Raw genomic sequence first — 53,603 nt, forward strand, 5'->3', positions numbered from 1 at the left:
ACCCGCAGATCCTCCGACAAGGTCTTCGCCATGCCTTCTGCCTCCGCTCAGCAGAAAGGGTGAATCAGATCACCCCCGCGTCGGGGAAGCGCTTTCGCGAATCAGCTCGAACAGAATTTGCTCTAGCCGCGGCGCGGAAGCCAAGCCCTCCGTGCGTTGGCTCCAAGGCCAAAATGACGAAGTCGTCACTGTGGCTTGGGAAGGCGAACCACCGACGCGCCGGGTCCGTTCCTGTCGGGCTCCATGACGCCACGGCACGTGGAGCCGCACAGGGAAGGAGGACACTGAATGGCAGGCAACAACCAGCAAGGTGGCAAGCAGGGGGGCAATTTCGCCCAGGACCGCGAGAAAGCGTCAGAGGCCGGAAAGAAAGGCGGCCAGATGTCGCAGGGCGGCGGGAGCCGCAGCCAGCAGGGCAGCAGCAATCCCGGCAACTTCGCCAATGACCGCGAGAAGGCCTCCGAGGCCGGGCGCAAGGGCGGCCAGAATTCGCATGGCGGCCGCTGACGCCTGACGCCGGGCCGGCCGGGTCTGGCCCGGCGCGGGGAAGCACGGATAGTCTCGCGCTTCCATGCTTCCCCGCCTTTCCATCCTCGACCAATCCACCGTTGTCTCGGGCCGCTCCCCTGGCGATGCGATCCAGGAGACGCTGGCCCTCGCGCAGCTCGCTGACCGGCTGGGCTATGCGCGCTACTGGCTCGCCGAGCACCACAACAGCGCCAGCCATGCCGGCTCCGCGCCCGAGATCCTGATCGCCGCCATCGCCGCCACCACGAAGCGCATCCGCATCGGCTCCGCCGGTGTGATGCTGCCGCATTACGCTGCGCTGAAGGTCGCCGAGCAGTTTCGTGCTCTCGAAGCGATTGCGCCTGGGCGCATCGACCTCGGCGTGGGGCGTGCGCCGGGCAGCGACGGACGCACGGCCTATGCGCTCAACCCCAACGCTGCACAGGCTGCGGATGCGTTCCCCGCCCAGGTGCGCGACCTGCTGGGTTGGCTGGGCGACGGCCTGCCCGAAGGCCACCCGTTCCGCGAGGTGCGTGCCAGCCCCGCCATCGCGACGCGGCCGGAGGTCTGGGTGCTTGGCTCCAGCGATTACGGCGCGCAGCTCGCGGCGTATTTCGGCCTCCCTTACTGCTTCGCGCATTTCATCACCGACGGGCGCGGCGCGGCGGAGGCGCTGCATTTCTACCGCGAGGGCTTCCGCGGCGACCGCCCGCGTGCCGGCGTCGCCGTCTATGCGCTGGCAGCCGAAACGGAGGAGGAGGCGCAGCGCCTCTTCCTCCCGCGCGGCCTGTGGCGCCTCCATCGCGACCGCGGCCACTTCCCTCCCCTGCCGACGCTGGAGGAGGCGGAGGCGCATCCCTGGACGCAGGCCGAGCGGGACAGGGTGGAGGCGATGCGCGCCCGCGCCCTGATCGGCACGGCGGACCAAGTGCGCGACCGCATCGCCGCCCTGGCCGCCGAGATGGGCGTGCAGGAAGTGGCGGTGCTGACCCCCTGCCACGATGCGGAGGCGCGGCGGCGTTCCGTTACCCTGCTGGCCGGGGCCTTCGGATTGGCTTGACGCTCCCTGCCCACGGGTGGACCGTGCACGGCGAAACGTCCAGAATCCGGTTCATGGCTCTTCCCGTCAGCGCCCCGGCGGCGCCGTCCTCTTCCTTGTCGCGCCTTCGGGAAATCGCGCCAGGGCTCCTTCTCTGCCTCGTCATCGCGGCCCTGTGCATCATGATCCGCAATGCCACGGGCATCGCGGCGCTGAACCCTGTCGTGCTGGCGCTCGCCGCCGGCATCGCGATCGGCGCCACGGTGGGGCGGCCGGCCGCGCTGAAGCCCGGCATCGCCTACGCGGTGAAGCCGCTGCTGCGCGCCGCCATCGTCCTCCTGGGATTGCAGGTGACGCTGGGGGAACTGGTCGCGCTCGGCCCGGGGGCGCTGGCCCTGGCGGTGGCGGTGGTGGCGCTCACCCTGCCCTTCACCATCTGGCTCGGCCGCGTGCTGGGGGTGGAGCCGGCGCTGTCGCAACTCATCGGCACCGGCACGGCGATCTGCGGCGCCTCGGCCATCGTCGCCGCCAACCAGGTGGCGCGCGGCAAGGACGAGGACGTGACCTATGCCCTCGCCGTCATCACCCTCTGCGGCACGGCCTCCCTGATCCTGTTTCCGCTCCTGGGCGATCTGATGGGCATGTCCGAGCGCGCCTACGGCCTCTGGGCCGGCGCCGCCATCCATGAGGTGGTGCAGGCGGTGGGCGCGGCGGCGGCGGGCGGGCCGGAAGCCTCGCAATCCGGCACGGTGATGAAGCTGGCGCGCGTTTTCCTGCTGGCCCCGGCCGTGGTGGCGCTGGGCTGGTGGGTGGCGCGCGGCGGTACCGAGGCGGGCGCGGCCAAGGCCCCGGTGCCCTGGTTCGCCTTCGGCTTCCTGGGACTGGTCGTGCTTGGCTCCACCGGCCTCGTGCCCAGGGCGGCGGTGGACGCGTCGCGTTTCCTCGTACCGCTGATGCTCGCCGCCTCCGTGGCGGCGCTCGGCATCTCCACCGACCTCAAGGCGCTGAAGAAGCGCGGAGCGCGCCCGCTGCTGCTGGGCGTCGCCTCCACAGTGTTCATCGCCGTGCTGGCGCTCGTGGGCGTGGCGCTCGTCGGCTAGCTCTTCCCGGCATAGGAGCGGCCCATCCCCTCGGCCGGGTCGGCCTGGGGGCCATAGGGCATGATGGGATAGCGCAGCCCCGCCTTGGACAGGCCCATCAGCCCCTCGACGGCGGCGCGGAGGTCGGCGGGCGGGCAGGCCATCAGCATCTCGTCATCTGCGACACCGCCATAGCGCCGCTCGGCATAGCAGGGGATGGAGAGGCAGGCTGTGCGGTCGCGCAGCGCGCGGCCCCAGGAATCGGCGCAGGCACTCTCCCCGGTCACGGAGAAGTCGAAGCGCCGGTAGTTGCGCCATTGCAGCCCGTTGATGAAGAGGATCATCTGCGCCGGGTTCGCGTAGAACAGGCAGATATCGGGTGGATCGAGCCGCCCCGATCGCAGGGGCGAGACGACGAGGCCGTGATGCACCGGGGCAGCGCGCGGCATCTGCGCCTGGTGCGCCGCCGCCGCCTCGCGGTTCTCGAACCACACCCCCTCCATCTTGCGGCCGGAAAGGTAGAGTTCCGAGGGCTCGTTCAGCCCGATCACCCCGCCGCAATTGCTGAATTCGGGCACGTTGTCGTGGGTGATGCCGAGGGTGAATCCGGCGATACGTGCCTGGGTGACCAGCTGGCAGGTGGAATAGCGGCGCCCCGGGTTGGGCCGGCGCAACCCCGGCACCGCCTCGAACTCCGCCGCATCCGTGAACAGCTTCATGCCGATGGGCAGCGTGCGAAGCTTCAGCAGCTCGGAAAGCTGCGCGGCGAGCTGCGTCAGCTCGGCCGCCCCGGGGCCCGGCGGGGCTGGGCTGGTGTCCATGGTGTCCTCCCTCGTTCTGCCGCCGATGCTAGGGCGGCGGGGCAGGATGCGCTATGCGCCTGGGGCCGATGCACCTCCTCCTCGACATCTCGCTGACCGTCGCCAAGCCCTGGTTGCTCGCGCCCTCGGGAATCGACCGGGTCGAGTTCGCCCATGCGCGCCACTGGTCGCGCCTGCCGTCGCGCGACATCACCTTCGTGATGCGCACCGCCTGGGACCGGCTCGCTGCCCTGCCGGACGGGCTGGCGCGGGAGATCCTGGCCGACGCCGCCGCGCGCATCGCGCCGGGGCTGGACCACCGGGGCATGTCGCTGCGCGCCCGTCCGGCCCTGGCGATGACGCGGCAATTCCTCGGCGACGGGGTGGCGCGACTGCGCGCCCGCCTCTCCGAGCGTCGGGATGCCGTGCTGCTTTCCGTCTCCTGCGCCACGCTGCACAAGCACGCCGCGCTGGCGGCCGTGAAGCGGCGCGGGGCGCGCATCGCGGCGCTGGTCCACGACGTCATCCCCCTCACCCACCCGCATTGCTTCCCGCAGGGCGAGGCGGAGCGCCATGCGCGCCGCATGGAGGGCGTGTCGCGCTTCGCCGATGCCGCCATCGCCGTCTCCGCCGCGACGCGCGACGAGATGCAGGGCTGGTTCACGGCGCGCGGCCTCCCCCTCCCGCCTGTGGAGGTAGCGCATCTCGGCCTCGACCTTCCTCCACCCGATCCGGTGCCGGGCGGAGGGGAGCGGCCCTATTTCGTCATGCTTGGCTCGCTGGAGCCGCGGAAGAATCACTGGCTGATGCTGGAGGCATGGCGGGAGATGGCAGGCCAGGCCGATGCGCCGCGCCTCGTCATCATCGGCCGCCGCCCGGCCGAGCCGCATCTGGGCACCATCCTGCTGGATCGCGGCGATTTCGGCGGCCTCGTCGAGTATCGCGGGCGTCTCCCGGATCGCGAGGCGGCGCGGCTCCTGCGCGGGGCGCGGGCCCTGCTCTTCCCCTCTCTCACCGAGGGCTTCGGCATCCCGGTGGCCGAGGCGTTGGCGCTCGGTGTCCCCGTCCTCGCTTCCGACATCCCTGCCTTCCGCGAGGTGGGGGGCGACACGCCCGAGTTCCTCCATCCGCTGGACGGGCCGGGCTGGCGCGAGGCGGTGCTGGATTACGCCAGGCCGGCCAGCGCCCGCCGCGCGGCGCAATTGGCGCGCATGGCCGGATGGCGCGCGCCGTCCTGGGGTGGGCATTTCGCCGTGGTGGAGCGGGTCTTGGAAGGGCTGGCGCGGGGCTAAGGCCCGTTTGCACCTGAGCCAATCAAGCGCGGCGGCGAGGTAGAGCACCCCGAGGTAGGCGCAGGCAGTTTTCTCGTACCGGGTGGCGGCCGCATGCCATTCCTTCAGCCGCGCCCACAGGGTCTCCACGAGTGGGCGTCTGGCGTGGGCCTAGCCCAGATGGGAGATGGGTGCCTCGTTGCGCTTAGCTGGCACGGTGGGACGTGCACCGAGATCCCAGACGTGCTGGCGAAAGGCGGGGCCGCTCTAGCCGCAATTAGCAGCGCCTCAGAGAGGCATGTCAGGCAGGCGCGCGAGCAGCGGCACGGCGTGGGGTGATCCTGACTCCGAAAACTGATCCAGGCGGGGTGCAAATTCGTTGGGCACGCTGAACCCCTGCGAGGGGAAAGGTGCTATGAAGCAGAAACGATATACGGATGAGCAAATCGCCTTTGCCCCGCGGCGGGCGTGGCCACTATGGCGTTTTGCATCAGTTTTGAGAGGCCTCCGCTTATTCTCGCTTGCTAAGGAAGCCGTTTGCAGGAAGCCTGAGCGTTGCTCGACCGGAGGAGACGGGGATGAGTATCGCAAGAGGACCTGCACTTACCTTCCTGCTTGCTATCGGGCTACTCTCGCCACCGGCTGTCACGCGTGCTCTGTCCGAACCGGTTAGTGTCGGCTTAGCCGGCAGTTTCCAAAGCGAGCTTGGTTGTGCTGGCGACTTCAATCTGAGTTGCCCGCAGACTCAGCTCGTCTTTGACGCGATTGATAAAGCATGGCAACGGACACTTACCATCCCTGCCGGCAATTACAGCTATGTCGTGGGGCTGAACGGCAGCTTTACCGAAAGCTATGGGTTGAACACGCAACCAGGGGTAAACATCCCGCTTGGCCTTTCCGATACGCAGGCAGTAAAATTCTATTACAGCGATGAAACGAATTGGATTACCGACAGCATCAACTCTCGCATTGTTGTCCTCGCTGGCAGTTTCCAAAGCGAACTTGGCTGTACTGGTGATTTCGATCCGAGCTGCCTGCGAACTTGGCTGCAAGATCCCGATGGGAATGGCATTTACACACTCACAGTCGATGCACTCCCAGCAGGCGCTTACTCGTTCGTTGTCGCGGTAGGCGAGAGCTTCAACGAAGTGTATGGCCCTAATGGCGCGCCGTTCGGCGGGAACATCAACTTCACCGTGACTAACGATAGCCTGCCCCTCACATTTGAGTTCACAAGTGCCACGAATGTTATCCGGCTTATACCGAACTCCACTCCTGAAACACCGGTTCCAGAGCCTGCGTCGGCTACTCTGCTCACTGCTGGGCTTCTCGGGATCTTCGGCATCCGCTTGAGCCGAAAGCGACGGCATCGTCGCCCCATTGGAGGTCTGATTTAACGTTCGTTTGCTTTGTTGCCGCTGCTGACGCCTACTCGCCTCCTAACGCGCGCCGAGGCGATGTCCTCGCCGTCGCCCATGCCGCGCTTGCTCGGATATAGCCGTTGGCCGCGGCCCATCTGCCTTCCTCCGGCGGCCACGAGATCGTCGGATTCGATGTGTCGGCGGAGAGGGTACGGCTCGCCAGGGCCCGCTAGCGCTTAAGCCAGTCGAACGTGGCAGCGAGGCAGAGGACGCCGAGAAAGGATCGCGCGGTTTTCTCGTAGCGGGTGGCAACCGCGCGCCACTCCTTCAGCCGGGCCCAGAGGTTCTCCACGAGGCGCCGACTGGCGCAGGCCCAATTCGAGCAGGCGACGGGCGCTTCATTTTGCTTGCTCGGCACGGCAGGCCGGGCGCCGAGATTCCAGATGTGCTCGCGGAAGGAATGGCTGCTGTATCCGCGATCAGCCACCACCCAAAGCGGCACATTGGGCAGTCGCGCGAGCCGCGGCACGGCGCGGGGCAATTCGTGAGCCTGTCCGGGTGCGAGCGCAAAGGCCACCGCCCGGCCTGTGCCATCGGCGATCACGCACGTTTTCGCGCCGAAACCACCGCGCGAGCGGCCGAGCGCTCGCGGCACCGCGCGCCGTGCCCTTCTCCAGGCTTTTTTTCCTGACCCACCTGCGGCTTACTGGTGAGCGCGAATGGCGGCGCCATCGAGAAAGGTCATACCGAGAGCAATGCTGCGCTCTTGCGCCAGCCGCAGCAGCCACTCCCACACATCGAGCCGCGACCAGCGGATGAAGGGCTGGGCGGCCATCCACCACGGACCCAGCTCGGCGGGTATGGCGCGCCACTTGGCACCGTTCTCGTGCCGCCAAAGGATCGCTGAAATCGTCCAGCGCAGATGACGCGGCGGTACCTTGGCGTGCGGCCGGCAGGCTTCGATCAGCGGCTCCAGCACCGTCCGTCGTTCGTCGGTCAGCATGGCTTACCTCCGCAAAGCAAGCCCAACGCCGCCAACACCTTCGAGTTCAGGCGCTAACGGGTCTTAGTCTTGCACCAGCGGCACGCCGCGCGGCCGCACGACCAGGAACAGCGCCACGATGGCGACCAGCACCACCCCGGCGATGGCAGGGGCGCGCCAGTCGCCCGTCGCCACGCGGTTCAGTAGCAGGGCGAGGCAGACCAGAGCCCCCAGGGCGGGAACGAAGGCCGGCACCTCGAACCCGCCCGGCTTCTCGCCCGGCCGCCGCTGCAGCACCAGCAGCGCCACGTTCACGCAGGCGAAGACCGCCAGAAGCAGCAGAACCGTCGCGGATGCCAGCTGTGAGATATTGCCCGCCAGCATCAGCGCCACCACCAACAGGAACAGCACGCCCACCGCGACATGTGGGGTGTGGGTGCGCGGATGGACCCGCCCCAGCGCCGCCGGCAGCAACCCCTGCCGCGCCATGCCATAGGTGAGGCGCGAGGCGGTGACGTAGTTCAGCAGCGCTGTGTTGGCGACGGCGAAGACCGTGATGAAGACGAAGGCCCAATTCGGCATCCAGGGCGCGGCGCGGGCCATCACCTCGGCCAGCGGGCCGGGGGCCACGGCCAGTTCCCGCCACGGCACGACGGAAACGGCCACGGCAGCCACCAGCATGTAGAGCACGGCCGCGACCACCATCGCCGAGACGATGCCGACCGGGATGGTGCTGCGTGGTTCGTGGCACTCCTCGGCGACGTTCAGCGTGTCCTCGAAGCCGATGAAGGCGAAGAAGGTGAGGATGGCGCCTTGCAGGATCAGCGTCGCCTCGATGGTGCCGGTCGGCGTTTCCAGCAAATTCGCCCCGCCGAGCCAGGGCAGCCCGACCGCGATGACCAGCACCAGCCCCGTCGCCTCCACCGTGGTGCAGAGCATGTTCATCCACATGCTCTCGCGGATGCCGCGCAGCACCACGCCAGCGATGAAGACCAGGAAACCGAGGGACAGCAGCACCGGCGGCACACCCGGCATGTCGATGAGGCGCAGCAGATTCTCCGCCACCACCCGCGACTGCGTCGCGACCGAGGTCAGCCCCGAGGCCATGACCGCCAGCCCCACCGTCCAGGTCAGCAGCGGTCGTCCGAAGCCGCGATGCGTGACATAGGCGGCGCCCCCTGCGCGCGGGTAGCGCGAGCCGAGCGAGGCATAGGACAGGCCTGTGAGCAGCGCCGCCACCATCGCCACCAAGAAGCCGAGCCACACGGCGCTGCCCAGCTCGCCGGCGGCGCGGCCGACCAGCCCATAGATGCCCGCGCCCAGCATGCCGCCGAGCGTGTAGGCGAAAAGCTGGATCGGCCCGATGCTGCGGCGCAACGTCGGTTCCTGGACGATCGCGCTCATCGCCGCCTCACGCAGGAAGCGCGGCGAAGGCGCGGGAGGGAAGGACGAACTCCTCCTGCGCTGCCACGGTGAGGATCTCGCGCGAGCCGGCCTCGGCCGTCCGCCGCAGCACGCCGAAGATGGAGGAAGCGGCGGCAGAGAGCGCCGTCCCAGCCTCGCCGGTCTTCAGCCGGTGGAACAGGAACAGCGCCGCCACGGCATCCCCTGCCCCGTTGACGCCCAGTGGCAGGAGCGGCGTCGAAAGCCGCCAGAACCGCCCACCTTCCGCCGCCATCATGCCGATCTCTCCTTCCCCGGAGCCTGCTTCCAGGCTGGTGACGAGGACGCAACGCGGGCCCATGGCCTGCAATGCGGAAATGGCCCGCTTCGTGTCTTCTACCGTGCGCGCCTCGATCCCCGTCAGATATTCCAGTTCGAAGCGGTTCGGGGTGGCGATATCGGCCTCCGGCAAGGCACGGTCCCGGAAGAATTCCGGAATGCCGGGGCGTACGAAGACGCCGCGCCCCACGTCGCCGATCACCGGGTCGCAGCACCACAGCGCCTGCGGGTTCGCCCGCTTCACCCGCGCGACCGCCTCCAGGATCGCCTCGCCGATCGCGGCGTCGCCCATGTAGCCGGACAGCACGGCATCGCAGCTTGGCAGGACGCCGCGCTCCTCGATGCCCTGCACGCAGTCGCCGATCAGCCCCGCGCCGAAGACCTGGCCGCGCCACGCGCCATAGCCGGTGTGGTTGCTGAACTGGACGGTGTTGATTCCCCAGACCTCGGCGCCAAGCCGTTGCAGGGGAAAGATCGCCGAGGCGTTGCCCACATGCCCGTAGGCGACCCAGGACTGGATGGAGAGGATGTTCATTGTCCTCCATGGTAAAGCCGCGCCGCGCGGCCCGGCTAGGCGTTAGAATGGCACTATGAAGCCCGCCCGCCTCGCCCCGCTCCTGCTCCTCGCCGCCTGCGCCGTGGACCCTACGGTGGGCACGGTGTACGACGCGCCGCTCCCGCCCGCCGCGCATGAATGGGACCACGGCCCACCCTGGCCCGAGGATGCGGCGCCCTGGGCACCGCCTCCAGCGAATCTGGCCGAGATCCCGCCCGCCTATGGCTGGGGCGGCGCGGGGGCGTATCCGTATTCGTATCCCTACCCCTACGCCTACCCGGGGGTGGCGGCGCCCTCCGTGACGATCGGGCTCGGCTATGGCTGGTGGTGGGGCTACCGGCCCTGGCCGCGCTACTATGGCTGGGGCGCGCCGGCCTGGCGGTCATGGGGCGGCTACGGCTACCGGCCCGGCTGGGGCTACCGCGCCGCGCCGCCCGCCTATCGGGGCTGGGGCGGGCATGGATGGGGCGGACGCGGCTGGGGCGGCGGCTATCACGGCGGCGGCGGCTTCCGCCGCCGCTAGGGGCTGCTAGGCCGCGAACTCGGCGCGGATGGCGGCGTCGTGCTCGCCCAGGCCCGGCACGGGGCCAAGCTCGCGGTCACCATCGCTGAACCGCGCCGCAGGCGCCGCGATCGCCACCGGGCCGACTTCCGTCGCCACCGTCACACGGCGCAGCGCCGGGTGCTTGGACAGCCCGTCCACCCCGTTGACGAAGCCATAGGCGATGTCGGCCGCATTCAGCTTGGCCGCGCATTCCGCCCGCGTCAGCCGCGCGAAGCCGCGCCCGACATGCGCGTCCACCATCGGCCGGTGCGCCACGCGCTCCACGTTGGAGCGGTAGCCCTCGCGCTGCGGCAGGTCCGGCTCCTCCAGGAACACGGCGCAGAGGCGCTGCCACTCGCGCTCGTTCTGGATGGAGATGAGCACCAGCGCGCCATCCGCCGTCTCGAAGGCGCCATAGGGGCAGATGGAGGGATGCGCGAGGCCGATGCGCTCCGGCTGCTTGCCCGTGCCCTCGAAATAGAGGAGCGGCACGTTCATCCAATCCGCCATGCCGTCGAAGAGCGAGCAGGAGATGCCCTTGCCCTTGCCGGTGATGCCGCGCTCGATCAGCGCCTCCAGCACCGCCGCATGGGCCATGGTGCCGCAGGCAATGTCGCAGACGGAGAAGCCGACGCGGCCTGGCCCCTCGGCGCGGCCCGTCACGGAAGCGAGGCCGGACTCCGCCTGCACCAGCAGGTCATAGGCCTTCATCTTCGCGTACTCGCCCTCCTCGCCGTAGCCGGAGATGTCCACGGTGATGAGGCGCGGGTTCCGCTCACGCAGCGCTTCGCTTGCGAAGCCGGCACGGGCCATGGCACCGGGGGCGAAGTTCTGGATGAACACGTCGGCCTTGCCGATGAGCCGCCAGAGCAGCGCCTTGTCCGCCTCGTCCTTCAGGTCGAGCGTCAGGCTCTCCTTGCCGCGGTTCAGCCACACGAAATAGGTGGAGAGCCCGTTGCAGGCGGCGTCGTACTTGCGCGCGAAGTCGCCCTCGGCGCGCTCGATCTTGATGACGCGCGCCCCCGCATCGGCCAGCTTGGCCGAGCAGGTGGGTGCGGCCACCGCCTGCTCCATGGAGATGACGAGGAGTCCGTCCAGCGGCTTGCCCGGCTTCATGCGCTGATCCTCAGTAGGAGCGCGGCATGCCGAGGACATGCTCGCCGAGATAGGACAGGATCAGATTGGTGGAGATGGGCGCCACCTGATACAGCCGCGTCTCGCGGAACTTGCGCTCCACGTCGTATTCCTCGGCGAAGCCGAAGCCGCCATGCGTCTGCACGCAGGCCTCGCCCGCCGCCCAGGACGCCTCGGCGGCCAGCATCTTGCCCATGTTGGCTTCCTCGCCGCAGGGCAGCCCGGCCTCGAACTTCTCCAGCCCCTTGTGGACGATGGCCTCCGCCGCGCGCATCTGCGAGTAGGACTTGGCGATGGGGAATTGCACGCCCTGGTTCTGGCCGATCGGGCGGCCGAACAGCACGCGCTCCTTCGCGTAGTTCACCGCCTTCTCGATGAACCACTTGGCGTCGCCGATGCACTCGCTCGCGATCAGCAGGCGCTCGGCGTTCATGCCGTCCAGGATGTAGCGGAAGCCCTTGCCTTCCTGGCCGACGAGGTTCTCGGCCGGAACCTCCATGTTGTCGAAGAAGACCTCGCAGGAATTGTGGTTCATCATCGTGCGGATGGGCCGGATGGTGAGGCCCTTCCCCAGCACGGTCCGCATGTCCACGATGAAGGTGGACAGGCCCTCGGTCTTCTTCTTCACCTGGTCGCGTGGGGTGGTGCGGGCCAGCAGCAACATCAGGTCGGAATGCTCGGCGCGGCTCGTCCAGATCTTCTGGCCGTTGACGATCCACTTGTCGCCCTCGCGCCGCGCCGTCGTGCGCAGCGCGGTGGTGTCGGTGCCCGAGGTCGGCTCCGTGACACCGAAGGCCTGGAGACGCAGCTCGCCGGACGCGATTCCGGGCAGGTACTTGTCCTTTTGCTCCTTGCTGCCGTGCCGCAGGATCGTGCCCATGATGTACATCTGGGCGTGGCAGGCGGCGCCGTTGCAGCCTTGGGCCTGCACCTCCTCCAGGATGGCGGCGGCGGCGGAAAGGCCGAGCCCGGCCCCGCCATACTCCTCGGGGATCAGTGCGCCGAGGTAGCCGGCCTCAGTCAGGGCCTGGACGAACTCGGTCGGGTAGCCGCGGCGGGCATCCAGCTCACGCCAATACTCGCCGGGGAAGCGAGAGCAGAGCTTGCGCACCTCCTCGCGGATCTCGGCATGGGGGTCGGCGTTCATCAGGGTCTTGTCCATGACGGGTTCCGTTTGTTGGCGTGTCCGGCGGGTCAGCACAGTGCCGCCACGGCCTCCTCCCATAAACTACAATTCGGGCCAAGCACCTATGCCGGGTTTTGATGGCCGGTGAGTAGCTGCCCGTCCCATACGCCTTCGCGCACCATCGCCGCCACCTCCTGCCGCAGCACCTGCTCGAAGCGGCGCACGGCGTTGGAGGCGGGGCGGCCCAAGGGCTGCGCCACCACCAGCTTGCGCGACAGATGCGGGTCGAAGATCGGCGCGGCGCCCAGCACTCCGGCCCGCACCTCCTCATGCACTGAGGCGAGAGGCAGGATTGTGCAGCCCAGCCCCCGCGCGACGAGGCCCTTCAGCACCTGCAGCGCATCCGCCTCCACCGCGATGTTGAGGGACAGGCGGCGGATTCGTGCCTCCCGCTCGATGAGGCGGCGCAGCCCGTGCTGCGGCCCCGGCAAGACCAGCCGCGCCTGCGCCACCTCGGCGAAGGGTACGGCGTGATCCGGAGCGGGCGAGGCGGCGCGCGGGGTGACGAAGCAGAGATTCTCCACCAGCAGCGGCGAGAGCTTCATGCTGGCCTGGGCCTCGGTCCCGTAGACGACGGCGATGTCCACCTCGCCTGCGTGCAGCCATTCGAGGAGGTAGCCGCTGAAAGCCGGGACGGCGCGCAGCGACACCTCCGGATGTTCCAGCAGGAAGCGCTCGATCAGCCGCGTCGCCAGGATGTCGCCGACGGTGGGCGGCATGCCGAAGACCACGCGGCCGCGCACCGCCCCGGCCTCCTGCGTCAGGTCGGCGCGGGTTTCCTCGAGCTGGCGCAGGATACTGCCGGCACGTGCCCGCAACATCTCGCCCGCCGCGGTCAGCGCCATGCCGCGCCCGTGGCGCTCGAAGAGGCGCAGCTTCAGCTCATCCTCCAGCAGGCGGATCTGCCGGCTCAGCGCCGGCTGGGCGATGCGCAACCGGTCCGATGCCTTGCTGAGGCTCCCAAGGTCCGCGACCTGAATGAAGGTGTTGAGCTGCCGCAAGTCCATGGGCGATATAAAATCGGCATTGAAAGCGGGGCAAGCATCGCGAATTGCGAATTCCTTCCCCTTAGCCTCCGTCGCTGGCCTGCTGCGAAGAAGGCTGGCGGGACAGCGTCTCCCAGAAGGCCTCCGCGGTGGCGGATTGCCGCCGCCTTGGCCGGAACAGGCGGATTTCGACCTTGATCGGAGTTCCGCCAGCCTCCACGAGGTGCCCGGCCGCCAGATCGTCGGCGGCCATGCTGCGCGGCAGCCACGCCAGCCCCTGGCCCTGGCGCGCCATGGTCTGCAAGGCAGCCGCGAGCGGCGAGGTGAAGACCGGATCGAAACAAGGCGCCTCACCTGCGCTCCGCCACGCCGCCTCCAGGATGCGGCCGAGGCCGGAGGCCGCGCTGTAGGCCAGGAAGCGCACGGGCGCATCCGGCGAACCCGGCAGGACCCAGCGTGGGGCGCCATTCTCATCCGGCGCCGAGACCGGCAGCAGCACATCCGCACCGACCGCGAGGCTCGTGAAGCGGTCTGGCGTGAGGTCCGGCAGCACGTCCGCGGCGGTATGGCAAAGCAGGAAATCGGCCTCGCCCGCCAGCAGGATCCGCTCGCAGGCCACCATGGTGTCGGACACCAGGTTCAGCGTGCCCAGGCTCTCCAGGGCGGCGAAGGATCGGATCCAGCCGGGGAAGAAGGTGAAGGAGAGCGCGTGGGTCGCCGCGATCGTCAGCGCCGTACCCTCGCGGCCCGCCGCTCTCAGCGCGGCCCGCCGCATCTGCCGGAGGTCGCGCACCAGCCCGGCCGCGCCTTCGTGCAGCGCATCGCCGGCCGCGCTCAGCGTCACTCCCCGGGGTGAGCGCAGGACGAGCGGAGTGCCGACCCAGGCCTCCAGCGCCTGGATGCGGCGGCTGAAGGCAGGCTGCGTCACGTTCCGCGCCTCGGCCGCACGGGAGAAGTTCCGGTGCTCCGCGAGTGCGAGGAAGTCCTCGAGCCAATTCAGCTCCATGGGTGATGCCGGATGTGCATAGAGAAAGTGACTCTCGGCATTGGATGTCCGCCCCGCCCCGACCCTAACAAGTGCGCCAGTCAACCGCCAGCGGCGAGGGTTGAGGGCCGCGCCCCTGCCCTCCCCGCCCAGAGGAGATATGCCGGATGCGCATCGTCGAAATCCGCGAGGTTACGAAGCCGATCGCTTCGCCCATCCGCAACGCCTATATCGACTTCAGCAAGATGACGGCGAGCCTCGTGGCCGTTGTCACCGACGTGATGCGCGACGGGAAGCCCGTCGTCGGCTACGGCTTCAACTCCAACGGTCGCTACGGCCAGGGCGGGCTGATCCGCGAACGCTTCCGCGATCGCATCCTCCAGGCCGATCCGAAGAGCTTGCTGGACGATGCGCGCGACAACATCGACCCAGCCAAGGTCTGGGCTGCGATGATGCAGAACGAGAAGCCGGGCGGGCATGGCGAGCGCTCGGTGGCCGTCGGCACCATCGACATGGCGGTCTGGGATGCGGTGGCGAAGATCGAAGGCAAGCCGCTCTTCCGCCTGCTGGCGGAGCGCCACGGGCGCGAGGCCAATCCCCGCGTCTTCGTCTATGCCGCCGGCGGCTACTACTATCCGGGCAAGGGCAACGACGCGCTGCGGGCCGAGATGCGTGGCTACCTCGACCGCGGCTACAACGTGGTGAAGATGAAGATCGGCGGCGCCTCCATCGCGGAGGATCGCGAGCGGATCGAGGCGGTGCTGGCCGAGATCGGCAGCCAGGCGCAGCTCGCCGTGGACGCCAATGGACGCTTCGACCTCGAGACGGGCATCGCCTACGCCAAGATGCTGCGCGACTACCCGCTCTTCTGGTACGAGGAGGTCGGCGACCCGCTGGACTACGCGCTGCAGGCCGCGCTGTCGGAGTTCTATCCCGGCCCGATGGCGACCGGCGAGAACCTCTTCTCCCACCAGGATGCGCGCAACCTCCTGCGCTATGGCGGCATGCGGCCGGACCGCGACTGGCTGCAATTCGATTGCGCCCTGTCCTACGGGCTGGTCGAGTACTTACGCACGCTGGAGGTGCTGCGCCAGTTCGGCTGGTCGCCATCGCGCTGCATCCCGCATGGCGGGCACCAGATGTCGCTGATGATCGCGGCAGGGCTCGGCCTCGGTGGCAATGAGAGCTACCCGGATCTGTTCCAGCCCTATGGCGGCTTCCCGGACGGCGTGCGCGTCCAGGACGGGCACGTCGTGATGCCCGAGATTCCGGGCATCGGCTTCGAGGGCAAGTCCGACCTGATCACCGTGATGCGCGAACTGGCCGCATAGGCCGGCTTCCCTTCGGGCGGGCATTCGGCAAGATCAGTCCCAAGCTCGCGGCGGCGCCTCGGCGCCGCTTGCGGGCTAAAGGACACGAAGGAACCGCCATGAACCGTCGCACCGTCGTCGCGGGGGGCCTTGCTGCCCCCGCCCTCGCCGCCCTGCCCGCCGCTGCGCAGGGCGGCGGCAAGACCTTCGTGCTGCTGCACGGCGCCTGGCATGGCGGCTGGTGCTGGCGCGACGTGGCCGAGGTGCTGCGCGCCGGCGGCCATCGCGTCTTTACCCCGACCCAGACCGGGCTGGGCGAGCGGAAGCACCTGATGTCGCGCGAAATCACCCTCGACACCTTCGTTGCCGATGTCGTGAACGTGCTGGAAGCCGAGGAGCTGGAGGACGTGATCCTCGTCGGCCATTCCTTTGGCGGACTCGGCATCTCCGGGGCGGCGGACCGGGTGCCCCAGCGCATTCGCCACCTCGTCTATCTCGACAGCCTGATCCTGGAGGGCGGGCAAAGCCCCTTCGGCATCCTCCCCGCCGAGGTCGTGGCGCAGCGCCGCCAGCTTGTGCAGGAGCAGGGCCAGGGCATCTTCATCCCGCCGCCGCCCCCTTCCGCCTTCGGCATTCCCGACGGGCATCCGAACGCGGCTTGGGTGCGCCGCCGCCTGACGCCGCATCCGGTCGGCACCTATGAAAGCCCGCTCAATCTCCGGAACCCGGTCGGGAACGGAAGGCCCGCCACCTACATCATCGCCGCCGAGCCGATCTATGGCCCGCTGGAGGTGACGCGGCGCTGGGTGCGCAACCGCCCCGGCTGGACGGTGCAGGAGATCCGCACCGGCCACGACACCATGGTCACCGCGCCGGAGGAAACGGCACGGATGCTGTCGGCGATCGGCTGACCGCCTCCAGCCTGGTCTCAATCGGCCTGGATGTTGTGGTTCCGCACCACGCCGCCCCAGGTCTCGATCTGGCGCTCGAGGAAGCGGTTCAGCTCCTCGGGCCCACCGAGGACGAGGCGGGCCTGCTGCGCCTCGGTCATGGTGCGGGTGACGCGCTCCTCGCGGAAGCTTTCCGTCAGGGCCTGCTGCATGCGCTGCTTCGCGGCGGAGGGGGTGCCGCGCGGCGCGAAGACGCCCCACCACGCCTCGGCCTCCAGCCCCGGGAAGCCGCTTTCCGCCGCGGTCGGCACGTCGCGTAGCGCCGGCAGGCGCTCCGGCCCGAACTGCACCACGGGGCGCAGGTTCCCGGCGGAGATCTGCGGCGCCACCAGCGCGGCGGAGCCGATCATCATCTCCACATGCCCCGCCACCGTGTCGTTCACGGCGAGGCCGCCGCCGCGATACGGCAGGTGCGCCATGCGGATATTGGCGCGGCTGCCCAGCAGGATCATGGTCAGGTGGCCGATCGTGCCGTTGCCCGTGCTGCCGTAGTTGATCGCATCCGGCCGCGCCCGCGCCGCCGCCACGATGTCGTCCAGGCTGCGATACGGCTTGTCCGGCCGCGTCGCGATCACATAGGGCGCTCCGCCGATCAGCAGCACCGGCTCCAGGTCGCGCGTCAGGTTGAAGGGCAGGTTGGGCAGCAGCGCTGGCAAGGTGGCGTGGCTGTCGAAGGTCAGCAGCCAAGTCTGCCCATCCGGCCGCGCCTGCGCGACGGCATGGGTGCCGAGCGAGCCGGCAGCGCCGGAACGGTTTTCCACCACCACCGGCACGCCCAGGCGCTGCGTCAGCCCCGGCGAGGCGAGGCGCGCCACCGCGTCGGTCGAGCCGCCAGCAGCGAATGGGACGATGATGCGGATCGGGCCGTTCGGCCATTCCTGCGCCCGCGCCACGGCAGGCAGGGCAAGCGCGCCGGCGGCAGCAGCCAGGGTGCGGCGGGTGATGGTCATTTTTTCCTCCCGGTCTAGTCGAGCCTGGCGCCCGTCGCCTGAACGATGGGACGCCATTTCTCCTGCTCGGCGGCGATGAAGCGCGCGCTCTGCTCAGGGTCCAGCCGGCCATAAAGCTCGAAGCCCGCTGCCTCAAGCTCGGCGCGGAACTCGGGGTCGCGCATGGTGGCGTTCACCGCCTCAGCGAGACGGTTCCGCACCGGCTCCGGCGCGCCCTGCGGCAGCATCACCGCCAGCCACACCGCTGCCTCGAACCCCGTGAGGCCCAGCGCCTCCGCCACGGTGGGCACGTCGGGCGCCAGGGGGCTGCGCTGCGCGGAGGCGACGGCGAGCATGCGCGCCCGCCCCTCACGGTGATGCGCGATGGTGGTGGCGACCGTGTCCGAGATGGCGTCGAGATGCCCGCCCAGCAGATCGGCCATGGCGGGGCCGGAGCCGCGATAGGGCACGTGCTCGATGTCCAGCCGCCCCGCCTCGCGCTTGAAATACTCGAAGGACATGTGGAGATAGGAGCCGCTTCCCGGCGAGCCGTAGCGCAGCCGCCCCGGCCTTTCCCGCGCCGCGCGCACCAGTGCCTCCAGCGTCTCCGCGACGGCGGGGCGCGCCGCGATGGCGACGGTGGCGGCGCCGGGGATGGCGACGGCCTGGAAGTCGCGCAGCGGGTCGAATTGCGGCCGTTCCGACAGCAGCGGGTAGAGGCCGAGCGTCGAGGCCGTGCCGAACAGGAAGCTCGACCCGTCGGGGCGGGCGCGAGCGGCTTCCAGCGTGCCGATGGCGCCAGCCGCGCCTGCGCGGTTCTCCACCACCACGGTCTGGCCGAGCTGCTGCGGCAGCTTGGCGGCGAGGCGCCGCGCGAAGACATCGGTGGCCCCGCCCGGCGGGAAGGGCACGATCATCCGCAAGGGCCGGTCGGGCCAGGATTGTGCCAGGGCGGGCAGCGGCAGCGCCGCCGCGCCGAGAAGGAGGGGGCGGCGCCTCACAGCCCGGCCTCCCGCCAGCCGGTGGCCGGCTCCGCCGGGTGGCTCGCGAAGCCGGCGCGGCGGATGCCCTCGATCGCCGCGTACTCGTCGCGGTCCGACGCGTCGCCCGAGACGCCCACCGCCCCGATCGCCTGGCCCGCCTCGTCGAGGATCAGGACGCCGCCCGGCACGGGGATGAAGCGTCCGTCGCTCGCCGCGGCGATGCTTGCCTGGAAGGCCACGCGCTCCTTCAGCCGGTCGCGGATGGTGCGGGAGCCAATGCCCATGCCGAGCGCCCCTTCCGCCTTCCCGCGCGCGATGGCGAAGCGCAGCGTGCCGCAGCCATCCTCACGCGCCGTGACGACAGGCTGCGCGCCGGAATCGAGCACCACGACGGTGAGCGGAAGCAGGTCGGCCTCGCGCCCTGCCTTCAACGTGGCGTCCAGCACGCGCCGTGCGGCGTCCAGCCGCAGGCTCGTCGCCACCGGCGCCAGGAAATAGCCCTGGTCCATTGCTTCCTCCCAATCCTTACTTTGGGAGGAAGGCTAAACCCTATTCGCTCTCGCGCGCCACCGGGCGCAGGCGCTGCGGCGCTTGGGCAGGACGCTGGCCCTGGATAGGAATGGAGCGGACACGCACCTCGGGCATCGGGCGCTTCAGGTCGATGTGCAGCAGGCCATTGTCGAGCACCGCGCCTTCCACCTCGATCCCCTCCGCCAGGACGAAGGCGCGCTGGAACTGCCGGGCCGCGATGCCGCGATGCAGGAAGACGCGCCCTTCGGAGTCGTCGTGCTGCCGGCCGCGGATGACGAGCTGGTTGTCCTCCTGCGTGATCGCCAGCTCCTCCATGGAGAAGCCCGCGACGGCGAGGGTGATGCGTAGCCGCGCGTCGCCGGTCTGCTCGATATTGTAGGGCGGGTAGCCCTCTGCGTTCTTGCCCACCCGGTCGAGCATCTGTTCCAGATGGTCGAAGCCCAGGAACAGGGGCGATCCGAAAAGCGACGAGCGGGACATGGGAGCCTCCAGCGCATGGGCGGGCTTGCGGGATGGCCCCTGCCTGGAGGCAGCCTCCCCGCGAAGGGAAACTTGGCGCGCCCCCCCTGGCGTTGCAAGGGAGGCCACGCGGCGCTACCTCCCGCCGCGCCATGAACGAGCCTCTCCTGCCTATCCTCATCGTGCCCGACGCCATGCTGCGCCGGAAGGCGCGCCCAGTCGCGGAGGGGGATGCGGACAAGGTGCGCGACCTCGCGCCGCGCATGCTCGCCTCCATGTATGCCGCGCCGGGCATCGGCCTCGCCGCGCCGCAGGTGGGCGAGCTGCTGCGCCTCGTCGTCGTGGATCTCGGCAAGGACGAGACGGAACGCGAGCCGATGGTGCTGGTGAACCCGGAGATCGTGGCCCGCAGCGCCGAGACGGCGATCCGCGAGGAAGGCTGCCTTTCCCTGCCCGGCCAGTATGCCGACGTGGAGCGCCCGGCGCGGGTGAAAATCCGGTGGCAGGAGCTGGACGGCACGAAGCGCGAGACGGAGGCGGATGGGCTGCTCGCCACCTGCCTGCAGCACGAGGTGGACCACCTGGATGGCGTGCTGTTCGTGGATCACATCTCGGCGCTGAAGCGCAACATGCTGCTGCGCAAGCTGGCCAAGGAGCAGAAGCTGAAGGCACGCGACTGATGCGCCTCGCCTTCATGGGCAGCCCTGATTTCTCCGTGCCGGCGCTGCGTGCGCTGGTGGAGGCGGGGCACGAGGTCGCGGCCGTGTATTGCCAGCCGCCGCGTCCGGCGGGACGCGGCCAGCGCGAGACCCCCTGCCCCGTCCACCGCGCCGCGCTGGAGATGGGGATCGAAGTCCGCACCCCCGCTCGCGTACGGCGCGACGCGGCGGAGCACGAGGCGTTTCGCGCCCTGAACCTCGATGCGGCGGTGGTGGCGGCCTACGGGCTGATCCTGCCCCTGCCCATGCTGGAGTCGCCGCGCCATGGCTGCCTCAACATCCACGCCTCGCTCCTGCCGCGCTGGCGCGGCGCCGCGCCCATCCAGGCGGCCATCCTGCACGGCGACGCGGAGAGCGGCGTGACGATCATGCGGATGGAGGAAGGATTGGACACCGGCCCCATGCTGCTGCGCGAAGCCGTCGCCCTGCCACCGCGCGCCGCCACGCCATGGCTGCACGATACGCTGAGCGAGATGGGCGCGCGCCTCATCCTGCGCGCGCTGGAAACACTCCCCGAGGCGGTGCAGCAGCCGGAGGAGGGCGTGACCTACGCCGCCAAACTCACCAAGGCCGATGGCGCGCTCGATTGGCGCGAACCGGCCGAGTCCCTCGACCGCCGCGTGCGCGCCATGAATCCCTGGCCGGGTGCCTTCTTCCTCCACGGCGGCGAGGTGTTCCGCGTGCTCGAGGCGGAACCCGCGCCCGGTGATGCCGCGCCGGGCACGATCCTGCCCGGCGCCGCGCTGACGGTCGCCTGCGGCACCGGCGCGCTGCGTCTGCTGCGGCTACAGCGCGCGGGCCGCTCCGCCATGTCGGCCGAGGCACTGCTGCGTGGCTTCGATTTTGGCCCATGCCTCGATACGCCCTGCTGATCGCCTATCGCGGAGAGGGATTCCACGGCTGGCAGCGCCAACCGGGCCTCATGACGGTGCAGGAGGTGCTGGAGGACGCGGCGGCCAAGTTGAATGGCGGCGTCGTGCCCACCCTCGCCGCGGCCGGGCGCACCGATAGCGGCGTCCATGCCGAGGGGCAGGTCGCGGAGGTCGAGGTCTCGGCGGAACTGCCGCCGACGCGGCTGCGCGCGGCGCTCGATTTCCACACGCGCCCCCATCCGCTTTCCGTCCGCGCCGCCGCCTTCGCGCCCGAGGGGTGGTCGCCGCGCTTCTCGGCGCGGATGCGCCACTACCGCTACCGCATCCTCAACCGCCCGGCCCGGCCGGCGCTGGAGCAAGGGCAGGTCTGGCACGTGCCGCAGCCACTGGATGCCGGGGCGATGCACCGCGCGGCGCAGCACCTGCTCGGCAAGCATGATTTCTCCGCCTTCCGCGCTGCCTCCTGCCAAGCCAAGGACGCGCTGCGGACGCTGGACCGGCTGGAGGTGACGCGCGAGGGCGAGGAGGTAGTGATCCGCGTCTCCGCCCGCTCCTTCCTCCATCATCAGGTCCGCAACCTCGTGGGCACGCTGCATCCGGTCGGGCGCGGGCAGCGGGAGGAGGAATGGCCGCGCGCCGTGCTGGATGGGCGCGACCGTCGCGCGGCGGGACAGACCGCGCCGCCCGAAGGCCTGTGCTTCATGGGCGTGGAATACGAGGAGAAGCTGGGCTGGCAGGCCGGGCCGGCCTGATCAGCCCCCGCCGGCGATGCGTGCGGAAAGCCCGCCGATGAACAGCCCGATCGCCACGTCCAGCAGCACGAACATCACCGCCGTCGCGCCGGCCACGCCCAGCGCCTCGCGTGTCACGAACCATTCGAGCCAGAGCGCATAGCCCAGGGCAACAAGGCCCAGCGCGTTGTTCAGCCAGCTTGGCGCGCCCAGCAGCATGGGCACCGCCAGCACGACGAGCAGCAGGTACTGGACGAGGTTGGACCAGTTCCAGGCCGCCAGGAAATGCGCCCATCGCCCGAGGCGCTGCGCCTGTTCCGCCATCACGCGCGAGGCCAGCGCAAAGCCCGACCAGGACAGGACGAAGCCGACAAGCTCCGCCAGCAGCCCCAGGACGAGGCCGCCGCGCGGCGCGCCCTGATGTGACCAGGCGAGGAGGCGCAGGCCCAGGAAGGCCGGCAGGCAGATCAGTGCCGCGCGGAAGGAGTGCAGCGCCGTGGCCTCGGTGGGCGGGAGGAGCAGAAGCCCCTCCGCCCGTCCGCGCGCGAAGAGCAGCGCCGCGGCGATCCCATCCGCGGTGCGCGGGATGCTCATCCCCGAAGGCACTCGTGCAGGACGCGCGCGTAGAGTCGCGACAGGGCGTGCAGCTCCTCCACCGGCACGTTCTCGTCCACCTGGTGCAGGGTCAGCCCCAGCCCGCCCAGCTCGGCGACCGGGCAGAGCCGGGCGATGAAGCGCGCATCGGAGGTGCCGCCACCCGTATCCAGCTTCGCCTCCACCCCCGCTTCCTCCCGGACCGCGCGGCGCAGCGCCTCCACGAAGGGGCCCGGGGCGGTGAGGAAGCTTTCGCCCGAAACCTCCACGCGCAAATCGTGGCGCGGGGCATGGCGGGAAAGCGCGTCGCGGATGCGCGCGGTCAGCGCCTTCGAATGGTGCCGGTCGTTGAAGCGGATGTTGAGGAAGCAGGACGCCTCCTCCGGGATCACGTTGGTGGCGGAGTTCTCCACCCGCAGCCCCGTCACCTGCAGCGTCGAGGGCTCGAAATGCTCGGACCCGTCATCCAGCGGTTCGCTGGTGAGGTCGTGCAGCACGCGGGTCAGGCGGTGGACCGGGTTGTCGGCCTTCTGCGGATAGGCGCTATGGCCCTGCTTCCCCTGGACCGTGATCCAGGCATTCATGCTGCCGCGGCGGCCGATCTTGATCGTGTCGCCCAGCGCCTCGCGGCTCGTCGGTTCGCCCACCACGCACATGTCGGGGACGTGGCCATTCGCCTCCATCCATTCCAGCACGCGCTTGGTGCCGTTCACCGACGGCCCTTCCTCATCCCCCGTGATGAGGAGGCTGATCGAGCCCAGATGGTCCGGGTTCGCCTGGAGGAAGTCCGAGAGCCCGGCGATGAAGGCGGCGATGCCGCCCTTCATGTCGCAGGCGCCGCGCCCATACAGCACCCCGTCGCGCAAGGTCGCGGCGAAGGGGTTGTCCGTCCAGCGTGACGGGTCGCCCGGCGGCACCACGTCGGTGTGGCCGCAATACAGGAAATGCGGCGAGGCGCTGCCACGCCGGGCGAAGAGGTTGTCCACCTCCTCGAAGCGCAGCCGCTTGCAGGAGAAGCCCAGCCGCTCCAGCGCCCGCTGCACCGTGTCCAGCGCCCCGTCATCGGCCGGGGTGACGGAGCGGCAGCGGATCAGCGCCTGCGCCAGCGGCAGCGGGTCCGCCGCCTCAGTCACGGAGGAGGTCGTTGATGCTGGTCTTGGCGCGGGTCTGCGCGTCCACCCGCTTCACGATCACCGCGCAATACAGCGAGGGACCAGGCGATCCGTCCGGAAGGGGCTTGCCGGGCAGAGAGCCGGGAACCACCACGGAATAGGCGGGGACGCGGCCGGTGAAGACCTCGCCGGTCGAGCGGTCGATGATCTTGGTGGTGGCGGAGATGAACACGCCCATAGAGAGGACGCAGCCGCGCTCGACGATCACGCCCTCCACCACCTCGGAGCGGGCGCCGATGAAGCAGTCATCCTCGATCACGACCGGGTTGGCCTGCAGCGGTTCCAGCACGCCGCCGATGCCGACGCCGCCCGAAAGATGCACGTTCTTGCCGATCTGCGCGCAGGAACCGACCGTGGCCCAGGTATCCACCATCGTGCCGCTATCCACATAGGCGCCGAGATTCACGAAGGACGGCATCAGGATCACGTTGGGCGCAACATAGGCCGAGCGGCGGGCGACGGCGCCGGGCACCGCGCGGAACCCGGCCTGCTTGAAGCGCGCCGCGTCCCAGCCCTGCCACTTCAGCGGCACCTTGTCGTAGCCGCCGGCCATCGGCACTGAATCCTCGATGCGGAAGGAGAGCAGCACGGCCTGCTTGAGCCACTGATTGACCTTCCAGCCGCCCTGCCCGTCCGGCTCGGCCACGCGGGCCTCGCCGCGGTCCAGACGGTCGAGCGCGGTCTCGATCGCCGCGCGATCGGCGCCCACCGTTCCGGCGGAAAGTGTGTCGCGCCGCTCCCAGAGGGATTCGATGGCCGCTTGCAGGTCCTGGCTCATGCTGTCGTGCCCCGATGAAGAAACCGTCGAGGCTTCGCAGCGGCGGACCAGGGTGTCAATCAGCCCTGCTCCAGCTCCGAATCCCAGTACAGGTAGTCGCGCCAGCTTTCGTGCAGGTGGTTGGGCGGGAAGGCGCGGCCATTCTCCTGCAATTCCCAGCTTGTCGGCTGCCGCGGCGGCTGGAGGGGCAGCATGTGGCACTCGCGCGGCATGCGGTTCCCCTTGCGGAGATTGCACGGCCCGCAGGCGGCCACGACATTGTCCCAGGAGGTGCGCCCGCCCTTGGAGCGGGGGACGACGTGATCGAAGGTGAGGTCCTGCGCCGGGAGCCCGTCGCCGCAATACTGGCACTCGAATCGGTCGCGCAGGAACACGTTGAAGCGGGTGAAGGCCGGGCGCCGCGCCGCCGGGATGTATTCGCGCAGCGCGATCACCGAGGGCAGGCGCATGGCGAAGGAGGGCGAGCGCACTTCCGTCTCGTATTCGCTGAGCACCGAGACTCGGTCCAGCACGACGGCCTTCACCGCGTCCTGCCACGCCCAGACTGAAAGCGGAAAGTAGGAAAGCGGCCGGAAATCGGCGTTGAGAACGAGGGCAGGGAAGCCGCCCGGCCCGTGGATTTGTGGGATCAGACTGCCATCGGGCAAACCGGGAGCCTCCGCGCCTGGACGGGGCGGAAGCCGGAGCCCTGATGGCTCCGGATTCGCCGGCCGCCACAAGATGTGGTGACTGCATGACACCAATACCACAACGCCGCAACCCGGTTCATGGATTGTTTCATGCGAACGTCACTTGTACGCAGGACACCCCATGGAGGACGTGACCCGCTTCGCCCCCTCGCCGACCGGACTCCTGCATCTCGGCCACGCGCATTCCGCCATCTTCGCGCGGCGCATGGGCTCGCGCTGCCTCCTGCGGTTCGAGGACATCGACGCGACTCGCTGCCGCCCGGAATGGATCGCGGCGCTGGAAGAGGATCTGGCCTGGCTGGGGCTGCGCTTCGACGGGCCGGTCTGGCGGCAATCCGCGCGAATGGCGGAATATCGCCACGCCCTGGCAGCGCTGGAGGGGCGCGGGCTGCTCTATCCCTGCTTCTGCACCCGCGCCGACATCGCCGCCGCGGGCAGCGCGCAGCACGGGCCTTCGGGTCTCGTCTATCCCGGCACCTGCCGCCTCATGCCGCGCGCGGAGGCGGAGTCGCGCATCGAAGCCGGGCAGCCCTACGCGCTGCGCCTCGACGTGGCGCGCGCCCTTGGGGAGACCGGTCCCCTCTCCTTCCATGAGCGCGGCCAGGGAAGGCTGCGCTGCGACCCGCTGGCGCATGGCGACGTGGTGCTGGCGCGCAAGGATGTCCCCGCCTCCTACCATCTCTGCGTCACGCTGGACGACTCGGCACAGGGCGTCACGCTGGTGACGCGCGGCGAGGATTTGCTGGAAGCGACGTCCATCCACCGCCTGCTCCAGGCGCTGATGGGATGGCCGGAGCCAGACTACGCCCACCACAAGCTGATCCTCGGCGCGGATGGGCGGCGCCTCGCCAAGCGGGACGGGGCGCCGAGCCTGCGTTCGCTGCGCGAGGCGGGGCACACGCCGGAGGCCGTGCGGGCCATGGCCGGCTTCCCGGATTGAACCTATCCTCCCCCGCGTGACCCAGCGCTCCACCGGCCTCATCTTCCTGCTGATCTGCGCGCTGGGCTGGGGCTCCAACTGGCCTGTCGTGAAGGTTCTGCTGGCCGAGATGCCGCCCATGGCGACGCGCGGCTGGGCCGGGCTGGCCGCCGCCGCCTGCTTCGCCCTAGGGGCGCGGGTCTTCGGCATCAGCCTCTACGTGCCGCCGGTGCAGCGGCCGCGCCTGCTGCTCTACTCCATCCTCAACGTCTGTTCCTGGATGGGCTTCGTCACCTTCGCCCTCCTGTGGCTGAAGGCGAGCGAGGGCGTGATCCTCGGCTCCACCGCGCCGGTGATCGCGGTGCTGCTCGCTTGGCTGATCCTGGGCGAGCGGCCGGGTTGGCAGCGTCTGCTGGGGCTGGCGCTGGCGGTGGGGTCCATCGCCGTGCTCTTCGCCGGACGAGGCGCTGAGTTCAGCCTCGGCAAGCTGCCGGGGCTGCTGCTGATGCTCTGCGCCACCACGCTCTTCGCCCTGGCGACGGTGCTGGCGAAAAGGCGGCCGCTCAGCCTGCATCCGGTCGCGGTGACGACGTGGCAGCTGGCACTCGGGATGACGCCGCTGCTGCTCTACTCGATCTTCTTCGAGGAGGTGGCGTGGTCCGCGCTGGACACGCGCGCCTGGGTGTTCCTGGGCTGGATGGGAGCGGTGCCGCTCGGCCTCGCCTATCTCGGCTGGTTCGGGGCGCTTCAGCGGCTGCCTGCCACCACCTGCACAATGGGCACGCTGCTGGTCCCGGTGGTGGGCGTGCTGGGCGGCGCGCTGGTGCTGGACGAGCCGCTGGGCTGGCGGGAAGCCGTGGCGCTGCTTGGCACGATCGGCGGGGTGGCGCTGGCGCTGCGCGCGGGCGAGAAGCGCCCATGACCGCCCTGCCCCTGCTTCGCCTCATGCCCGGCCGCGATCGCCGGGTGAAGTTCGGCCATCCCTGGATCTTCTCCAACGAGATCCGCATGACGCCGGAGGCTCGCGCCCTGCCGCCCGGCACCCCGGTCCGCATTGAGGGCGACGATGGGGTCGGGCACGGCATCTGGCACTTCAACCCGCACAGCCTGATTGCCGCGCGCATCCTCGACCGCCGCCGCGACGCGGCGCCAGATGCCGCTTGGTTCCGCGACCGTTTCGCCGCGGCGCTGGCCCTGCGCGAGAAGCTGGGGGTGCCGCGCTTCTGCCGCCTCGCCCATGCCGAGGCGGACGGGCTGCCCGGCCTCGTGGTGGACCGTTTCGACGACGTGCTGGCGGTGCAGGCGAACACCGCCGGCATGGATGCCGCCCTGCCCCTGATCGTCGAGGCGCTGCGCGACCTGCTGGCGCCGCGCGCCATCCTCCTGCGCAACGACAGCGTGGTGCGGCGCCTGGAAGGGCTGGCGGAGGAAACCCGCCTCGCCCATGGCGAGGAGGCGGTGGCGCTTGTGGAGGAAGGCGGGCTGCGCTTCGAGGTGGATCTGCTTTCGGGACAGAAGACTGGCTGGTTCTTCGACCAGCGCGAGAACCGGGCGCGGGTCGCGGCGCTGGCGCCGGGCGCCACGGTGGTGGATGCCTTCTGCCACACTGGCGGCTTCGGCCTGCTGGCGGCGAAGGGCGGCGCGGTATCGGTCACCCTGCTGGACCGGTCGCAGCCCGCGCTGGACCTCGCCCTGGCCAGCGCCGCCTCCAACGGCCTGGAGGGCGTATCCGCCCTGCGCGGCGACGCCATGGACGTGATGGAGCGCCTGATCGGCGAGGGCCGGCGCTTTGGCGTCGTGGTGGCGGACCCACCTGCCTTCGCCAAGAGCCGCAAGGACATTCCGGCGGCGCTGCGCGCCTATAGCCGCCTCGCCCGGCTTTCCGCCTCCCTGGTGGAACCGGGAGGGTTCCTGTTCATCGCCTCCTGCTCCCACCATGCCGAGCCGGGCGCCTTTTTCGAGGCAGTGGGAACGGGCATGTTCCGGGCGCGCCGCACTGGACGCATCCTCTGGACTGGCGGGGCCGGAGCCGACCATCCGGTGCATCCCATGCTGCCGGAAAGCGCCTATCTGAAGGCGCAGCTTTTCCAGCTCGATTAGGGGAACCCATGCCTTCGGCCATGGATCGCGGCTACCGCATCAGCCGCTACGCCGCGGGGCCCGTCGCCGCGCGGATCGGTGAACCCTCGCCCAGCGCCGATGCCTGGATGGCGGAGCACCGCGCCGCCTCGCTCATCCTCATCACCGCCTGGAACCCGATGAGTCGCCCCATGCCGCGGCGCTGGAACGAGGAGGCGCATCGCCGCCTCCTGCGTGCCCTGAAGGGCCGCCCGGTGGCGGAGGGCTGGTCGGGCAACGGTCCCTGGCAGGAATGGACGATCGCGACCCCCGGCGGGGTGCGGCTGGGCCGGCGCCTCTGCCGGATCTTCCGCCAGCGCGCCTTCGTGCTGCTGCGCCGGAACCGGAGGACCCTGCTGGTCTATTCGTGATCCGCGCGGTCGAAATGCGCGGCGACGATCCGGTAGGCCCAGATCACCGCCAGCAACACCACCAGCAGCCCGACCTGTTCCGCCGTCACCTCGAAATGCGCCCGCGCGGCGAGGAACAACCCTCCCAGGGCCAGGAGAAGCGCCATGACGAGCCGGAGGATCAAGGCGGTTTCCATGGCTATCCCTTAGCTAGAGGTAGCGCTGGATGTCGAGCGTGCTTTCCTTGCCGATGCGGCTGCCCCGCTCGCGCAGGAACTCGTCCGCCGCCTCGCGCCCATAGTCGCGCAGGGTCTGGAGGAAGTCCCAATCGCCGTTGAACTTGGTGGACAGCTTGAAGGCGCGCATCCGCGCCTCGTCCTCGATGATGTGAAGGAAGAGGCGGCGGTAGCGCGGCTGCTCCAGCCGGCCCGCATCCAGCATGCGCTGCACGAAGTCGATGGCGCGCATTTCCGACATCAGCGAGGCGTTGAAGCTGATCTCGTTCAGCCGGTTCAGGATGTCGGAGGTCGAGGTCGGCAGTTCGGGCCGCAGCAGCGGGTTCAGCTGGACCAGCACAATGTCCGAGGCCAGCCGGTCGTGATAGAGCGGCCAGAGCGCCGGGTTGCCCAGGTAGCCGCCATCCCAATAGGCCTCGCCGTCGATCTCCACAGCGCGGAAGATATTGGGCAGGCAGGCGGAGGCGAGCAGCGCGTCCACCGTGATCTCCGGCCGCGTGAACACCTTGGGCTTGCCGGTGCGGACGTTGGTGGCCGAGATGAACAGCCGGATGGCGCTCTTGTCGGCCCGCAGCCGCGCGAGGTCCAGGCTTTCCTCCAGCGCCTTCCGGAGCGGGTTGAACTCCATGGTGAAGGGGTTGAACTGATAGGGCGAAAGAAGCCGCGTCACCGTGTCGAAGGCGTTCCAGGCGACGCTGTAGGTGAGGTCCCAGCCCCAGAGCGCCTTCTCGACCGGCGTCGAGCGCAGCGGCGAGACGGCGAACTTGCTGCCCAGGGCACGCCAGAAGCGCTCCAGCGCCGCCTTGGCGCCCGCCCGCCCGCCTTCCAGCATGCCGAGGGCGAAGATCGCGCCGTTGATGGCCCCGGCGGAGGTGCCCGACAGGCCGTCGAACTCCAGATCTTCCTCCTCCAGGAGGCGGTCCAGCGCGCCCCAGGTGAAGGCCCCGTGCGTGCCGCCCCCCTGCAACGCCAGGTTGATGCGGCGGCGCACCGGCCGCGCGGTGGCGGGGGCGGAAAGACTCTGGGGAATGCTGTCCATCAGGCCGCCAGCCAGCCCCCATCGATGGACAGGGCCGCGCCATTCACTCCGCCGGAATCAGGCCCGACGAGCCAGAGCGCCATCCGCGCGACCTCATCCACTTCGATCCAGCGCTTGGAAGGCTGCTTGGCGAGGAGGTGGTCCTTCAGGGCTTCCTCCTCGGAAATGCCGTGCTGCTCGGCCAGCGGCTTCACCTGCGCCTCGGCCAGCGGGGTGCGAACGAAGCCGGGGCAGATGGCGTTGCAGGTGATGTTCTCCTGCGCGATCTCCAGCGCCACCGACTTGGTCAGCCCGACCACGCCGTGCTTCGCGGCGACATAGGCCGTCTTGTAGGGCGAGGCGACGAGGCCGTGTGCCGAGGCGACGTTGATGATCCGCCCGTGGCCACGCTTCTTCATCCCCGGCAGCGCCGCGGCGATGGCGTGGAAGTTGGACGACAGGTTGATGGCGATGATCGCGTCCCACTTCTCGGGCGGGAAATCCTCGACCGGCGAGACGAACTGGATGCCCGCGTTGTTCACGAGGATGTCCAGCCGCCCGAACTGCGCCTCCGCCTCGGCCACCATGGCGCGGACCTCGGCGGGCTTGCTCATGTCGGCGGGGCTGTAGGGCGCGTCGCCCACCGCGGCGCGGGCGGCGGCGATCTCCTCCGGCTTGCCGAACCCGTTGAGCATGACGCGGGCGCCCGCCCGGTGCAGGAAGGTCGCGATCGCGAGCCCGATGCCGCTGGTGGAGCCGGTGACGATGGCCGCCTGGCCTTCGAGGGTACGTTCCATGTGGCGCGCCATCCTGATGCTGTTTCGCCAGCCGAATAGGCGCTTTGCCGCACCGCCGCAACTTGACGGCGTGTCCGCATGATCCCTATACCGCCCCTCCGACCGGGGCGCGGTGACGCAGCCCCGTGATTTCTTTTGTTTCCAGGAGTTCCCGCCGTGAAGCGCACCTATCAGCCCTCCAAGCTCGTCCGCAAGCGCCGGCACGGCTTCCGCGCCCGCATGGCGACGGTGGGCGGCCGCAAGGTGCTGGCCAATCGCCGCGCCAAGGGCCGCGCCAAGCTCAGCGCCTAAGGCGCACCCGCGGGCTTCGGCCATGCTGTCACGGCTGAAGCGCCGCGCGGAGTTCCTGCGCGCCGCGCGCGAGGGCCGCAAGGCCGCCGGACGCAACCTGGTCCTCCAGGCCCTGCCCCGCCCCGATTCCCCCGCCGATACGCGGCTGGGCTTCACCGCGACCAAGAAGATCGGCAACGCCGTCACCCGCAACCGCGCCAAGCGCCGGATGCGGGCGGCGGCGCGTCTCGTTCTGGAAGCCGCTCCCGCGCCGGGGCACGACATCGTGCTGATCGCCCGCGACGGTACCGCCACCTGCCCCTTCCCCGCCTTGCTGGAAGAGGTTTCGGCCGCGCTGCGCCGCGCCGGGGCCCGGCCGTGAACCCGGGCGCCCTGGCGCTGAAGGGTGCCGTCATCGCCTATCAATGGACGGTTCGGCCGGTCATCGGCTGCAACTGCCGCTTCCTGCCTTCCTGCTCGGACTATGCGCTGGAAGCGATCGCCAAGCATGGCGCGCTACGCGGATCCGTCCTATCCACCCGGCGCATCCTGCGCTGCAACCCTTGGCATCCCGGCGGGCTGGACCCCGTCCCGCCGGCGAGAGACTGACCGGACCTTCCGAATGGACCAGAAGCGCCTCCTGGCGGCGATCGCCCTATCCGTCGGCATCCTGCTGATCTTTGACGTGTGGAACCGGACCATGAATCCGGCCCCGGTGGCCCCGCCGCCGGTGGCGCACGAGCAGACCAGCGGCTCGCCGGTGCCGGCGCCGGTCGCCCCGGCCGCGCCGGGGGCCGAGGTCACCGCCGCGCCCGCCGCACCGGCCACTGCGCCGGCGCAAAGCGTCGCCGTGTCCAATGGCCGTGTCGAAGGCCGGATCTCCGCGCGCGGCCTCCAGCTCGACCAGCTGGTGCTGCGCGACTACCGCGAGCACACCCGCCCCAACTCGCCGCTGGTGCGCCTGCTGGCGCCGCGCGGCCTGCCGGAAGGGTATTTCGCCCAGTGGGGCTGGACGGCGGCGGATGGCCGCACGCCCGTGCCGGGCAACGACACGGATTGGACGGTTACGGGCGGCCCGCTCTCCGCTGCGACGCCCGTGACCTTCACCTGGGACAATGGGGTGGGCCAGGTCTTCGAGGCGGTGGTGAGCCTCGACGACAACTACATGTTCCAGGTGCGCCAGCGCGTCATCAACCGCGGCGATCAGGCCGTGACGCTGCTGCCCTGGGCGCGCATCCGCCGCGAGCGCACGCCGCAGACCGCCGGCTTCTACATCCTGCACGAAGGCTTCATCGCCGTGCAGGATGGCCGCCTGAACGAAGTCACCTATGCCGACGGCAAGAGCACCGCGGCCAATGCACGCGGCACCGCCTTTGAGGGCGAGTCCGCGGCCGGCTGGGCCGGCCTTTCCGACAAGTACTGGCTGACGGCACTGACCCGCATCGAGGACGGCCAGCGCCTGCGCTCCGCCTTCCGTCACGTTCCCGAGGGGAACGTGGATCGCTGGCAGGTGGACGTGGCGCCGCCCGCGCCCGCGACGGTCCCGGCCGGTGCCGACTCCGCCTTTGCGACCCGCCTCTTCGCCGGCGCGAAGGAGGTGCACCTCCTCGACCGCTACCGCGACCGGCTGAACATCCAGGATTTCGACAAGGCGATCGACTTCGGCTGGTTCTACTTCATCACCAAGCCGTTCTTCTACGCGCTGGACTGGCTGTTCCACCTGTTCGGCAATTTCGGCGTGGCCATCCTGGTCTTCACCTTCCTGCTCAAGCTCGCCTTCTTCCCGCTGGCCAACAAGGCCTACAAGAGTATGAGCAAGATGCGCATCCTGGCGCCGAAGATGACGGAGATCCGCGAGCGCTACAAAGAGGATCCGGCCAAGATGCAGGCCGAGATGATGGCGCTCTACAAGACGGAGAAGATCAATCCGGCCTCGGGCTGCCTGCCCATCCTGATCCAGATCCCGGTCTTCTTCGCGCTCTACAAGGTGCTCTTCGTCACGATCGAGATGCGCCACGCGCCCTTCTTCGGCTGGATCCACGACCTTTCGGCGCCCGACCCGACCAATCTGTTCAACCTGTTCGGGCTGATCCCCTTCGACCCGCCGGCCTTCTTCCACCTGCCGGCCTGGGCGCTGATCATGGGCGTGACCATGTGGCTGCAGCAGAAGCTGAACCCGCAGCCGCCCGACCCGGTGCAGGCGAAGATCTTCCAGTGGATGCCGGTGATCTTCACCTTCATGCTGGCTTCCTTCCCAGCCGGCCTAATCATATACTGGGCGTGGAACAACCTGCTTTCCATCGCGCAGCAGGGCTACATCATGCGCCTCGACCAGAAGCGGCAGCAGGCCGCGCTGACGCCGGCGCAGGGTGGGGCAGCGCAGAAATGACGCTCCCCGCCGGGGGGCTGATCGAGGCGCGCGACGAGGGGGAGCGCGCGGCGCTGATTGAGGCCGGGCGCCTCCTCTTCGCCCGGCCGTGGGACTTCTTCACCGCGACCCAGACGCTAGAGCACCTGCCCCCGCCCGAAGGCATCGAGGTGGCGCTGGCCGGGCGCTCCAATGTCGGCAAGTCCTCGCTCACCAACGCGCTGTCCGGGCAGAAGGCCCTGGCGCGAGTTTCGGTGACGCCGGGTCGTACCAAGCAACTCAACTTCTTCCGCGCCGAGGGCCAGCCCCTCGTCCTCGTGGACATGCCGGGATACGGCTACGCCAAGGCCTCCAAGCTGGTGAAGGAGGACTGGCAGGGGCTGATGTTCGACTACCTGCGCGGTCGCCCAAACCTGCGCCGAGTCCTGCTGCTGATGGATGCACGGATCGAGACGAAATCCTCCGACCGCGCAGTGATGACGCTGCTCGACAAGGCGGCGGTGCCGTTCCAGCTTGTGCTCACCAAGACGGATGGGGTGAAGCCCGCTGGCCTCGCGAAGCGGCTGGCGGAGGTGCAGGCCCTGGCGCGCAAGCATCCGGCCGGGCACCCGCTCGTCCTCGTCACCTCGGCGGAGACGGGCGCAGGAATCGACGAGCTGCGCGCAGAACTCGCGGCGCTCGGCGCCCAGGGTTGACGCCGGGCGAGGCTGCCCGGAAACAAGCGGCGACCAAACGGGGAACCGCCTGATGAATGACGCCGAGGCCACCATGGAATCCATGATCGGCGCCCTTCCCTACCTGAAGCGCTATGACGACCAGATCGTCGTGGTGAAGTATGGCGGACACGCCATGGGCGAGGAGGAAACCGCCCTGCGCTTCGGCCGCGACATCGCGCTGCTGGAGCAGGTGGGCGTGAACCCGGTCGTCGTGCATGGCGGCGGGCCGCAGATCAACGCCATGCTCGGGCGGCTGGGCGTGAAGTCCACCTTCATCCAGGGGCTGCGCGTCACCGATCAGCAGATGGTCGAGGTGGTCGAGATGGTCCTCGCCGGAACCGTCAACAAGCAGGTGGCGGAGAGCATCACCCGCGCGGGCGCGCTGGCAGTCGGCATATCCGGCAAGGATGGCGGGCTGATCCGCGCCCGCAAGGCGACACGCACGGTGCGCGACCCCGGCTCCAACACGGAGCAGGAGCTTGACCTCGGCCTGGTAGGCGAGCCCGAGCACGTGGATACGCGCGTGCTGAAGCTGCTGATCGGCGCTGACATCATCCCGGTCATCGCCCCGGTTGGCGTGGGTGCGGATGGGCAGACCTACAACATCAATGCCGACACCGTGTCCGGCGCCATCGCGGGCGCGCTGGAGGCGGAGCGCATGCTGATGCTGACCGACGTGCCCGGCGTGATGGACGCGAACAAGCAGTTCATCCCCGAGATGACGGTGGCCGAAGCGCGCCAGGGCATCGCGGATGGGTGGATCGCGGGCGGCATGATTCCGAAGGTGGAAACCTGCATCTACGCGGTGGAGCGGGGCGTGAAGGGGGCCGTCATCCTGGATGGGCGCGTGCCGCACGCGGTGCTGCGCGAATTGTTCACCGTCGGCGGTGCAGGAACGCTCATCAAGCCTTAGGCGCAGCGGCCAACCGCTTACGGAGTTTCCCGGAACAAGAGATAACTTCCGGCGGAATGCAACTCAGGGTAGTGATCGGATGCAAGCAACTCCAAGGCCCGCCTTGCGTCCTGATCCGAAACCGCCCTCCCGCCGTCCAGCCCTGCTGGCCCTGCTCGCGACCGGTGTCCTGCTCGCGATCATGGCCTTCGCGACGCAGCGCCTGCTGGAGCGCGGCGATGACTTGGCCGAGGCCTCTGCCCAGGCGCTGCTGGAGCGCGCGGGAGACTTCGCGGCTACCACGGTCGCGCGCGAACTGGCCGCGGCGCAAAGCCGCGTGGACGCCGTAGCCTCGCTGATCGCCGAAGGCGTCGTCGCTCCTTCCGACAAGCTGCGTATGGTCCGGCTGCTGCAAGCCGAGACGCTGGGCTACTCCTTCTCCATCCACCAGGATGGGCAGCCTCTCGATGGCTCGACGCCGCTGCCCGCGGACGCCCCCGTCCACGTGCATCACGATATCCCCGGCATGTCCCTGTTCGGCCCGACCCGGCGACCCGATGGCGGATGGAGCCTCTTCCTCATCCGCGAATTCCCGGTGCCCGGCGAAGCGCCGCTGCTGCTGGTGGCCGAGATCCCGAATCTTCGCCTCGCCACGGCGCTGCGGCCCATCCAGCATCCGGACCCGCTGCGCTTCCATGTAGAGGATGCGTCCGGCACCGTCCTCGCCGCCGCCGCGGGACAGGAGCACCTGATCGGCACGACTATTTCGCCTCGCCCCGCCTGGCTGGAGAGCGGCCCGCTGGTGCGCAGGACGGGCGCCGACGGAAGCAGCGAACTCCACCACTCCACACAGCGCGCGCTTCCCTTTGGCGCGATCGCACTCACAGCCATCCTGCCGGAGCACGTGGCGTTGGGGGAATGGCACGCGCTGCGCTCGCGCATCATCGTGCGGGTCTTCGCCTTCGGCATGATGACCGCGGCGCTCGGTCTGCTGGTCGCTTCCGTCTTCGCGCTTCGCCTGCGCGCGCAGGAAGCGGCAATCGAGGCCCGTCGGAAGATGCAGGGCGCCATCGCGGCCCTGCAGGATGGCTTCGCGCTCTGGGACCCGGAGGACCGGCTGGTCCTCTGGAATCCGCGCCTCGAGGAGCTCTACGCCGAGCTCCGGCCCGGCTTCCGCCCGGGCGCCAGCTACACCGAGCTGCTGCGCGACATCGCCCGTCGCTATCCGGCCTATCGCACGACCGGCGACCTCGAAGAGCGGATGCTGGAGCATCGCCGTACCGGCGAGCCGTTTGACCGCAAGACGCCTTCCGGACGCTGGCTGCGCGTGGCGCAGAGTCGGCTGCCCGATGGCAGCCTCGTCGGCATCCACACGGACGTCACCGCGCAGAAGCGGATCATGGAGGAGCTGGCCGAGGCGCGGGACGACGCGTCGCGTGCCATGCAGGCCAAGTCCCGTATCCTGACGCATGTGAGCCACGAGCTGCGGACGCCCCTCAGCAGCCTGCTGCGCCTCACCGCGCATCTGCGGCGCGCCGCGGCGCTTCCCGGCGAGGCACGACGGCAGGTGGAGATGGTGGATGCGGCCGGACGCCACCTCCTGTCCCTTGCGAACGAAGTGCTGGACCTCGCGGCGATGGAGGCGGGCCGGCTTTCCTTGAACGAGGAAGCAGTGCCCGCTGCCGAACCCTTCGAAGCGGCCGCGAGCATCATCCGTCCGGTCGCGGCGGCGCGGCGCGTCGAGGTGCGGCTGCGCCTGTCGGGCCTTCCCGCCGGCATGCGCGCCGACGCGACGCGGCTGCGCCAGATCCTGCTGAACCTACTCGGCAATGCGGTGAAGTTCACGCCCGAGGGCAGCGAGGTGCTGCTGGAGGTGCGGCGCGAGGGCGGACGCCTCGTCGCCGACGTGTCGGACCAGGGTCCTGGCGTGCCGGAGGCGGAGCGCGCGGCGCTCTTCGCGGATTTTGGCAAGCTTTCCCCCGCCGACGTAGAGGGGACCGGGCTCGGCCTCTCCATCTCCGCCCGGCTCGCCGCGCTGATGGGCGGCAGCATCGCCTGCCTGGACGGGCCGGACGGGCGCGGCGCGACCTTCCGGCTGGATCTGCCTCTGGTGGAGGCGGCGCTTCCCGCCCTGGTGGCGGAACCACGTCTGCGCAAGCTGCGAATCCTCGCGGTGGATGATTCCCCCGCCAACCTCGCGGTGCTGCGCGCCCTGCTCGCCACCACCGGCTTCGGGCTGACCTGCGTGACGGGCGGCGAGGCCGCGCTGGAAGCGGTGGAGGCAGCGGCGGCGCGCGGCGAGGCCTTCGACGCCGTGCTGATGGACGTGATGATGCCTGGCATGGATGGCATGGAGGCGACGCGCCGCCTGCGCGCCCTGCCCGGCCCGGTCGGCGCCACCCCCGTCATCGCAGTGACGGCGAGCGCCTTTCCGGAGGACATCGCCGCCGCGCGCTCGGCCGGCATGGAACGCCACATCGCCAAGCCGGTGGAGCGGCAGCGTCTCCTCGCCCTTCTCGCCGAGTTGGCGGGGACGGAGCCGGAGCGGAACACCGGCCTCGGAACGCTGCGCCCGGCGCTCGAGGCGGAGCTGCGCAGCCATGCCGACGCCGTGCTCGCCGCCCAGCCGGGCGATCCGCGCCTTCCGGAGCGGCTGCACGCCCTGGCAGGCGCGGCGGCGTACCTGGAAATGGAGCGCGTCGCCGGCCCGGCGCGGCGCACGCGACGCGCCCTGGTGGATGGCGCGCCCGAGACCGCCTCGGAACTCGCCGCACTGCGCGAGGCGCTTCGCATTGAGGGGCTGGCCCTCTCCGCCTGACGCGCCCCGGACGTGCGCCAGCGCCGCGCGTCGCGGCTCAGCGCGCCACGGCCGGACCCTTGGCTGCGGTGAGCGCGCGGCGGATCGCCTGCTCGCAGGCGGCCAGCTCCTTCTCCGCATTACGGCGCATCGTGCGCGCCTCATCCGCGATGCGCAGGCTGTCCTCGATCGTGCCGATCAGCGCGGCATTGGCCTGCTTCACCGCCTCCAGGTCGAAGGTGCCGCGCTCCAGCTCCACCCGCGCCTCGGCATTGCCGGTGCGCAGTGTCTCCGCATTGGCGGTAAGCAGCTTGTTGGTGAGGTCGGTGGCCTGCTTCACCGCGCGCCCCGCCTCGCGCATCCGGTGGATGGCGAGGGCCTGTGCCAGTTGCTGGCGCCAGAGCGGCACGGTGTTGGCCAGGACGGACTGGATCTTGGAGGCGAGTGCCTTGTCGTTCTCCTGGATCAGCCGGATGGACGGCAGCGCCTGCATCGCCACCTGCCGCGTCAGCCGCAGGTCATGGACGCGCCGCTCCAGCTCGTCGCGGGCGGAGCGGGCATCGCGCAGGCGCTGCGGCGCGATGGGGTCGTCCCCCTTCTCCGTCGCAGCGACGAGGCCAGGGATCACCTCCGTATCCGTGCGGTGCAGCACCTGCTCGCCGGCCGCGATGTGGTCCGCCAGGGCGTGGAACCAGTCGAGCGTGGCCGTGTAGAGCCGCTCCAGCCGCTCCACATCCTCCAGGAGGCGCGTGCGGTGATCGTCCAGCCGGTCGCCGATCGTCTCGACCTGGCCGCGCACTCCTTCGTATCGCTGGAGGATCGCGGTGGCGTCGGCGCCGGCCTTGGTGAAGATGCGCTGGAGGAAGGTCGGCTTCTTGCCCACCAGCGTCGTGACGTCGAAGCCGCGCAGCGCCGAGAGCATCTCGGACAGGGATTGCCCGGCTGGGCCGGTATCCTGGTTCTTCGCGCCTTCCAGCATGGCGTCCGCCGCCGCCTGGGCGCGCGACTGCGCCGCTGCGCCGAAGCGCAGGATGGAGCCGCTGTCGTTGATGTCGATGGCGGCGGCCAGCTTCGCCACCTCCGCCTCACGCGCAGGGGTGGGCGGAATGGGCGATGGCATGGGGGTGGAGGTGGTTTCGCTCATGGTCCTTCCTGTCGCAGCCTTTCCGCCAGAACCTTCACCTGGATATCCAGCGCCTCGCTCTCGGCGCTGTTGAGTTCGGCGCGCAGGCGCCGGGCCGAGGCGGCGATCTCGCCGAGCAGGGCGGGCAGCGTTTCGGGTGGCGTGGCGCCCGCTTCCAGCCGGTCCACAATGCGCGACAGCCCGTCCAGCTGCAGGTTGAGGTGGCGGCGCGCATCGGGCAGGCGCGCGGGCCGCAGGGCGAGCTCGTCCAACACGTCGCGCAGTGCGGAAACGGCACCTTCCATCTCGGCTGCATGCGGCAGAGCGGGCGCGGCGTCGGCGATGCGCTGAAGCTGGACGCGCTGCGGCGCCAGCGGGTCCACTTCGGGAGCGGGCGGGGGCGCCGGGGGCACAACAGGCGCCTCCTCCGGCAAATCCTCCGTCAGGAGGCGCGTGCCCGCCCAGGCCCCGAAGCCGAGCGCGACCGAGATCAGCGGGCCCATTCCCGCGGCCAGCCCGGCGGTGAGCCCCGCCGCGACGCCGACCAGCGCGGCGCCGCGCCGGTTGGCACCCGCGCTGCGCGTCGCGAGAAGCGCCGCCGCTTTCCAGGCAAGGTACAACGCAAGCACCCCACCCACGAGGCGCAGTGGGCGACCGCGGATGATCTCCGTCACCACGTCGATCGCCAGCGGCCAGAGGAACATGGGCAGCAGCCACACGCGCCAGCCGAAGCGTGCCACCGGCCGACTGGATATGTCAGGCCAGCGCCTGCGCGACTTCTCCATCAGCGAAAGATGGCCACGAAGGCCGGCAGCCACAGGCAGAGGCTGAGCAGCCCGAAGCCGATCGCGATGCGAAGCGGCAGCGGCAGGCCCGGAAGCAGGGCGGAAGAACGCGGCTGAATCTCCATGCCCGGCAGATTGTCTCGCCGGCCCCCAGGTGCAAGCGGCACGATGCCAGCGGGGGCGAGGTCGCGCGCCGGAGCGAAATGTGAACGGCGTGAACATACCCCATGAATGGGGATTGTTGCGCCCCGCGTCAAGGAATTTTGCTGTTCAGCGCAGGAGCAGCGCCACCGCCGCCACCGCGAGCGGCCCGAAGGTCAGCGCCATGCCGGCCTGCCGGAAGCGCAGCCACTCCGGGCTGCGGGAGATGCCGAAGCCGTGCAGCACCCGCCCCAGCAGCGTCGCGGCGCCGATGCCATGCAGCAGCCCCGCCGAGGCGCCACTGGCTTCCAGCAGCAGCAGGAGCACGAGGATCATCGGCACGTATTCGGTGAAGTTGCCTTGGGCGCGGGAGGCGCGCAGCAGCGCCTCGCCTTCCCCCGTGCCGATCACGACGCGGCTGTGCAAGCGCTGGCGGATCACCAGCAGCGACAGGAGGAGCAGCAGGAGGGCGAGCAGCGCCGCATAGGTGGAGGTGACCGGGAAGCCGGTCACAGCCAATCCTCCAGCACGGCCAGGAAGCCACGAGGGTTTTCCGAATGGACCCAGTGCCCCGCCTTCTCCACCACCGCGAAGCGCGCCTGCGGGAAGAGGCGAAGGAACAGGGCGCGGTCCTCCGGCTGGATGTAGTCGGAGCGCTCCCCGGCGATGACCAGCACCGGTCCCTCGTAGCGGCCCGTCGCGGGGAAATCCTCCACCTCGGCCATGCCGGCCGAGATGTGCTCCAGCCCGATGCGCCAGCGCGGCGGGTCGGAATCGAAGTCGAGGGATTGCAACAGGAAGGCGCGGATGCCGGGCTCGGGAACGGAGGCGGCGAGCGCCGCGTCGGCGTCGCGCCGCGCGAGGCCGGGCGTCAGCGCCATGGCGCGCATTCCCGCGACATAGCCGCGCAGCGAAGGGGCATAGCGGCGCGGCGCGATGTCGGCGACAACGAGGCGACCGACCATCTCCGGGTGGCGAAGCGCCAGGGCCATCGCCGCCTTGCCGCCCATGGAATGCCCCAGCACCGTCGCGCCGGCGGCACCATGGGCGTGCAGCGTCTCCGCGAGATCCTCGGCCATCGCCGCATAGGACATGCCGGGGGCGTGCGGGCTTTCGCCATGGTTCCGCAGGTCAGGCGCGAGGACGCGGAAGCGCCGCGCCAGCTGCTTCTGGATGCCGCCCCAGTTGCGCGCCGCGCCGAACAACCCGTGCAGCAGCACGAGCGGCGGCCCCTCCCCCATTTCCACCAGCCTCAGCCGCATGCCCTTCCTATCCTTTCGCCGCCAGCACCACGGACAGCACCACGAGCGCGCCGCCCAACAGGAGATCCCACCCCAAAGGCTCGCCCAGCCACAGCGTCGCCAGCGCGACGCCCACCACGGGCACGAGCAGGAAGCCGAGCGAGGCGACGACCGCGTTCAGGTTTCGCCCCGCCTCGATCAACGCCCAGGTGCCCACCGGCGCCGCGAACAGCCCGATGAATCCGGCCTGGAAGGCGGCGTCCCAACCCAGGCCGCCATACGGCTCCCGCCACAGCGCCACCGGCAGTTGCACCAGCGCGCCCACCGTGAAGATCGTGGGCAGGAGCGCGATCATCGGCGTCTGGGGCGGGCGCAGCCGCGTAATCACGATGGCCAGGCTCCAGCATAGCGAGGCGCCGAGCAGCAGCGCATGGCCGGACAGCATTCCCGGCGCGGACCAGTCGAAGGCCCAGGGCCCGGTCATCACCGCCACACCGGCCAAGCCGATCGCCGCCGCCACCCAGCGCCGCGCCGAGACCGCCTCCCCCAGCATCCAGACGGAGAGCGGCACCAGCCAGAAGATGGTGACATTGGCCAGCACCGCTGTCCGCCCCGCCGGGACATGCAGCAGCGCCGCATGCGCCAGGGCGAAGAAGGCGCCGATCTGCAGCGTGCCGACCGCCAGCACGGTTGGCCGATCGGCGCGCCCCGGCAGGCGCAGCCGGCCCATCCCCGCCATCAGCAAGGCCGTCGCGACAGCGGCGAGCGCGGCGCGAGAGAAGCCGAACCACAGCGGCGTCGCGTCGCGCAGCGCATCCTTGGTCACCGGCCAGACCCCGCCGAACAGCACCACCGCCATCAGCAGCAGGCGGAGCGCCCGGGCCTGTGTCACGCCGCGTCAGACCGTGAGCATGATCTTGCCGATATGCTGGCTGCTCTCCATGAGCGCATGGGCCTTGGCGGCCTCGGCCAGCGGGAAGGTGGCGTGGATGCGCGGGCAGGCGACGCCCTTCTCCAGCAGCGGCCAGACCTTCTCGCGCAGCGCATCGGCGATCTCGGCCTTCTGTGCCGTGGTGCGCGGCCGCATGGTGGAGCCGGTGACCGTCAGGCGGCGCACCATGATCGGGCGCAGATCCACCTTTTCCGCCGTCTCGCCACCCAGGAAGGCGATCAGCACCAGCCGCCCATCCATGCGCAGGCACCGCAGGTTCCGCGCGAAATAAGGCGCGCCCACCATATCCAGCACCACATCCGCGAGCCGCCCGTCAGTGATGCGCTTCACCTCCTCGGCGAAATCCTTCGTGCGGTAGTTGATGGCGTGGTCCGCGCCCAGCCTCACCGCCTCGGCGCATTTCTCGTCGCTGCCGGCGGTGGTGATGACGTGGCTGCCGAAGGCCTTGGCCAACTGGATGGCGGTGACGCCGATGCCGGAGGTGCCGCCATGCACCAGCACCGTCTCGCCAGGGGCAAGTTGTCCGCCCGGGCTATGCGCCGTGCCGAAGAGATTGGCCCAGACGGTGAAATAGGTTTCCGGGATGGCGGCGGCGCGCAACGCGTCGAAGCCCTTGGGCCAGGGCAGGGTCTGCGCCTCTGGGGCCGTGCAGAACTCCGCATAGGCGCCGCCATTGGTCAGGGCGCAGACCTTGTCGCCGACGCGGAACTTCTTCGCCGCATCGCCCACCGCGACCACCTCGCCCGCGCATTCCAGCCCGATGATCGGTGAGGCGCCGGGAGGCGGCGGATAGCGCCCCTCGCGCTGCGCCACGTCGGGCCGGTTCACCCCCACCGCCTCGACGCGGATCAGCACCTCATCCGCTGCAGGCTTCGGCACCGGGCCGGTGGAGGGCACCAGCACATCGGGGCCGCCGCCGCTGCCATGGGCGATGAAGGTCATGGTGTCGGGCATGCGTGGGCTCCTCCTCGGTTGGCGTCAAAGAACGCCGCGCGACCCGCAGCGTCAAGTTGCGCGGCGGGCGGCGCGGCGCGACAATCGGCGTGTGATCCGCCGTCGCGCCCTGCCGCTGCTCGCCCTCGCCGCTCCTGCCTTCGCGCAGGCGCCGGCGGAGTCGCGGATCGGCGCGATCTTCCCCGCCTCCTCCCTGCTGGGCGACGAGGCGCTGCGGGGGCTGGAACTCGCGGTGGAGGAACGCGGCCGGCCGACGCGGCTGGTTCGCGCCGAAGCCGGCGACGCCGCGCAGGTTCTGGTGGAGGCGCGGCGCCTCGTCCAGGCGGAGCGCTGCATGCTGCTCTTCGGCAGCGGCAACGTCACCTCCGCCCTCGCTGCCATCCAGGCGGTGGATGCGCTGGAAGTGCCCTTCGTCGAGCTTGTCGCGACGGCGGAGGTCCTGCTGGAGCGCCAGTCGCGCTGGCTTCTCCGCCCGGGTCCCCGCGCCGCGGATTTCGGCGCGGTGGCGGCCGGGGCACTCATGCGCGTCCTGCCGGGCTGGCTCGGCCAGCCCACCGAGGCGCTGCGCATCGCGCTGCTGCACGAGGCCTCACCCTCCCCCGCCAGTCTCGCCGAGGCCTGCGAGGCGCGGCTGCGCGAGGCGGGGCTGACCGTGCTGGAGCGGCTGACCCACGCGCCGCGCACGGCGGAGATGCCGGCGCTGGTGCAGCGCCTGCGCACCGCCGGCACCAGCGCCCTCCTGCACGCGGGGAGCGAGGCCGATGCCGCCGCGCTGCTGCGCGCCCTGGCCGAGGCGTCATGGCGCCCGCCCGTCATCATGGGGCTTGGCAGCGCCTGGGGCCTCGCCGAGTTGGCGCGCGCGACGGGGATCGAAGGGAGCTTCGTGCTGGACGTGCCGCCGGTGGCGACGGCGGAAGCGCTGGCTCCTGGGGCGCGGCCCTTCGCCGAACTCTACCAGCGCCGCTGGGGCGCCGCCCCGCGTGCCGGGCTTTCCCTGGCGGCCTATAGCGGCGCGCGCACGGTGCTGGCGGCCCCGAGCGAGAAGCTGGCGCTGCGCCAGGCGCTCGGCAATGTGGACCAGCCCGAGGGAACGCTGCCCAATGGCTGGGGCTGGCGGCTGGACGAGCGGGGGCAGAATCTCCGCGCCCAGCCCGTCCTTTCGCAATGGCAGGCCGGCCGCCCCGTGGCCGTGTGGCCCGAGGCGGCCGCCTTCGCGCCGATCAGCCCACCGTGATGCCGCGGGAGCGGATGATCGGCTCCCATTTCTCGATCTCGGAGCGCAGGAAGGCGGCGGCGCTTGCCGGCGTGGAATCCGGCACGACCTGAACCGCGAGTTCCGTCAGCCGGTTCCGCACCGCATCCACCGCGAGCGCACGGTTCACCGCGGCATTGGCGGCGCGGACCACCGCCTCCGGCGTGCCGGAGGGCGTCAGCATCATGTGCCACGTATAGGCCTCGTAATCCGCGACGCCGCCTTCGATGAAGGTCGGGATGCTCGGCGCCAGCGGCGAGCGCGCGCGGGTGGAGATGGCGAGGGCCCGCATCTCGCCGCGCTGCAGGTAGGGCAGCGCGCTGGCCGCCACATCCACGATCATCGGGATGCGCCCCGCCAGCACGTCCGGCATGGCCGCCGCCGAACCGCGGAAGGCGACGTGGTTCATCCGCAGCCCGCCCGCCATGGCGAGGAACAATTCAGAGGCGAGATGGACGGCGCCGCCATTGCCGGAGGACGCGTAGTCGTAGCGCCCCGGATTGGCACGGATCAGCTCGATCAGTTCCGGCAGGGTGCGGGCCGGGAAGTTGCTGTTGACCATCAGGATCATCGGCACCTGACCGATGAGGGCGACGGGCGTGAAATCGGCCACCGGGTCAAAGGGCACGCGGTCAAACAGCGCGCGCACCACGGCGTGGCCGATGGTGCTGTAGAGCATGGTGTGCCCGTCCTTCGGCGCCTTCGCGACGATGTCCGTGCCGACGACGATGCCCGAGCCCGTGCGGTTCTCCACCACGAGGCGCTGCGGCAGGGTCTTCGACATCTCCTCCGCGATGACGCGGGCGGGGATATCGGTGGGTCCGCCGGCCGCGAAGGGCACGACGAGGCGGACAGGCTGGCTGGGCCAGTCGGAGCCCTGAGCGAAGGCAGAGCGCGCGGCGAATGGCGCGGCGGCGGCGAGGCCGAGAGCCTGACGACGAAGCATGGACGTGTCTCCCTGATTTGCGGCCAAGTTGGCCGTGTCAGGCGCCTGCTTCAATCCTCTTTCCGGATCCGGCATCGAAAACGTGCAGCGACTCGGGCGGCAGGGTGAGGGCCAAGGCGCCTTCGGCATGCACGGCACCGGGAAGCCGCGCGGTGAGCGGGCTGCCATCGGGCAGGCGGCCATGCAGCACGCTCTCGCTGCCCAGCGGCTCCACGAGTTCGATGGTGGGCGACAGCCCCCCCGCGCCGGGACGCAGATGCTCAGGCCGGATGCCGATCAGCACCCCCGCGCCATCCGCGCCGGCACGTCCGGGAAGCGGAACGGCCAGCCCGCCCGCGAGCGTCGCCACCGCTCCGCCATGGCTCAGCGTCGCGGGAAGGAAGTTCATGGCCGGGCTGCCGATGAAGCCCGCGACATAGGTGTCGGCGGGCCGCGCCCAGATCTCCATCGGCGTCGCGATCTGCGCCGCGTGGCCGCCATGCATGACGACGAGGCGGTCGCCGAGCGTCATCGCCTCCACCTGGTCATGCGTCACGAAAAGGCTGGTGACGCCGAGGCGGCGCTGCAGCCGCCGGATCTCGGCGCGCATCTGGACGCGCAGCTTGGCGTCGAGGTTGGAGAGCGGCTCGTCGAACAGGAAGAGCTTGGGCTCGCGCACGATGGCGCGGCCCATGGCGACGCGCTGGCGCTGGCCGCCGGAGAGCTGACGCGGCCGCCGCTCCAGCAGCGCGCCGATGCCGAGCAGCTCCGCGGCCTCCTTCACCCGCCGCTCGATCTCCGCCTTCGGGACGCCGCGGATCTTCAGCCCGTAGGCCATGTTCCCGAAGACCGACATGTGCGGGTAGAGCGCGTAGTTCTGGAACACCATCGCCACGTCGCGGTCGGCGGGTTCCAGGCCGGACACGTCCTGCCCCCCGATGACGACCTGTCCGGAGGTCTGCGTTTCCAGCCCCGCCACGATGCGCAGCAAGGTGGACTTGCCGCAGCCCGAGGCGCCGACGATGACGATCATCTCGCCATCGGCCACATCCAGGGTGACCCCGTGCAGGACCTGGGTGGGGCCGAAGGACTTGCGGATATCCTGCAGGTGCAGCGTCGCCATTACTTCTCGGTCTCCGTCAGGCCCTTCACGAACCAGCGCTGCATCAGCAGGACCACCGCGACGGGGGGCAGCAGGGCATAGACCGCCGTTGCCATGATCACGTTCCACTCATTCTGAGAGTCGCCGCCGCCGATCATCTTGGTGAGGCCCACGACGATGGTTTCCAGCGAGCGGTCATTCACGATCAGCAGCGGCCAGAGATACTGGTTCCAGCCATAGATGAACAGGATGACGAAGAGCGCCGCGATGTTGGTGACCGAGAGCGGCAGCACCACGTCCTTGAAGAAGCGCAGCGGCCCCGCCCCGTCGATCTTCGCCGCCTCCACGTATTCGTCCGGGATGGTGAGGAAGAATTGCCGGAACAGCAGCGTCGCCGTCGCCGAGGCGATGAGCGGCACCACGAGGCCGGTCATTGTGTTGATCAGCTGAAGATCCACCATGACCTGGAAGGTCGGGATGATCCGCACCTCCACCGGCAGCATCAGCGTGATGAAGATCAGCCAGAAGCAGACCATGCGGCCGGGGAAGCGGAAGAACACCACCGCATAGGCACTGGTGAGCGAGATGGCGATCTTCCCGAAGGCGATCAGCAGCGCCATGACCAGGCTGTTGGCGAGCATCCGCCCGGCCGGCGTGCCCATGTAGCGCCCGCCCCCCGCCTCCCAGGCCTGGGCGTAGTTTGCCACCGCCTCGCCGCCCGGCAGCAGGGGTACGTCGCCTCGGCCGATCGTGTTCACGTCATGGGTGGAGCCGATGACGGTGAGGTAGATCGGGAAGGCGAAGATCAGCACGCCCAGGATCAGGCAGAGATGGGTGATAATCGCGTCACGGCGCTGCCGGCGTCGCGTCTTCTCGGCAAGGTCCATCAGTAGTGCACCTTCCGCTCGACGTAGCGGAACTGCACGGCGGTCAGGACGATGACCAGGATCATCAGGATGACGCTTTGCGCCGCGCTGCTGCCGAGGTTCAGGTTCATCACCCCATCCGTGTAGACGCGGTAGATCAGCGTCTCGGTGCTCTTGCCCGGCCCGCCCTGGGTCAGCGAATGGATGACGCCGAACGTGTCGAAGAAGGCGTAGACGAGGTTGACCACGAGCAGGAAAAAGGCCGTGGGCGAGAGCAGCGGGAACACCACTGTCCAGAAGCGACGCATCGGGCTGGCGCCGTCGATCGCCGCCGCCTCCAGGACGGAGCGCGGGATGGATTGCAGCCCTGCCAGGAAGAAGATGAAGTTGTAGGAGACCTGCTTCCAGGCGGAGGCGAGGATGACCAGCGTCAGCGCCTGCCCCCCGTTCAGCCGGTAGTCCCAGGGGATGCCCAGCCCGTTCAGTAGCCGGCCGAACAGACCGATATTCGGGTGGAACATGAACAGCCACAGCACGGCGGCCAGCGCCGGCGCTACGGCATAGGGCCAGACCAGCAGCGTCTTGTAGGTGTCGGCACCGCGGATGTGCTTGTCCGCCTGCACGGCGAGGAACAGCGCCACGCCGAGCGCCAGCAGGGCGACGCTGACTGAGAACAACCCGGTCCGCGCCGCCGATTCCAACCAGGTCGGGTCGGAGAGCACGTCGGCGTAATTTTCGAAGGCGACGAACTGGCTGGACAGGCCGAATGCATCCTCCCGAAGGAAGGACTGGTAGATGGCCATACCCGCCGGCCAGAAGAAGAACAGCCCGGTGATGATGAGCTGCGGCAGCAACAGCAGGTAGGGAAGCGCCACGCCCTTGAAGTGAACCTTACGCAACAGGCGCTCCCTTCGTGGATCAGCCGCGGTTCGTGCGCTCGAAGTTGCGCAGCACCGCGTTGCCCCGGTTCGTCATGTTCTGCAAGGCCTGCGGAGCCGCCTGCTGACCCTGGAGCGCGCGCTCCATCTCTTCCTGCATGATGACGCGGATCTCGACAAAGCCGCCCAGGCGGATGCCGCGGCTGGCGCCGGTCATGCGGTCGCCGCGCAGGAGTTGCTGGATGGGCACGTCGGCGCCCGGGTTCTGCTCGTAGAAGCCGCTCTGGCGCACGCGCTCGAAGGCGGTGCGGGTGACGGGCAGGAAGCCCGTGTCGGTGTGCCACTTCGCCGCGACCTCGGGCCGGGCGAGGAAGGCGAAGAACTCGGCGATGGCGCGGTTCTCGTCCGCGCTGCGCTGCGCGTTCGGGCCGCGATTCATCGCCCAGAAGGAGGCGCCGCCGATGATGGAGTTGATCGGCGCGCCCGGCACGTCCTCGTAATAAGGCAGCATCGCCGCGCCGATATTCGCCGCGCCGCCCGGCACTTCGCGCACGAAGCGCGCCCGCGCGCCGGAGGAAGCATGAACGATTGCCGCCTGGCCGGAAGCGAAGACGGCGTCGCCCGCCGAGTCACGTCCGCCCCAACGGAAGGACCCCTCGCGCCCCATTTCCAGCAGATTGGCGAAGTGGCGCTGCATCAGAGGGTTGTTGACGCGCAGCTCGGTGTTCAGCCCGCCAAAGCCGTTTTCCTGGCTCGCAATCTCGGTGTTGTGGATGGCGCTCTGCTGCTCGATCTGCGTCCAGGTCGGCCAAGCGGTGGTGAAGGGCATCTCGTGCCCCGCCGCCTTGATGCGCTGCGCGGCCTGACGAAGCTCAGCCCAGGTCTTCGGTGCCACCTCCGGATCGAGCCCGGCGCGCCGGAAGGCATCCTTGTTGTAGAACATGATCGCCGTCGAGGAATTGAACGGCATGGACATCATGCGCCCGTCGGCGAGGCTGTAATAACCGCGCACCGCCGGCAGGTAGTCGTCGAAGTTGATGTTGACGTTGGTGTCGCGCAGCAGCTCGTGAAGCGGCTTGATGGCGCGACCAGCTGCCATCATCGTGCCCGTGCCCACCTCGAACATCTGTACGATGTGCGGCGCGGTGCCGGCGCGGAAGGCGGCGATGGCGGCCACCATCGTCTCGGGGTAACCGCCCCGGAAGGTGGAGACGACGCGGGCGCGGCTCTGCGAGTTGTTGAAGTCGTTGGCGATGGATTCGAGCATGCCGCCCAGCGGCTGGGCCAGGCCGTGCCAGAACTGGATCTCGACGGGGCCGTTTTGGGCCAGCGCGGGCGCAGCAAGCGCGACGGGAGCGAAGGTCCCGGCAGCGGCCAGGCCCAGTTGACGACGACGCAGCATGCAGGCGACTCCCAATATGTCTGGTCCGCGGGCGTTAGACCCCGGCGGTTGCCCGCATGTGACACGTTTATGTCGGTCGCGTGAAGGGGATCAGTTGGCCGTCATGCGCTCGTAGAGAGCGGGGTCCGTCGCGCCCTCCGTGCCGAAGACCAGCACGCGGCTTGCCCCATCCAGCCCCAGCGCGTCGCGCCATTCCGGCCGTGCCAGCGCCGCTTCCAGCGCCAGCAGCCCGGCGACGGCGCTTTCGCCCGCTTCGATGCCTTCCGCGCGCAGGCGGCGCATGGCGGCCGGTACGCCGTCATCCGGCACGGCCATGAAGGCGAAGGCACCTCGCTCCAGCTCCTGCCACGCCAGCAGCGAGGGCTCGCCGCATGCCAGCCCGGCCATGATCGTGTCGAGTTCGCCCGCCACCGCCACCGCCTCCCCCGCACGCGCGGATTCGAGCAGGCAGGCGGCCCGGTCGGGCTCCGCGATGACGAGGCGCGCATTCCGCGCCCCGCTCGCCCGAAGCTGGACGGAAACGGCGGCCGCGACGCCCCCTACCCCACCAGGCACAAAGACATGGGTGGGCGGCGCGCCCATCGCTTCCAGCGCCTCGGCCGCCATCAACCGGTAGCCCTGCATTACGTCGCGCGGCGGCTCGGTGTAGCCGGGATAGGAGGTGTCGGAGATGACGAGCCAATTTTCCGCCTCGGCCACGCGCTGCGCCTCGCGCACGCTGTCGTCGTAATTGCCCTTCACCTCGCGCACCTCGGCGCCGAAGGCGGCGATGGCGTCGCGGCGGCCCTGGCTGACATGCTCGTGCACGAAGATCACGCAGCGGCAGCCGAAGCGCCGTGCCCCCCACGCGACGCTGCGGCCATGATTGCCGTCCGTCGCGCAGGTGACCGTGACCTCCGCCGTCTCCTCGGCCAGTTCCCCGGACTCCAGCGCCTTCCCGTCCGGCGCGCGCGCTGCGCCGCGCCGGGCCAGCTCCGCCGAGAGAGCCCGCATCACCGCATAGGCCCCGCCCAGCGCCTTGAAGGAGCGCAGGCCGAAACGTGCGCTTTCATCCTTCCAGAACAGCGCGCCGATGCCGGGCCATGGAAGCTCATGCAGCGGCGTCGGTGCATAGCCCTGCCAGGATTCGATCTCGGCGCGGGCGCGGCGGAACCCGCCTTCGGTCAGCACGACGACGCCCGGCGTGCCGTGGCGTGGATTGAGGAAGAGCTGCTCCATGACGGGCAGCTTGGCGGGCGGCCCCCGCTCCGGCAACCTCCGCGCCATGCAGATCGCCATCCTCGGCGGCGGGGGGTTCCTCGGCCGCAAGCTCGCCGCACGCCTCGCCGCGGAGGGGGCGGCCACCCGCCTCACCCTGTTCGACATGGCCGAGCCGCCGCCGCTCGACGCGCCCTTCCCCGCGGAGCGCCTGGCCGGCAACGTCACGGATCCGGTGGCACTCGCGCGCGCAATCCCCGAGGGGACGGATGCGGTCATCCACCTCGCCGCCGTGGTGAGTGCGGCGGCGGAGGCGGATTACGATCTCGGCCTCGACGTGAACCTGCGCGGCACGCTGGCGGTGATCGAGCGCTGCCGGCAACTGGCCAAGCCTCCGCGCGTGGTCTTCACCTCCTCCGTGGCCTCCTTCGGCGGGGGACAGGCGGCGATGCTGCCCGACGAGGCGCGGCAGCTCCCCACCAATTCCTACGGGGCGCAGAAGGCGGCGGCGGAGTTGCTGCTGCAGGACGCGTCGCGCCGCGGGATGCTGGATGCCGTCTCCATCCGCCTGCCCACTGTCATCATCCGGCCCGGGCGGCCCAACAAGGCGGCCTCCTCCTTCGTTTCCGCCATCCTACGCGAGCCGCTGCTGGGGCTGGAGACGCCACTGCCCGTGGGGGAGGATTTCCGCCTCTGGGTCTGCTCGCCGCGCATCGCGGTGGACTGGCTGCACCATGCCATGACCATGGATACGGCACCGCTTGGCCTCGACCGCGGCATCAACCCGCCAGGGCTGAGCGTGAGCGTGGCGGAGATGCTCTCCGTGCTGACGCCGGAGCAGCGCGCGCTGGTGAAGCCGGAACCCGACGCCAATGTCGCCGCCATCGTCGGCGGGTGGCCTGCCGCCTTCACGGCGGAACGCGCCCGGCGCCTTGGCTTCCGGCCGCAGCCGGGGATGGACGCGATCCTGCAGGGCTTCCTGGAAGACGATCTGGAGCCGACGCGGCGCGAGCGCCTCGGCTGAAAGGCTGCGCCTATCGGGGCGATCGGGGCGGTGCCGTGGCGGCACCCCCCCTGCCCTGACACAATTCCCGCATCAGAAGGAGCATCGCCATGATCCGCATCGGAGCCCTCGCCGCCATCCTCGCCGTACCGCTGGCGCTCGCCATGCCCGCCGGCGAGGCGCTGGCCCAGAGCGCGCCCGTCCGCACCGCCTCGGTCAACTGCGTGCAGAACAACCTGATGGAGGTGGTCAGCGTCACCTTCAGCACCTCGCGCGTGCCGCGCATGGGGCCGGGCAGCGACCTGAAGACGGCCGATGTGAGGATCAGGAACCGCACTCCCTCAAGCACCTACCGCGTCACCGGCACCCTCTCGCGCCCCGGCGTGGAGCAGAGCTTCATGAACGAGGTGAACCTCACCCTCGGCCCGGGCGCGACGACGCGCTTCGCGGCGGCGAACGTGGTGCGGATCATGACGGAGCAGGACATCCGCAACGCGCTGGTCCTGACCTGCAGCTAACACCGCAGTGCCGCCTCCATCCCGGCCCGTGCCGAATCCGGGATGGGAGTGCTGGCGCCGTCCTTCACGCAGACCAGCAGCGCCTTGGCCTCGAAGCAGAGGCCGTCCTTCCACACCGCGTATTCATGGGTGTAGCTGGTATTGCGGAACCCGGTGGTCCGCAGCGTCAGCAGCACGTCGTCCTGGAAGCCCAGGGCGCGCAGGTAGCGGACCTCCAGCCGCGCCACGACCGGACCGGGCGCATCGGGCCGCAATTCCTGGCCCAGCGAGAACCAGTGCTCCACACGCATGTCCTCGAACATGATGAGGTAGGCGGCGTGGTTCACGTGGCCGTAGAGGTCGCATTCCGCCCAGCGGATGCGGTGGCGCTTCGCCACGTGCCATTCCCCTTCCACCCCGAACTCCGCGCGAGTCGCCGCGTCCATGTCGCCTCCCTGATCCATGCTGCGGGCAGATTGGCGCGGCGCGCCATGCAGCGAAAGGTCCGGGGCGCGGAGTCAATCCTTGCCCGATCGTCCCTGCCGCACCGCCGCCTCGCCGAAGCGGCCGCGCAGCGCTTCCATGGCGCGCCAGCGCGCGGCACGGCGCGGCGCCTCCGGGTCGGCTAGGTCGCCCGCATCGGCGCCCTCCGCCGGCATCAGCGGGCTGGCGCCGACGCCGATCAGGCGGAAGGGCGTGCCATCCGCCTCGCGCCGCAGGAGGGCGCGCGCCACCTCGAACAGCGTCTCGGGCACCTGCGTCGCGGCGGCGAGGCGCCCGACGCGGCTGCGCGTCTCGAAGCGCGCGGTCTTGAGCTTCAGCACCACGCCACCGGTCGCGAAGCCCTTGGCGGCGAGGCGACGGGCCAGCTTCTCGCATAGGCGCCAGAGCGGCGCCTCCAGCGCCTCGACCGTCGAAAGGTCGGTGTCGAAGGTGGTCTCGGCGCTGATGCTGCGCGTCTCGCGGTCCGGGCTGACCGGGCGCGGGTCCTCGCCACGGGCGCGGGCGGCGAGTTCCGGCCCCTCCGGCCCCAGCCGCGCCAGGGCGGAGCGCGCATCGAGCGCGGCCAACTGCCCAAGCCGCGTGATGCCGAGCGCGGCGAGGCGCCGCACCGCCGCCGGGCCGATTCCGGGCAGCAGCCCGACCGGTTCCGGCGCCAGCCAGGAGGCGGCCTCCTCCGCCCCGATCACGGCAAAGCCGCGCGGCTTGTCCCGGCCGGCTGCCAGCTTCGCCATCAGCCGGTTCGCCGCGAGGCCGATCGAGACGGTTACACCGACCTCCCGCTCCACCTGCTGCGCCAGCCGCGCCAGCGTCACCGCGGGCGGCGCGCGGTGCAGCGCCTCCGTCCCGCGCAGATCCAGCACCGCCTCGTCGATGGAGAGCGGCTGCACCAGCGGCGTCAGCTTCTCCATCATCGCGCGGATGCGCCGGGCTTCCTGCACGTACTTCGCCATCTCGGGGCGTATCACCACGGCATCGGGGCAGAGGGCGCGGGCCTGGAACATGGGCATGGCGGACCGGACGCCGCGCGTACGGGCGACGTAGCAGCACGCCGCCACCACGCCGCGCGTCAGCCCGCCCACGATCACGGGCTTCGCCGCCAATTCCGGCCGGTCGCGCTTCTCGACGCTGGCATAGAAGGCATCGCAGTCGAGATGCGCCACGGTCAGGCTGAAGAGTTCGTCATGGCGCACGATGCGCCGCCCGCCGCAGGCGACGCAGGACGCCCCGTCGCCGGGCGCGGTGGACAGGCAATCGCGGCAGAGGGCGGGCACGGGGGTATTATCCGCCCCCGCCGCGCGCGCTTCAACCGATGGGGCCGTCATCCTCGCGCGTGATGACCACGACCGACGCGCGCGGCGGCATCCCCTCCGCGAAATCCGGCCAGCGCGTCGCGGGGCGGTCGAAGGAAGAACCCGAAGCTTCCCCTGGATG

59 protein-coding genes and 1 pseudogene (1 of these 60 running past the window's edge) are annotated in these 53,603 nt (G+C 70.1%); 25 read left to right on the top strand and 35 right to left on the bottom strand.

Going from position 1 to position 53,603, the window contains the following annotated elements; genetic code table 11:
• Nucleotides 1-288: 288 nt before the first annotated feature.
• The 3 genes from JTJ31_RS20510 to JTJ31_RS20520 all read left to right on the top strand — a co-directional run bounded on the left by JTJ31_RS20510 (nt 289) and on the right by JTJ31_RS20520 (nt 2,646).
• Nucleotides 289-507: a con-10 family general stress protein gene (locus JTJ31_RS20510; RefSeq protein ID WP_207540611.1), complete on the top strand. Its 219-nt coding sequence runs from the start codon at nt 289-291 to the stop codon at nt 505-507.
• Between the two features lie 64 nt (nt 508-571).
• The gene (locus tag JTJ31_RS20515) at nt 572-1,567 is read left to right on the top strand and encodes an LLM class flavin-dependent oxidoreductase (protein WP_207540612.1); all 996 of its coding nucleotides are present in this window, start codon (nt 572-574) and stop codon (nt 1,565-1,567) included.
• A 53-nt stretch (nt 1,568-1,620) separates the two neighbouring features.
• On the top strand, nt 1,621-2,646 hold the full coding sequence (locus JTJ31_RS20520; RefSeq protein WP_207540613.1) for a YeiH family protein: 1,026 nt from the start codon (nt 1,621-1,623) through the stop codon (nt 2,644-2,646).
• On the opposite strand, the gene JTJ31_RS20525 is transcribed toward JTJ31_RS20520, so the two are convergent.
• Nucleotides 2,643-3,446: a DUF169 domain-containing protein gene (locus tag JTJ31_RS20525; RefSeq protein ID WP_207540614.1), complete on the bottom strand. Its 804-nt coding sequence runs from the start codon at nt 3,444-3,446 to the stop codon at nt 2,643-2,645. The two genes, JTJ31_RS20520 and JTJ31_RS20525, sit on opposite strands and share 4 nt — an antisense overlap.
• 53 nt (nt 3,447-3,499) lie before the next feature.
• Here JTJ31_RS20525 and JTJ31_RS20530 point away from each other — a divergent pair, with 53 nt between their 5' ends.
• A complete protein-coding gene (locus tag JTJ31_RS20530; protein ID WP_207540615.1) occupies nt 3,500-4,717 on the top strand; it encodes a glycosyltransferase family 4 protein in 1,218 nt (405 codons plus the stop codon).
• 557 nt (nt 4,718-5,274) lie between these two features.
• Nucleotides 5,275-6,093: a pullulanase X25 domain-containing protein gene (locus JTJ31_RS20535; RefSeq protein ID WP_207540616.1), complete on the top strand. Its 819-nt coding sequence runs from the start codon at nt 5,275-5,277 to the stop codon at nt 6,091-6,093.
• A gap of 193 nt (nt 6,094-6,286) precedes the next feature.
• On the opposite strand, the pseudogene JTJ31_RS20540 reads toward JTJ31_RS20535, so the two are convergent.
• The 3 genes and pseudogenes from JTJ31_RS20540 to pdxY form a co-directional block, all read right to left on the bottom strand.
• Nucleotides 6,287-7,060, bottom strand: a pseudogene (locus tag JTJ31_RS20540) (IS5 family transposase).
• 63 nt (nt 7,061-7,123) lie between these two features.
• A complete protein-coding gene (locus JTJ31_RS20545; RefSeq protein ID WP_207540617.1) occupies nt 7,124-8,443 on the bottom strand; it encodes an APC family permease in 1,320 nt (439 codons plus the stop codon).
• Nucleotides 8,444-8,450: 7 nt separating this feature from the next.
• On the bottom strand, nt 8,451-9,296 hold the full coding sequence (gene pdxY / locus JTJ31_RS20550; RefSeq protein WP_207540618.1) for a pyridoxal kinase PdxY: 846 nt from the start codon (nt 9,294-9,296) through the stop codon (nt 8,451-8,453).
• A 55-nt stretch (nt 9,297-9,351) separates the two neighbouring features.
• Here pdxY and JTJ31_RS20555 point away from each other — a divergent pair, with 55 nt between their 5' ends.
• Nucleotides 9,352-9,840, top strand: coding sequence for a hypothetical protein (locus JTJ31_RS20555; protein ID WP_207540619.1), 489 nt, complete (start codon nt 9,352-9,354; stop codon nt 9,838-9,840).
• Nucleotides 9,841-9,846: 6 nt separating this feature from the next.
• On the opposite strand, the gene JTJ31_RS20560 is transcribed toward JTJ31_RS20555, so the two are convergent.
• From JTJ31_RS20560 to JTJ31_RS20575, 4 genes are all read right to left on the bottom strand, one after another.
• Nucleotides 9,847-10,977 (bottom strand): CaiB/BaiF CoA transferase family protein, encoded by a 1,131-nt coding sequence (locus tag JTJ31_RS20560; RefSeq protein ID WP_207540620.1) that lies wholly within the window; start codon nt 10,975-10,977, stop codon nt 9,847-9,849.
• 10 nt (nt 10,978-10,987) lie between these two features.
• Nucleotides 10,988-12,157, bottom strand: a complete 1,170-nt coding sequence (locus JTJ31_RS20565) for an acyl-CoA dehydrogenase family protein (RefSeq protein ID WP_207540621.1) — start codon at nt 12,155-12,157, stop codon at nt 10,988-10,990.
• 86 nt (nt 12,158-12,243) lie between these two features.
• A complete protein-coding gene (locus JTJ31_RS20570) occupies nt 12,244-13,188 on the bottom strand; it encodes a LysR family transcriptional regulator (RefSeq protein WP_207540622.1) in 945 nt (314 codons plus the stop codon).
• 61 nt (nt 13,189-13,249) lie between these two features.
• The gene (locus tag JTJ31_RS20575; RefSeq protein WP_207540623.1) at nt 13,250-14,173 is read right to left on the bottom strand and encodes a LysR family transcriptional regulator; all 924 of its coding nucleotides are present in this window, start codon (nt 14,171-14,173) and stop codon (nt 13,250-13,252) included.
• 146 nt (nt 14,174-14,319) lie between these two features.
• Here JTJ31_RS20575 and JTJ31_RS20580 point away from each other — a divergent pair, with 146 nt between their 5' ends.
• Together JTJ31_RS20580 and JTJ31_RS20585 are read left to right on the top strand one after the other, a co-directional pair.
• Nucleotides 14,320-15,483: a mandelate racemase/muconate lactonizing enzyme family protein gene (locus tag JTJ31_RS20580; RefSeq protein ID WP_207540624.1), complete on the top strand. Its 1,164-nt coding sequence runs from the start codon at nt 14,320-14,322 to the stop codon at nt 15,481-15,483.
• A 98-nt stretch (nt 15,484-15,581) separates the two neighbouring features.
• Entirely contained in the window at nt 15,582-16,373 is a 792-nt protein-coding gene (locus JTJ31_RS20585; protein ID WP_207540625.1) for an alpha/beta fold hydrolase, read from the top strand.
• Between the two features lie 17 nt (nt 16,374-16,390).
• Here the strand turns inward: JTJ31_RS20585 and JTJ31_RS20590 are convergent, their stop codons facing one another.
• From JTJ31_RS20590 to JTJ31_RS20605, 4 genes are read right to left on the bottom strand one after another with little or no spacing between them, the layout of a single operon-like run.
• Nucleotides 16,391-17,362, bottom strand: a complete 972-nt coding sequence (locus tag JTJ31_RS20590) for a Bug family tripartite tricarboxylate transporter substrate binding protein (RefSeq protein WP_207540626.1) — start codon at nt 17,360-17,362, stop codon at nt 16,391-16,393.
• Nucleotides 17,363-17,376: 14 nt separating this feature from the next.
• Entirely contained in the window at nt 17,377-18,342 is a 966-nt protein-coding gene (locus JTJ31_RS20595; protein WP_207540627.1) for a Bug family tripartite tricarboxylate transporter substrate binding protein, read from the bottom strand.
• Nucleotides 18,339-18,833, bottom strand: coding sequence for a GlcG/HbpS family heme-binding protein (locus JTJ31_RS20600; RefSeq protein ID WP_207540628.1), 495 nt, complete (start codon nt 18,831-18,833; stop codon nt 18,339-18,341). Before JTJ31_RS20600 ends, JTJ31_RS20595 begins: the two co-directional genes overlap by 4 nt.
• A gap of 40 nt (nt 18,834-18,873) precedes the next feature.
• A complete protein-coding gene (locus JTJ31_RS20605; protein ID WP_207540629.1) occupies nt 18,874-19,335 on the bottom strand; it encodes an Hsp20 family protein in 462 nt (153 codons plus the stop codon).
• Nucleotides 19,336-19,466: 131 nt separating this feature from the next.
• Here JTJ31_RS20605 and def point away from each other — a divergent pair, with 131 nt between their 5' ends.
• Genes def through truA form a run of 3 tightly spaced genes read left to right on the top strand, consistent with a single transcriptional unit; the run spans nt 19,467 to nt 21,657 of the window.
• On the top strand, nt 19,467-19,994 hold the full coding sequence (def, locus tag JTJ31_RS20610; RefSeq protein WP_207540630.1) for a peptide deformylase: 528 nt from the start codon (nt 19,467-19,469) through the stop codon (nt 19,992-19,994).
• Nucleotides 19,994-20,905, top strand: coding sequence for a methionyl-tRNA formyltransferase (gene fmt / locus JTJ31_RS20615; protein WP_207540631.1), 912 nt, complete (start codon nt 19,994-19,996; stop codon nt 20,903-20,905). Before def ends, fmt begins: the two co-directional genes overlap by 1 nt.
• Entirely contained in the window at nt 20,884-21,657 is a 774-nt protein-coding gene (truA, locus tag JTJ31_RS20620) for a tRNA pseudouridine(38-40) synthase TruA (RefSeq protein ID WP_207540632.1), read from the top strand. The genes fmt and truA overlap by 22 nt, the downstream gene beginning before the upstream one ends.
• On the opposite strand, the gene JTJ31_RS20625 is transcribed toward truA, so the two are convergent.
• Genes JTJ31_RS20625 through JTJ31_RS20640 form a run of 4 tightly spaced genes read right to left on the bottom strand, consistent with a single transcriptional unit; the run spans nt 21,658 to nt 24,827 of the window.
• The gene (locus tag JTJ31_RS20625) at nt 21,658-22,230 is read right to left on the bottom strand and encodes a hypothetical protein (RefSeq protein ID WP_207540633.1); all 573 of its coding nucleotides are present in this window, start codon (nt 22,228-22,230) and stop codon (nt 21,658-21,660) included. It abuts the gene before it with no gap.
• Entirely contained in the window at nt 22,227-23,363 is a 1,137-nt protein-coding gene (gene dapE / locus JTJ31_RS20630) for a succinyl-diaminopimelate desuccinylase (protein WP_207540634.1), read from the bottom strand. The genes JTJ31_RS20625 and dapE overlap by 4 nt, the downstream gene beginning before the upstream one ends.
• On the bottom strand, nt 23,356-24,180 hold the full coding sequence (gene dapD, locus JTJ31_RS20635) for a 2,3,4,5-tetrahydropyridine-2,6-dicarboxylate N-succinyltransferase (RefSeq protein ID WP_207540635.1): 825 nt from the start codon (nt 24,178-24,180) through the stop codon (nt 23,356-23,358). Before dapD ends, dapE begins: the two co-directional genes overlap by 8 nt.
• Nucleotides 24,181-24,239: 59 nt before the next feature.
• Nucleotides 24,240-24,827 (bottom strand): HNH endonuclease, encoded by a 588-nt coding sequence (locus tag JTJ31_RS20640; RefSeq protein WP_236020489.1) that lies wholly within the window; start codon nt 24,825-24,827, stop codon nt 24,240-24,242.
• A gap of 163 nt (nt 24,828-24,990) precedes the next feature.
• On the opposite strand from JTJ31_RS20640, the gene gluQRS reads away from it, so the two are divergent.
• The 4 genes from gluQRS to JTJ31_RS20660 are packed head-to-tail and all read left to right on the top strand — an operon-like array spanning nt 24,991 to nt 28,277.
• Complete coding sequence (gene gluQRS, locus JTJ31_RS20645) at nt 24,991-25,809, top strand: tRNA glutamyl-Q(34) synthetase GluQRS (RefSeq protein ID WP_207540636.1); 819 nt, start codon at nt 24,991-24,993, stop codon at nt 25,807-25,809.
• Between the two features lie 16 nt (nt 25,810-25,825).
• Nucleotides 25,826-26,710 (top strand): DMT family transporter, encoded by an 885-nt coding sequence (locus tag JTJ31_RS20650; RefSeq protein WP_207540637.1) that lies wholly within the window; start codon nt 25,826-25,828, stop codon nt 26,708-26,710.
• A complete protein-coding gene (locus JTJ31_RS20655) occupies nt 26,707-27,888 on the top strand; it encodes a class I SAM-dependent rRNA methyltransferase (RefSeq protein ID WP_207540638.1) in 1,182 nt (393 codons plus the stop codon). The genes JTJ31_RS20650 and JTJ31_RS20655 overlap by 4 nt, the downstream gene beginning before the upstream one ends.
• Before the next feature lie 8 nt (nt 27,889-27,896).
• A complete protein-coding gene (locus tag JTJ31_RS20660) occupies nt 27,897-28,277 on the top strand; it encodes a DUF3293 domain-containing protein (protein ID WP_207540639.1) in 381 nt (126 codons plus the stop codon).
• Here the strand turns inward: JTJ31_RS20660 and JTJ31_RS20665 are convergent.
• From JTJ31_RS20665 to JTJ31_RS20675, 3 genes are read right to left on the bottom strand one after another with little or no spacing between them, the layout of a single operon-like run.
• The gene (locus JTJ31_RS20665; RefSeq protein ID WP_207540640.1) at nt 28,268-28,441 is read right to left on the bottom strand and encodes a hypothetical protein; all 174 of its coding nucleotides are present in this window, start codon (nt 28,439-28,441) and stop codon (nt 28,268-28,270) included. The genes JTJ31_RS20660 and JTJ31_RS20665 overlap by 10 nt on opposite strands.
• Nucleotides 28,442-28,466: 25 nt before the next feature.
• Nucleotides 28,467-29,531, bottom strand: coding sequence for a patatin-like phospholipase family protein (locus tag JTJ31_RS20670; protein WP_207540641.1), 1,065 nt, complete (start codon nt 29,529-29,531; stop codon nt 28,467-28,469).
• Nucleotides 29,531-30,307 carry a 3-hydroxybutyrate dehydrogenase gene (locus tag JTJ31_RS20675; protein ID WP_207540642.1) on the bottom strand — a complete coding sequence of 259 codons (777 nt, stop codon included), beginning with the start codon at nt 30,305-30,307 and terminating at the stop codon, nt 29,531-29,533. Before JTJ31_RS20675 ends, JTJ31_RS20670 begins: the two co-directional genes overlap by 1 nt.
• Nucleotides 30,308-30,463: 156 nt before the next feature.
• Between JTJ31_RS20675 and rpmH the strand changes: the two genes are divergently transcribed.
• From rpmH to JTJ31_RS20710, 7 genes are all read left to right on the top strand, one after another.
• Nucleotides 30,464-30,598 carry a 50S ribosomal protein L34 gene (rpmH, locus tag JTJ31_RS20680; RefSeq protein ID WP_027285151.1) on the top strand — a complete coding sequence of 45 codons (135 nt, stop codon included), beginning with the start codon at nt 30,464-30,466 and terminating at the stop codon, nt 30,596-30,598.
• A gap of 22 nt (nt 30,599-30,620) precedes the next feature.
• Nucleotides 30,621-30,959 (top strand): ribonuclease P protein component, encoded by a 339-nt coding sequence (gene rnpA / locus JTJ31_RS20685; protein ID WP_207540643.1) that lies wholly within the window; start codon nt 30,621-30,623, stop codon nt 30,957-30,959.
• Nucleotides 30,956-31,186 (top strand): membrane protein insertion efficiency factor YidD, encoded by a 231-nt coding sequence (yidD, locus tag JTJ31_RS20690; RefSeq protein ID WP_207540644.1) that lies wholly within the window; start codon nt 30,956-30,958, stop codon nt 31,184-31,186. The genes rnpA and yidD overlap by 4 nt, the downstream gene beginning before the upstream one ends.
• A 13-nt stretch (nt 31,187-31,199) precedes the next feature.
• Nucleotides 31,200-32,966 carry a membrane protein insertase YidC gene (gene yidC, locus JTJ31_RS20695; RefSeq protein WP_207540645.1) on the top strand — a complete coding sequence of 589 codons (1,767 nt, stop codon included), beginning with the start codon at nt 31,200-31,202 and terminating at the stop codon, nt 32,964-32,966.
• Entirely contained in the window at nt 32,963-33,640 is a 678-nt protein-coding gene (yihA, locus tag JTJ31_RS20700) for a ribosome biogenesis GTP-binding protein YihA/YsxC (protein ID WP_207540646.1), read from the top strand. Before yidC ends, yihA begins: the two co-directional genes overlap by 4 nt.
• Before the next feature lie 52 nt (nt 33,641-33,692).
• Nucleotides 33,693-34,574, top strand: coding sequence for an acetylglutamate kinase (gene argB / locus JTJ31_RS20705; RefSeq protein ID WP_207540647.1), 882 nt, complete (start codon nt 33,693-33,695; stop codon nt 34,572-34,574).
• A gap of 103 nt (nt 34,575-34,677) precedes the next feature.
• Complete coding sequence (locus JTJ31_RS20710; RefSeq protein ID WP_207540648.1) at nt 34,678-37,371, top strand: hybrid sensor histidine kinase/response regulator; 2,694 nt, start codon at nt 34,678-34,680, stop codon at nt 37,369-37,371.
• A 37-nt stretch (nt 37,372-37,408) separates the two neighbouring features.
• On the opposite strand, the gene JTJ31_RS20715 is transcribed toward JTJ31_RS20710, so the two are convergent.
• The 7 genes from JTJ31_RS20715 to JTJ31_RS20740 form a co-directional block, all read right to left on the bottom strand.
• The gene (locus tag JTJ31_RS20715) at nt 37,409-38,494 is read right to left on the bottom strand and encodes a toxic anion resistance protein (protein ID WP_207540649.1); all 1,086 of its coding nucleotides are present in this window, start codon (nt 38,492-38,494) and stop codon (nt 37,409-37,411) included.
• Nucleotides 38,491-39,177 carry a hypothetical protein gene (locus JTJ31_RS20720; RefSeq protein WP_207540650.1) on the bottom strand — a complete coding sequence of 229 codons (687 nt, stop codon included), beginning with the start codon at nt 39,175-39,177 and terminating at the stop codon, nt 38,491-38,493. Before JTJ31_RS20720 ends, JTJ31_RS20715 begins: the two co-directional genes overlap by 4 nt.
• 80 nt (nt 39,178-39,257) lie before the next feature.
• Nucleotides 39,258-39,383: a hypothetical protein gene (locus tag JTJ31_RS25085; RefSeq protein ID WP_268957113.1), complete on the bottom strand. Its 126-nt coding sequence runs from the start codon at nt 39,381-39,383 to the stop codon at nt 39,258-39,260.
• 145 nt (nt 39,384-39,528) lie between these two features.
• The gene (locus JTJ31_RS20725; protein ID WP_207540651.1) at nt 39,529-39,912 is read right to left on the bottom strand and encodes an MAPEG family protein; all 384 of its coding nucleotides are present in this window, start codon (nt 39,910-39,912) and stop codon (nt 39,529-39,531) included.
• Nucleotides 39,909-40,661: an alpha/beta fold hydrolase gene (locus JTJ31_RS20730; protein ID WP_207540652.1), complete on the bottom strand. Its 753-nt coding sequence runs from the start codon at nt 40,659-40,661 to the stop codon at nt 39,909-39,911. The genes JTJ31_RS20725 and JTJ31_RS20730 overlap by 4 nt, the downstream gene beginning before the upstream one ends.
• 7 nt (nt 40,662-40,668) lie before the next feature.
• Complete coding sequence (locus JTJ31_RS20735) at nt 40,669-41,532, bottom strand: DMT family transporter (protein WP_328805788.1); 864 nt, start codon at nt 41,530-41,532, stop codon at nt 40,669-40,671.
• Between the two features lie 6 nt (nt 41,533-41,538).
• Nucleotides 41,539-42,546 carry an NAD(P)H-quinone oxidoreductase gene (locus JTJ31_RS20740; protein ID WP_207540653.1) on the bottom strand — a complete coding sequence of 336 codons (1,008 nt, stop codon included), beginning with the start codon at nt 42,544-42,546 and terminating at the stop codon, nt 41,539-41,541.
• On the opposite strand from JTJ31_RS20740, the gene JTJ31_RS20745 reads away from it, so the two are divergent.
• Nucleotides 42,545-43,780, top strand: coding sequence for an ABC transporter substrate-binding protein (locus JTJ31_RS20745; RefSeq protein WP_207540654.1), 1,236 nt, complete (start codon nt 42,545-42,547; stop codon nt 43,778-43,780). The two genes, JTJ31_RS20740 and JTJ31_RS20745, sit on opposite strands and share 2 nt — an antisense overlap.
• Here the strand turns inward: JTJ31_RS20745 and JTJ31_RS20750 are convergent.
• The 6 genes from JTJ31_RS20750 to JTJ31_RS20775 all read right to left on the bottom strand — a co-directional run bounded on the left by JTJ31_RS20750 (nt 43,767) and on the right by JTJ31_RS20775 (nt 50,237).
• On the bottom strand, nt 43,767-44,744 hold the full coding sequence (locus JTJ31_RS20750) for a Bug family tripartite tricarboxylate transporter substrate binding protein (protein WP_207540655.1): 978 nt from the start codon (nt 44,742-44,744) through the stop codon (nt 43,767-43,769). The two genes, JTJ31_RS20745 and JTJ31_RS20750, sit on opposite strands and share 14 nt — an antisense overlap.
• Nucleotides 44,745-44,781: 37 nt before the next feature.
• On the bottom strand, nt 44,782-45,846 hold the full coding sequence (gene ugpC / locus JTJ31_RS20755) for a sn-glycerol-3-phosphate ABC transporter ATP-binding protein UgpC (protein WP_207540656.1): 1,065 nt from the start codon (nt 45,844-45,846) through the stop codon (nt 44,782-44,784).
• On the bottom strand, nt 45,846-46,712 hold the full coding sequence (gene ugpE / locus JTJ31_RS20760) for a sn-glycerol-3-phosphate ABC transporter permease UgpE (RefSeq protein ID WP_207540657.1): 867 nt from the start codon (nt 46,710-46,712) through the stop codon (nt 45,846-45,848). Before ugpE ends, ugpC begins: the two co-directional genes overlap by 1 nt.
• Entirely contained in the window at nt 46,712-47,590 is an 879-nt protein-coding gene (gene ugpA / locus JTJ31_RS20765) for a sn-glycerol-3-phosphate ABC transporter permease UgpA (RefSeq protein ID WP_457852416.1), read from the bottom strand. Before ugpA ends, ugpE begins: the two co-directional genes overlap by 1 nt.
• Nucleotides 47,591-47,609: 19 nt before the next feature.
• On the bottom strand, nt 47,610-48,971 hold the full coding sequence (ugpB, locus tag JTJ31_RS20770) for a sn-glycerol-3-phosphate ABC transporter substrate-binding protein UgpB (protein WP_207540658.1): 1,362 nt from the start codon (nt 48,969-48,971) through the stop codon (nt 47,610-47,612).
• A 90-nt stretch (nt 48,972-49,061) separates the two neighbouring features.
• Nucleotides 49,062-50,237, bottom strand: a complete 1,176-nt coding sequence (locus JTJ31_RS20775; RefSeq protein ID WP_236020493.1) for a diaminopropionate ammonia-lyase — start codon at nt 50,235-50,237, stop codon at nt 49,062-49,064.
• Between JTJ31_RS20775 and JTJ31_RS20780 the strand changes: the two genes are divergently transcribed.
• Nucleotides 50,188-51,192 (top strand): NAD-dependent epimerase/dehydratase family protein, encoded by a 1,005-nt coding sequence (locus JTJ31_RS20780; protein WP_236020494.1) that lies wholly within the window; start codon nt 50,188-50,190, stop codon nt 51,190-51,192. The genes JTJ31_RS20775 and JTJ31_RS20780 overlap by 50 nt on opposite strands.
• 89 nt (nt 51,193-51,281) lie before the next feature.
• Nucleotides 51,282-51,689, top strand: a complete 408-nt coding sequence (locus tag JTJ31_RS20785; protein ID WP_207540659.1) for a hypothetical protein — start codon at nt 51,282-51,284, stop codon at nt 51,687-51,689.
• On the opposite strand, the gene JTJ31_RS20790 is transcribed toward JTJ31_RS20785, so the two are convergent.
• The 3 genes from JTJ31_RS20790 to JTJ31_RS20800 all read right to left on the bottom strand — a co-directional run.
• Nucleotides 51,686-52,114, bottom strand: coding sequence for an acyl-CoA thioesterase (locus tag JTJ31_RS20790; protein ID WP_207540660.1), 429 nt, complete (start codon nt 52,112-52,114; stop codon nt 51,686-51,688). The two genes, JTJ31_RS20785 and JTJ31_RS20790, sit on opposite strands and share 4 nt — an antisense overlap.
• Nucleotides 52,115-52,186: 72 nt before the next feature.
• Entirely contained in the window at nt 52,187-53,443 is a 1,257-nt protein-coding gene (locus tag JTJ31_RS20795) for a DNA polymerase IV (protein ID WP_207540661.1), read from the bottom strand.
• Nucleotides 53,444-53,474: 31 nt separating this feature from the next.
• Nucleotides 53,475-53,603, bottom strand: the end of a protein-coding gene (locus JTJ31_RS20800; protein ID WP_207540662.1) for a PhoX family protein. 1,755 nt of this gene lie beyond the right edge of the window; only the last 129 of its 1,884 coding nucleotides appear in the window; the start codon falls outside the window, past its right edge; it ends in the stop codon at nt 53,475-53,477.

It is taken from the genome of Sabulicella rubraurantiaca, from assembly GCF_017355885.1.
In the GTDB taxonomy this organism is placed as follows: Bacteria; Pseudomonadota; Alphaproteobacteria; order Acetobacterales; family Acetobacteraceae; genus Roseococcus; species Roseococcus rubraurantiacus.

Excerpts from the sequence above, each read along its gene's own strand:
- JTJ31_RS20510 (WP_207540611.1), top strand. The coding sequence starts at position 289 with ATGGCAGGCAACAACCAGCAAGGTGGCAAGCAGGGGGGCAATTTCGCC.
- JTJ31_RS20515 (WP_207540612.1), top strand. The coding sequence starts at position 572 with ATGCTTCCCCGCCTTTCCATCCTCGACCAATCCACCGTTGTCTCGGGC.
- JTJ31_RS20520 (WP_207540613.1), top strand. The coding sequence starts at position 1,621 with ATGGCTCTTCCCGTCAGCGCCCCGGCGGCGCCGTCCTCTTCCTTGTCG.
- JTJ31_RS20525 (WP_207540614.1), bottom strand. The coding sequence starts at position 3,446 with ATGGACACCAGCCCAGCCCCGCCGGGCCCCGGGGCGGCCGAGCTGACG.
- JTJ31_RS20530 (WP_207540615.1), top strand. The coding sequence starts at position 3,500 with ATGCGCCTGGGGCCGATGCACCTCCTCCTCGACATCTCGCTGACCGTC.
- JTJ31_RS20535 (WP_207540616.1), top strand. The coding sequence starts at position 5,275 with ATGAGTATCGCAAGAGGACCTGCACTTACCTTCCTGCTTGCTATCGGG.
- JTJ31_RS20545 (WP_207540617.1), bottom strand. The coding sequence starts at position 8,443 with ATGAGCGCGATCGTCCAGGAACCGACGTTGCGCCGCAGCATCGGGCCG.
- pdxY (WP_207540618.1), bottom strand. The coding sequence starts at position 9,296 with ATGAACATCCTCTCCATCCAGTCCTGGGTCGCCTACGGGCATGTGGGC.
- JTJ31_RS20555 (WP_207540619.1), top strand. The coding sequence starts at position 9,352 with ATGAAGCCCGCCCGCCTCGCCCCGCTCCTGCTCCTCGCCGCCTGCGCC.
- JTJ31_RS20560 (WP_207540620.1), bottom strand. The coding sequence starts at position 10,977 with ATGAAGCCGGGCAAGCCGCTGGACGGACTCCTCGTCATCTCCATGGAG.
- JTJ31_RS20565 (WP_207540621.1), bottom strand. The coding sequence starts at position 12,157 with ATGGACAAGACCCTGATGAACGCCGACCCCCATGCCGAGATCCGCGAG.
- JTJ31_RS20570 (WP_207540622.1), bottom strand. The coding sequence starts at position 13,188 with ATGGACTTGCGGCAGCTCAACACCTTCATTCAGGTCGCGGACCTTGGG.
- JTJ31_RS20575 (WP_207540623.1), bottom strand. The coding sequence starts at position 14,173 with ATGGAGCTGAATTGGCTCGAGGACTTCCTCGCACTCGCGGAGCACCGG.
- JTJ31_RS20580 (WP_207540624.1), top strand. The coding sequence starts at position 14,320 with ATGCGCATCGTCGAAATCCGCGAGGTTACGAAGCCGATCGCTTCGCCC.
- JTJ31_RS20585 (WP_207540625.1), top strand. The coding sequence starts at position 15,582 with ATGAACCGTCGCACCGTCGTCGCGGGGGGCCTTGCTGCCCCCGCCCTC.
- JTJ31_RS20590 (WP_207540626.1), bottom strand. The coding sequence starts at position 17,362 with ATGACCATCACCCGCCGCACCCTGGCTGCTGCCGCCGGCGCGCTTGCC.
- JTJ31_RS20600 (WP_207540628.1), bottom strand. The coding sequence starts at position 18,833 with ATGGACCAGGGCTATTTCCTGGCGCCGGTGGCGACGAGCCTGCGGCTG.
- JTJ31_RS20605 (WP_207540629.1), bottom strand. The coding sequence starts at position 19,335 with ATGTCCCGCTCGTCGCTTTTCGGATCGCCCCTGTTCCTGGGCTTCGAC.
- def (WP_207540630.1), top strand. The coding sequence starts at position 19,467 with ATGAACGAGCCTCTCCTGCCTATCCTCATCGTGCCCGACGCCATGCTG.
- fmt (WP_207540631.1), top strand. The coding sequence starts at position 19,994 with ATGCGCCTCGCCTTCATGGGCAGCCCTGATTTCTCCGTGCCGGCGCTG.
- truA (WP_207540632.1), top strand. The coding sequence starts at position 20,884 with ATGCCTCGATACGCCCTGCTGATCGCCTATCGCGGAGAGGGATTCCAC.
- JTJ31_RS20625 (WP_207540633.1), bottom strand. The coding sequence starts at position 22,230 with ATGAGCATCCCGCGCACCGCGGATGGGATCGCCGCGGCGCTGCTCTTC.
- dapD (WP_207540635.1), bottom strand. The coding sequence starts at position 24,180 with ATGAGCCAGGACCTGCAAGCGGCCATCGAATCCCTCTGGGAGCGGCGC.
- gluQRS (WP_207540636.1), top strand. The coding sequence starts at position 24,991 with ATGGAGGACGTGACCCGCTTCGCCCCCTCGCCGACCGGACTCCTGCAT.
- JTJ31_RS20655 (WP_207540638.1), top strand. The coding sequence starts at position 26,707 with ATGACCGCCCTGCCCCTGCTTCGCCTCATGCCCGGCCGCGATCGCCGG.
- JTJ31_RS20660 (WP_207540639.1), top strand. The coding sequence starts at position 27,897 with ATGCCTTCGGCCATGGATCGCGGCTACCGCATCAGCCGCTACGCCGCG.
- JTJ31_RS20670 (WP_207540641.1), bottom strand. The coding sequence starts at position 29,531 with ATGGACAGCATTCCCCAGAGTCTTTCCGCCCCCGCCACCGCGCGGCCG.
- JTJ31_RS20675 (WP_207540642.1), bottom strand. The coding sequence starts at position 30,307 with ATGGAACGTACCCTCGAAGGCCAGGCGGCCATCGTCACCGGCTCCACC.
- rnpA (WP_207540643.1), top strand. The coding sequence starts at position 30,621 with ATGCTGTCACGGCTGAAGCGCCGCGCGGAGTTCCTGCGCGCCGCGCGC.
- yidC (WP_207540645.1), top strand. The coding sequence starts at position 31,200 with ATGGACCAGAAGCGCCTCCTGGCGGCGATCGCCCTATCCGTCGGCATC.
- yihA (WP_207540646.1), top strand. The coding sequence starts at position 32,963 with ATGACGCTCCCCGCCGGGGGGCTGATCGAGGCGCGCGACGAGGGGGAG.
- argB (WP_207540647.1), top strand. The coding sequence starts at position 33,693 with ATGAATGACGCCGAGGCCACCATGGAATCCATGATCGGCGCCCTTCCC.
- JTJ31_RS20715 (WP_207540649.1), bottom strand. The coding sequence starts at position 38,494 with ATGAGCGAAACCACCTCCACCCCCATGCCATCGCCCATTCCGCCCACC.
- JTJ31_RS20720 (WP_207540650.1), bottom strand. The coding sequence starts at position 39,177 with ATGTTCCTCTGGCCGCTGGCGATCGACGTGGTGACGGAGATCATCCGC.
- JTJ31_RS25085 (WP_268957113.1), bottom strand. The coding sequence starts at position 39,383 with ATGGAGATTCAGCCGCGTTCTTCCGCCCTGCTTCCGGGCCTGCCGCTG.
- JTJ31_RS20730 (WP_207540652.1), bottom strand. The coding sequence starts at position 40,661 with ATGCGGCTGAGGCTGGTGGAAATGGGGGAGGGGCCGCCGCTCGTGCTG.
- JTJ31_RS20745 (WP_207540654.1), top strand. The coding sequence starts at position 42,545 with ATGCGTGGGCTCCTCCTCGGTTGGCGTCAAAGAACGCCGCGCGACCCG.
- JTJ31_RS20740 (WP_207540653.1), bottom strand. The coding sequence starts at position 42,546 with ATGCCCGACACCATGACCTTCATCGCCCATGGCAGCGGCGGCGGCCCC.
- JTJ31_RS20750 (WP_207540655.1), bottom strand. The coding sequence starts at position 44,744 with ATGCTTCGTCGTCAGGCTCTCGGCCTCGCCGCCGCCGCGCCATTCGCC.
- ugpC (WP_207540656.1), bottom strand. The coding sequence starts at position 45,846 with ATGGCGACGCTGCACCTGCAGGATATCCGCAAGTCCTTCGGCCCCACC.
- ugpE (WP_207540657.1), bottom strand. The coding sequence starts at position 46,712 with ATGGACCTTGCCGAGAAGACGCGACGCCGGCAGCGCCGTGACGCGATT.
- ugpB (WP_207540658.1), bottom strand. The coding sequence starts at position 48,971 with ATGCTGCGTCGTCGTCAACTGGGCCTGGCCGCTGCCGGGACCTTCGCT.
- JTJ31_RS20780 (WP_236020494.1), top strand. The coding sequence starts at position 50,188 with ATGACGGGCAGCTTGGCGGGCGGCCCCCGCTCCGGCAACCTCCGCGCC.
- JTJ31_RS20775 (WP_236020493.1), bottom strand. The coding sequence starts at position 50,237 with ATGGCGCGGAGGTTGCCGGAGCGGGGGCCGCCCGCCAAGCTGCCCGTC.
- JTJ31_RS20785 (WP_207540659.1), top strand. The coding sequence starts at position 51,282 with ATGATCCGCATCGGAGCCCTCGCCGCCATCCTCGCCGTACCGCTGGCG.
- JTJ31_RS20790 (WP_207540660.1), bottom strand. The coding sequence starts at position 52,114 with ATGGACGCGGCGACTCGCGCGGAGTTCGGGGTGGAAGGGGAATGGCAC.